Annotated in this window: 44 protein-coding genes, 7 pseudogenes and 4 other annotated features (2 of these 55 only partly in view); of the genes and pseudogenes, 46 read left to right on the plus strand and 5 right to left on the minus strand. The window is 58.3% G+C overall.

Annotated elements, in window-relative coordinates; translation table 11 throughout:
- Window positions 1–467 carry the 5' portion of a PEP-CTERM sorting domain-containing protein gene (locus tag A2G06_06900; GenBank protein ID ANA40083.1) on the minus strand. Its footprint begins 145 nt before the window's first position, so 467 of the gene's 612 nt are visible here — the first part of the coding sequence; it begins with the start codon at window positions 465–467; its stop codon lies beyond the left edge, outside the window.
- Window positions 468–865: 398 nt separating this feature from the next.
- Here A2G06_06900 and A2G06_06905 point away from each other — a divergent pair, with 398 nt between their 5' ends.
- A complete protein-coding gene (locus A2G06_06905) occupies window positions 866–1,582 on the plus strand; it encodes a Crp/Fnr family transcriptional regulator (GenBank protein ID ANA41619.1) in 717 nt (238 codons plus the stop codon).
- Between the two features lie 2 nt (window positions 1,583–1,584).
- On the opposite strand, the gene A2G06_06910 is transcribed toward A2G06_06905, so the two are convergent.
- Window positions 1,585–2,313: a CAAX protease gene (locus A2G06_06910; protein ID ANA40084.1), complete on the minus strand. Its 729-nt coding sequence runs from the start codon at window positions 2,311–2,313 to the stop codon at window positions 1,585–1,587.
- A gap of 170 nt (window positions 2,314–2,483) precedes the next feature.
- On the opposite strand from A2G06_06910, the gene A2G06_06915 reads away from it, so the two are divergent.
- The 32 genes and pseudogenes from A2G06_06915 (at window position 2,484) to A2G06_07070 (ending at window position 37,565) form a co-directional block, all read left to right on the plus strand.
- Entirely contained in the window at window positions 2,484–3,491 is a 1,008-nt protein-coding gene (locus tag A2G06_06915; GenBank protein ID ANA40085.1) for a histidine kinase, read from the plus strand.
- Window positions 3,492–3,520: 29 nt separating this feature from the next.
- On the plus strand, window positions 3,521–4,858 hold the full coding sequence (locus A2G06_06920) for a sigma-54-dependent Fis family transcriptional regulator (protein ANA40086.1): 1,338 nt from the start codon (window positions 3,521–3,523) through the stop codon (window positions 4,856–4,858).
- Between the two features lie 365 nt (window positions 4,859–5,223).
- A complete protein-coding gene (locus tag A2G06_06925) occupies window positions 5,224–5,592 on the plus strand; it encodes a hypothetical protein (protein ID ANA40087.1) in 369 nt (122 codons plus the stop codon).
- A pseudogene (locus tag A2G06_06930) lies at window positions 5,585–8,274 on the plus strand (hypothetical protein). The gene A2G06_06925 and the pseudogene A2G06_06930 overlap by 8 nt, the downstream one beginning before the upstream one ends.
- A gap of 1 nt (window position 8,275) precedes the next feature.
- The gene (locus tag A2G06_06935) at window positions 8,276–9,634 is read left to right on the plus strand and encodes a glycosyl transferase (GenBank protein ID ANA40088.1); all 1,359 of its coding nucleotides are present in this window, start codon (window positions 8,276–8,278) and stop codon (window positions 9,632–9,634) included.
- Between the two features lie 31 nt (window positions 9,635–9,665).
- On the plus strand, window positions 9,666–10,514 hold the full coding sequence (locus A2G06_06940; GenBank protein ID ANA40089.1) for a sugar ABC transporter substrate-binding protein: 849 nt from the start codon (window positions 9,666–9,668) through the stop codon (window positions 10,512–10,514).
- Complete coding sequence (locus A2G06_06945; GenBank protein ID ANA40090.1) at window positions 10,514–11,986, plus strand: chain-length determining protein; 1,473 nt, start codon at window positions 10,514–10,516, stop codon at window positions 11,984–11,986. The genes A2G06_06940 and A2G06_06945 overlap by 1 nt, the downstream gene beginning before the upstream one ends.
- Before the next feature lie 51 nt (window positions 11,987–12,037).
- On the plus strand, window positions 12,038–12,970 hold the full coding sequence (locus A2G06_06950; protein ANA40091.1) for a polysaccharide biosynthesis protein: 933 nt from the start codon (window positions 12,038–12,040) through the stop codon (window positions 12,968–12,970).
- A 50-nt stretch (window positions 12,971–13,020) separates the two neighbouring features.
- Window positions 13,021–14,187, plus strand: a complete 1,167-nt coding sequence (locus tag A2G06_06955) for an ATPase (GenBank protein ID ANA40092.1) — start codon at window positions 13,021–13,023, stop codon at window positions 14,185–14,187.
- A 46-nt stretch (window positions 14,188–14,233) separates the two neighbouring features.
- Complete coding sequence (locus A2G06_06960; protein ID ANA40093.1) at window positions 14,234–15,463, plus strand: hypothetical protein; 1,230 nt, start codon at window positions 14,234–14,236, stop codon at window positions 15,461–15,463.
- Entirely contained in the window at window positions 15,463–16,368 is a 906-nt protein-coding gene (locus A2G06_06965; GenBank protein ID ANA40094.1) for a polysaccharide deacetylase, read from the plus strand. Before A2G06_06960 ends, A2G06_06965 begins: the two co-directional genes overlap by 1 nt.
- Window positions 16,365–17,237 carry an exosortase A gene (locus tag A2G06_06970; protein ANA40095.1) on the plus strand — a complete coding sequence of 291 codons (873 nt, stop codon included), beginning with the start codon at window positions 16,365–16,367 and terminating at the stop codon, window positions 17,235–17,237. Before A2G06_06965 ends, A2G06_06970 begins: the two co-directional genes overlap by 4 nt.
- On the plus strand, window positions 17,225–17,899 hold the full coding sequence (locus tag A2G06_06975) for a sugar ABC transporter substrate-binding protein (GenBank protein ANA40096.1): 675 nt from the start codon (window positions 17,225–17,227) through the stop codon (window positions 17,897–17,899). The genes A2G06_06970 and A2G06_06975 overlap by 13 nt, the downstream gene beginning before the upstream one ends.
- A complete protein-coding gene (locus A2G06_06980; GenBank protein ANA40097.1) occupies window positions 17,899–19,041 on the plus strand; it encodes a glycosyl transferase in 1,143 nt (380 codons plus the stop codon). The genes A2G06_06975 and A2G06_06980 overlap by 1 nt, the downstream gene beginning before the upstream one ends.
- Window position 19,042: 1 nt before the next feature.
- Window positions 19,043–20,170 (plus strand): annotated as a pseudogene (locus A2G06_06985) (glycosyl transferase).
- Window positions 20,171–20,211: 41 nt separating this feature from the next.
- Window positions 20,212–21,189, plus strand: coding sequence for an epimerase (locus tag A2G06_06990; GenBank protein ANA41620.1), 978 nt, complete (start codon window positions 20,212–20,214; stop codon window positions 21,187–21,189).
- A gap of 9 nt (window positions 21,190–21,198) precedes the next feature.
- Window positions 21,199–22,353 carry an aminotransferase DegT gene (locus tag A2G06_06995; protein ID ANA40098.1) on the plus strand — a complete coding sequence of 385 codons (1,155 nt, stop codon included), beginning with the start codon at window positions 21,199–21,201 and terminating at the stop codon, window positions 22,351–22,353.
- The gene (locus A2G06_07000; GenBank protein ANA40099.1) at window positions 22,346–22,975 is read left to right on the plus strand and encodes a hexapeptide transferase; all 630 of its coding nucleotides are present in this window, start codon (window positions 22,346–22,348) and stop codon (window positions 22,973–22,975) included. The genes A2G06_06995 and A2G06_07000 overlap by 8 nt, the downstream gene beginning before the upstream one ends.
- 21 nt (window positions 22,976–22,996) lie before the next feature.
- Complete coding sequence (locus A2G06_07005) at window positions 22,997–23,704, plus strand: acylneuraminate cytidylyltransferase (protein ANA40100.1); 708 nt, start codon at window positions 22,997–22,999, stop codon at window positions 23,702–23,704.
- A 24-nt stretch (window positions 23,705–23,728) separates the two neighbouring features.
- Entirely contained in the window at window positions 23,729–24,664 is a 936-nt protein-coding gene (locus A2G06_07010) for a hypothetical protein (GenBank protein ANA40101.1), read from the plus strand.
- A pseudogene (locus tag A2G06_07015) lies at window positions 24,661–25,712 on the plus strand (polysaccharide biosynthesis protein). The gene A2G06_07010 and the pseudogene A2G06_07015 overlap by 4 nt, the downstream one beginning before the upstream one ends.
- 66 nt (window positions 25,713–25,778) lie before the next feature.
- Entirely contained in the window at window positions 25,779–27,167 is a 1,389-nt protein-coding gene (locus tag A2G06_07020; GenBank protein ID ANA40102.1) for a hypothetical protein, read from the plus strand.
- 3 nt (window positions 27,168–27,170) lie between these two features.
- Window positions 27,171–28,601: a nucleotidyltransferase gene (locus A2G06_07025; GenBank protein ID ANA40103.1), complete on the plus strand. Its 1,431-nt coding sequence runs from the start codon at window positions 27,171–27,173 to the stop codon at window positions 28,599–28,601.
- A gap of 52 nt (window positions 28,602–28,653) precedes the next feature.
- Complete coding sequence (locus tag A2G06_07030) at window positions 28,654–29,736, plus strand: hypothetical protein (GenBank protein ID ANA40104.1); 1,083 nt, start codon at window positions 28,654–28,656, stop codon at window positions 29,734–29,736.
- Between the two features lie 39 nt (window positions 29,737–29,775).
- Window positions 29,776–31,119: an aminopeptidase gene (locus A2G06_07035; GenBank protein ANA40105.1), complete on the plus strand. Its 1,344-nt coding sequence runs from the start codon at window positions 29,776–29,778 to the stop codon at window positions 31,117–31,119.
- A 74-nt stretch (window positions 31,120–31,193) separates the two neighbouring features.
- Window positions 31,194–32,401: pseudogene (locus A2G06_07040) on the plus strand (polysaccharide pyruvyl transferase).
- A 35-nt stretch (window positions 32,402–32,436) separates the two neighbouring features.
- On the plus strand, window positions 32,437–32,943 hold the full coding sequence (locus A2G06_07045; GenBank protein ANA40106.1) for a hypothetical protein: 507 nt from the start codon (window positions 32,437–32,439) through the stop codon (window positions 32,941–32,943).
- Window positions 32,944–32,948: 5 nt separating this feature from the next.
- A complete protein-coding gene (locus A2G06_07050; protein ANA40107.1) occupies window positions 32,949–33,518 on the plus strand; it encodes a hypothetical protein in 570 nt (189 codons plus the stop codon).
- 41 nt (window positions 33,519–33,559) lie between these two features.
- A complete protein-coding gene (locus A2G06_07055; protein ID ANA40108.1) occupies window positions 33,560–35,116 on the plus strand; it encodes a hypothetical protein in 1,557 nt (518 codons plus the stop codon).
- Complete coding sequence (locus A2G06_07060) at window positions 35,109–36,047, plus strand: glycosyl transferase (GenBank protein ANA40109.1); 939 nt, start codon at window positions 35,109–35,111, stop codon at window positions 36,045–36,047. The genes A2G06_07055 and A2G06_07060 overlap by 8 nt, the downstream gene beginning before the upstream one ends.
- A gap of 33 nt (window positions 36,048–36,080) precedes the next feature.
- Entirely contained in the window at window positions 36,081–36,968 is an 888-nt protein-coding gene (locus A2G06_07065) for a glycosyl transferase (protein ANA40110.1), read from the plus strand.
- A 15-nt stretch (window positions 36,969–36,983) separates the two neighbouring features.
- Window positions 36,984–37,565: a serine acetyltransferase gene (locus A2G06_07070; GenBank protein ID ANA40111.1), complete on the plus strand. Its 582-nt coding sequence runs from the start codon at window positions 36,984–36,986 to the stop codon at window positions 37,563–37,565.
- Window positions 37,566–37,583: 18 nt separating this feature from the next.
- Here A2G06_07070 and A2G06_07075 read toward each other — a convergent pair whose 3' ends face one another.
- Together A2G06_07075 and A2G06_07080 are read right to left on the minus strand one after the other, a co-directional pair.
- Window positions 37,584–38,267, minus strand: coding sequence for a hypothetical protein (locus A2G06_07075; protein ANA40112.1), 684 nt, complete (start codon window positions 38,265–38,267; stop codon window positions 37,584–37,586).
- A 63-nt stretch (window positions 38,268–38,330) separates the two neighbouring features.
- Entirely contained in the window at window positions 38,331–38,768 is a 438-nt protein-coding gene (locus A2G06_07080; protein ANA40113.1) for a hypothetical protein, read from the minus strand.
- Between A2G06_07080 and A2G06_07085 the strand changes: the two genes are divergently transcribed.
- The 6 genes and pseudogenes from A2G06_07085 (at window position 38,767) to A2G06_07110 (ending at window position 46,805) form a co-directional block, all read left to right on the plus strand.
- Window positions 38,767–40,128 (plus strand): adenylyltransferase, encoded by a 1,362-nt coding sequence (locus tag A2G06_07085; protein ANA40114.1) that lies wholly within the window; start codon window positions 38,767–38,769, stop codon window positions 40,126–40,128. The two genes, A2G06_07080 and A2G06_07085, sit on opposite strands and share 2 nt — an antisense overlap.
- Window positions 40,110–41,459: a polymerase gene (locus A2G06_07090; protein ID ANA40115.1), complete on the plus strand. Its 1,350-nt coding sequence runs from the start codon at window positions 40,110–40,112 to the stop codon at window positions 41,457–41,459. The genes A2G06_07085 and A2G06_07090 overlap by 19 nt, the downstream gene beginning before the upstream one ends.
- 51 nt (window positions 41,460–41,510) lie before the next feature.
- Window positions 41,511–43,346, plus strand: a complete 1,836-nt coding sequence (locus A2G06_07095) for an asparagine synthetase B (protein ID ANA40116.1) — start codon at window positions 41,511–41,513, stop codon at window positions 43,344–43,346.
- A gap of 27 nt (window positions 43,347–43,373) precedes the next feature.
- Window positions 43,374–44,333, plus strand: a complete 960-nt coding sequence (locus A2G06_07100; protein ID ANA40117.1) for a glycosyltransferase — start codon at window positions 43,374–43,376, stop codon at window positions 44,331–44,333.
- Window positions 44,334–44,347: 14 nt separating this feature from the next.
- A pseudogene (locus A2G06_07105) lies at window positions 44,348–45,417 on the plus strand (capsule biosynthesis protein).
- Between the two features lie 47 nt (window positions 45,418–45,464).
- Window positions 45,465–46,805, plus strand: a complete 1,341-nt coding sequence (locus A2G06_07110) for an adenylyltransferase (GenBank protein ANA40118.1) — start codon at window positions 45,465–45,467, stop codon at window positions 46,803–46,805.
- A gap of 65 nt (window positions 46,806–46,870) precedes the next feature.
- On the opposite strand, the gene A2G06_07115 is transcribed toward A2G06_07110, so the two are convergent.
- Window positions 46,871–47,545 (minus strand): PEP-CTERM sorting domain-containing protein, encoded by a 675-nt coding sequence (locus tag A2G06_07115; GenBank protein ID ANA40119.1) that lies wholly within the window; start codon window positions 47,543–47,545, stop codon window positions 46,871–46,873.
- A 306-nt stretch (window positions 47,546–47,851) separates the two neighbouring features.
- Window positions 47,852–47,928: a binding site (cyclic di-GMP riboswitch class I), on the plus strand.
- A gap of 132 nt (window positions 47,929–48,060) precedes the next feature.
- Window positions 48,061–48,152: a binding site (cyclic di-GMP riboswitch class I), on the plus strand.
- Between the two features lie 120 nt (window positions 48,153–48,272).
- Here A2G06_07115 and A2G06_07120 point away from each other — a divergent pair.
- From A2G06_07120 to A2G06_07150, 7 genes and pseudogenes are all read left to right on the plus strand, one after another.
- A complete protein-coding gene (locus A2G06_07120; protein ID ANA40120.1) occupies window positions 48,273–49,352 on the plus strand; it encodes a hypothetical protein in 1,080 nt (359 codons plus the stop codon).
- Window positions 49,353–49,397: 45 nt separating this feature from the next.
- Window positions 49,398–50,366 (plus strand): hypothetical protein, encoded by a 969-nt coding sequence (locus A2G06_07125; protein ANA40121.1) that lies wholly within the window; start codon window positions 49,398–49,400, stop codon window positions 50,364–50,366.
- A gap of 166 nt (window positions 50,367–50,532) precedes the next feature.
- Window positions 50,533–50,609 (plus strand) — a binding site (cyclic di-GMP riboswitch class I).
- Between the two features lie 190 nt (window positions 50,610–50,799).
- Window positions 50,800–50,890: a binding site (cyclic di-GMP riboswitch class I), on the plus strand.
- Window positions 50,891–51,018: 128 nt separating this feature from the next.
- Window positions 51,019–53,874, plus strand: a complete 2,856-nt coding sequence (locus A2G06_07130; protein ANA40122.1) for a hypothetical protein — start codon at window positions 51,019–51,021, stop codon at window positions 53,872–53,874.
- Window positions 53,875–54,261: 387 nt separating this feature from the next.
- A pseudogene (locus tag A2G06_07135) lies at window positions 54,262–54,980 on the plus strand (PEP motif-containing protein exosortase substrate).
- Window positions 54,981–55,167: 187 nt separating this feature from the next.
- The gene (locus A2G06_07140; protein ID ANA40123.1) at window positions 55,168–55,737 is read left to right on the plus strand and encodes a PEP motif-containing protein exosortase substrate; all 570 of its coding nucleotides are present in this window, start codon (window positions 55,168–55,170) and stop codon (window positions 55,735–55,737) included.
- Window positions 55,738–55,977: 240 nt separating this feature from the next.
- Window positions 55,978–57,264 (plus strand): GDP-mannose dehydrogenase, encoded by a 1,287-nt coding sequence (locus tag A2G06_07145; GenBank protein ANA40124.1) that lies wholly within the window; start codon window positions 55,978–55,980, stop codon window positions 57,262–57,264.
- 7 nt (window positions 57,265–57,271) lie between these two features.
- Window positions 57,272–57,671, plus strand: a pseudogene (locus tag A2G06_07150) (histidine kinase); it runs 1,635 nt beyond the window's last position.

Genomic DNA, 57,671 nt, shown 5'->3' on the forward strand with positions numbered 1-57,671 from the left:
AAGCCGATTCCCGTCACTTTGCTGAGATCCACGTTGAGTCCCGTGAAATCGAATGCGAGGGTGCCTGTGCCGCCGTTGTTGATTGTCGACCATGCGCTTTGCACATAGTAGTCGACGCCGTTCGTCTGACCGGTGAGGTAGAGGTTGTATGCCCAGGGGTTTTCGTTGAAGTTGCCGATCTGGAGCATGAAGGAGTCATAGGAGGAAAGATCGAACGCGCCGGTTGTCCCCAGCCGAATCTCTGCCCAGGTGCCGGTGGTCGTCGGGTAAATGTTGCCGATGAACTTTGCCCCGTTGTCGAGCGCCTGTACGTCGAACAGCTTCGTCCCGGCGGTTACAGGGTTTTCAGATATGTAGCCGAAGCTCTGAATCAGGGAAGAGGTGGGGGCGTAGGGTGTCGCGTTGCCGAGCGCCGGCAGTGCCACCAGCATGGCAAGCAACACGAGTGCTGATAGGGTCTTTTTCATGACAACTCCTTTTGTGATATATTTTACTACGTAAGTTGGCTAAACTCGAATTGCTCATTTGCCCTGCATTAGCCGTGCCGAAGATAAAGTATAATAAAAACAGCTTGTTGCACAGGGTGACATGTGGGTGGGATGTATGGTTGTAAACAAAATCGACGCATATTTCGAACAAACTTACATCGTGCCGATGCGAGAGAATCCGGAACGGTCGGATTGACGCGGCACCCTGCGCCGGCCAGGCCGCGAATGAGTCTGTTTTGCATTTTCACTAGGGCGCGGCACCACAGTTCTGGCACGGTAAACGCTGCCGGGACGGATGCATGCAGGTCAGGCACGGTTGGATAGTGATCATTGGCCAGGACATGGCGGAAGAACTGCCGGGAAAGGGTGAGTGGTTCATGGCGCACGCACAGGAAGGAATCAAACATGCGGAAGTAGAGCGTATTCTCGGTCGCCTTCCTTTCTTTTCGTCGCTATCCGGGGAGGAACTGGTTTCCTTGAAGGCCACGCTCCGAAAAAAGAGCTTTCCCCGGAACGCCATGATTCTTTGCGAAGAAGATTCAAACCGTTATATGTATATTGTAATGTCTGGCAAGGTGAAGGTCGTCCGGACCGGAAGCGACGGCCGGGAAAGGATTTATGCGATTCACAAGCGGGGGGACTTTTTCGGCGAGATGGCCATGCTGGATGGTAAAACGTCCCCGGCGGCGGTTGTGGCGCTCGAGGACACAACCGTGGGGTTGATCGCCAAGGAGGACTTTGACCGGTACCTGATGTCCAACTCCAAGGTTGTTGAGAGAATAATCGAGATGCTCTGCGGACGACTGCGCGAATCATGGCTCATGCTCAAGGTGCTGAGCAGCTCCGATGCCGAGCAGCGGGTACGGACCGTGCTCGGCCACCTTGCCGACATGCACGGCGTGAACGATGCCCGCGGGACCATCATTGCCATGAAGCTTACCCATAAGGAGATTGCGGGGTACGCGAACCTTGCGCGCGAAACGGTGAGCAGGCTCCTTACGTCACTGCGGAAGGGGGAAGAGATAGAAATCCTCGACTCGCACCAGATCGTGCTCAAGCCGGACTTCAGGAGAGATGACCCCGCAGCCGTGTAGGCTTACCAGAAGTGCCACGCCTGCCGGCTGATCACGTGGAGGCCGAGCGCCAGGTTCGTTACCGCATGGGCGAGTATGCAGAGCACGATGCTTCCGGTAAATCTGAGCAGCAGGGTGTAGGCAATACCGGCCATGATGCCGGCAACGATGTAGTGGTGCTCCAATCCGAACAGGATCGTCGAGAAGAAAAATGCCGGCCAGGTAAGCTTGCCGATCGGTACGGTTTCGAATTCTTTGTCGATCAGGTAGCGCAGGAGAAAGGACCGCCAGAAAAGCTCTTCAAGTACGGGGATTATGAGAGCGGCCCCCAGTAGCCTGACGATGATCATCGACATCCTGAGCGCATCGTTGCCGATGCCGGTCGGATCAAAGCCGGGGGGAGGGGACTGGAACGGCAGGAGCCAGTCCATGCCTACCCAGAGAACGTAGACCGCAAAGCCGGTTGCCACGCTCGCGGCCGCGTGCAGCGGCCGGCGCAGATCCGACAGGTGCAGTTCGTCACAGCGCTTCAGGCAGAAGGCAAGTACCGCCCCCGCAATGATTATCCTCACGGGGTAGAGGAAAAGGAACCATCCGGGGGGAAAGGGCACGATGCCCCGTGTCGTCAGGGCCCGGAGCACCTCTTCCACGCCGATCAGAACCATGAGTGACGCGAAGGGGAGAACCCGGGGGGCAGCGCTGGAGCAGAGAAACGAGGCGGCCGCTGAGCCGGAAGGCTGGTTCGAGGGCATTGATAGAACTCCAGGGCCGGAGACGGACGATGCTGATCCCTCGCCGGCGGCGGTGAATTCGGTAAGACTGTAGCCTATCACGGCAGATCGTAAAGGACCGTTGTAAAACAGGGAGGTTGAACGGCATAGGCGGGAGTCCGTTTCGGACATATCGTTCATTGCCGGAATGGATGGATATGAGACGATATTCTTTTATGGTCGACGATCGACTGCGGCTCGTGGCACGGGATGATCTGCATCGCTCGGAGGGGAGCGATCCCCTGTTGGGCATCCCCTATTACGAATGTTATCCCCGGCTCTGGAACGGCAATGTGGACGCCGTTCGGACCGTCGTGGATCAGGGGACGCCTCTGGTGCTCAACGGTTATCGCCACTACTGCTTTTATGGCGAGTTCAGCGCGGCAGACATTGAAATTCGCCCCGTTTTCGACGGTGACGCCCGATGCACCGGCGCAATGGTGCAGGTTTCCGTGCTTCCGGGTTGCACGGTCTATGGTGAAATGGACAGTGCCCGGGCACTGATAGACATCGGCAAGATGTCGGTGACGCTTGCCCACGGGGTACGCAATCCGCTCAATGCCATCAAGGGCGCCGTGGTCTACCTCAAGGACAAGTACTGCGCTGATGCAACCTTTGCCGAATTCGCCGATATTATCGACGAAGAGATCTGTAAGCTCGACGGATTCATTACCGAGTTCCTCGGAACCTCGCACCTGGAACCGGTCAGAGAGGAAATCCAGCTCAACGATCTCCTTGAACGCGTCGTTAAATTCGTTTCCCTGCAGGCAGAGGCGAATCATGTGCGGTTTGACGTGGAGTACGGAGAGTTGCCGCCGGTCATGCTCGATTCGTTCAATTTCGGCCACGCCATACTGAATATCGTCAACAACGCTCTCGGGGCCATGGAGGCGGGCGGCTCCCTTACCATGCGGACCAGCACCCTGCTGGAAGGTGGAGTGGAGATGATCGTGGTCGAGGTGGCCGATACGGGGTCGGGCCTCCGGTCGGGGGGCAAGGGGAAACTCGGGAGTTTCCCCGGAGCCGGCAGCAGGAAGCACGGGAAAGGGTACGGCCTGTTCATTACCCGCGAGATCGTACGTCACCATCAGGGGAAGATTGAAATAACCGGGAATCATGGAGGCGGAACCACCGTCAGGATCATGTTGCCGGCGGTATAACCGGAGTGGAGCGGTCCAGGAGGAGCGACGTGCAGGGTCTTGTTCTTATCGTCGACGACGAGCCAAATGCGGCCAGGGTGCTTTCGGCAATCCTGGCCGGCGAAGGGCATACGGTACTTACCGCTTCTGACGCCTCCAAGGCGGAGCATATCCTCAAATCGCGCGACGTTGACGCCATCATTACCGACCTGCGCATGCCGGGCAGGGACGGCATGCAGTTATTCGAGCATGTGGCCGAACATCTGCCGGATGTCCCGGTCATCTTTCTGACCGCCTACGGAACGGTCGATTCCGCTGTCAACGCCATCACCCGGGGCGCTTTCTACTACTTCATCAAGCCTCCCGATTACGTAAAGCTCAAGAGCATGGTTTCACGGGCCGTGGAGCAGCGTTCGCTCAAACGCGAAGTGGCCGAGTTGCGCAAGCGGGTGGCTGCGGGCAGCGGAGCTGACAGGATTATCGGCGTCAGCCCGGAAATGCTCAAAATATTCAACACGGTAGAGGCGGTCAAGGACTCCATGAGCAGTGTGCTGGTCTGTGGCGAAACCGGAACCGGCAAGGAGCTCATCGCCCGATCGCTCCACTACGGCAGTGTGCGGCGCGATCGTCCTTTCGTGGCCGTAAACTGTGCCGCCATCCCCCGCGAGCTCATGGAATCCGAGCTGTTCGGTTATGAGAAGGGGGCCTTCAGCGGCGCTGCCGCCCGGAGAATCGGGCGCTTCGAAGCTGCTGCCGACGGCACCATATTTCTCGATGAAATCGGCGAGTTGGAGCTCTCCCTCCAGGCAAAGCTGCTGAGAGTCCTCCAGGAGAAGGAAGTTGAACGGCTCGGCAGCAATCGCAAAATCAAGGTTAACTTCCGGGTGATCTCATCCACAAACCGTGATCTCATGCGTGAAATAGCCGCCGGCACGTTCCGGGAGGATCTCTACTACCGGCTCAATGTCGTCCAGTTGAATGTTCCGGCCCTGCGCGAGCGCAGAGAGGACATTCCGCTCCTGGCCTCCGAGTTCGTCAAAGAGTTCGGTCTCAGGGAGGGCAAGACGCTCTCCCTTTCCGACGACGTGCTGCGCGTCCTTGGCGGCTACGAGTGGCCCGGCAACATCAGGCAGTTGCGCAACACCATCGAGCGTGCCGTCGTCCTGGCCCGCGGAGGCGCTATCACCCTGAAGCATTTGCCTGAAGAGGTCGCCGCAGGTGCCTCCGGCTGCCGCGACGCATCCGAGCCGCGGACGCTCCGGGAACTTGAGGATGAGGCAATCCAGAGCGCCCTGCGGGAGTGCCGGGGTAACAAGTCACTGGTTGCGAAGAAACTCGGCATCTCCCGCAAGACCCTTTATAAGCGCCTGGAACAGTTGGGGCTCTGAGAAGCGGGCAGGCACAAGAAGTGGCAGTGTTACCATTGGAACCATTGCCGAGCTAAGAACATGGGGAGCTTCAGCGGCTCCATTAAAAAGGTGTATCCATTGGATACACCTTTTTTCGTTGTCATGGCAGATCGGTGCCAATGTGTTTCCCGTGGAAACACTTACGGCGTTTCGGTGCCGTGACGTGCCGATTACGGCCTGTTTGCCGGGGCAGATGCAAAAATACGGCAAAAAGGAACCCGAAGGAAATATGGCTGTAACTATGCCACGTTATATGCAACGAGATGTCGTTGTCCCGGCGAGTGCTTACAGAAACTGCATGAACGTGCGAAAAGGGTATCATTATTGCTCTCTCAATAAGCGTCATGGAAAAGGAAAAGATCCTCATCATCGATGAAGACGGTTTTTCTCGGGTATGCGCCGCCATTCTCGCGTCGGAAGGGTATGCGGCGGAGCGGCTCCTCCATGACGCCGCGCATGTGGTCGGGGAGCGCGTCGGTCTCGTCATCGCCAGCTATCCGTTCGGTGAGCGCTTTTTCACCGATCTGAGCCAGATCAGCCAGCCCGTCATCGTGCTCACAGACCACATCAGTCGTGATCTCCTCTCGTTTCTCGAGGGGCTCGACCGTTCCTACTGCCTCATGAAACCATTGAATTTCGAACAATTCGTTCTGCTCGTGAGAAATATCATGAGCGGAGTTCAAATCTGTCCGGGAGGGTACAGCATTGTCTAGATCATTTATCATAGCAGGCTTCGTCGTACTCATGTTCACCCTGGCAGGTTGCGGGGGCAAGAGCAGGGACGAGCTGTACACCGAGGGGGTGAAACTGCTTCAGGAGGGGAATCCGGGCGGTGCGGTCGTTCTTTTTAGAAACGCCTTGGAAAAAGACCAGAATTTTCAGGATGCACGCTATCAACTGGCCAAGGCATACCAGTCCCTGGGCAAGTACGAACAGGCTGAGAAAGAATTCCTCAAGGTTCTGAAGCAGAACCCCTCCAAGACCGACATCGTTCTTGAGCTGGCCAAGCTCTATAACTCGCAGAGGAAACCGGATCAGGCCATTGAGCGGGCCGGTACGTACCTCAGGTCGAATCCCGGTTCTGCGGAGGCCCTTGAGGTGCTGGGTCTCGGTTATGCGCTGAAAGGGATGCCTGCCGAGGCTGAGCGGAATTTTCTGCTGGCCCTTGACGCAGAGCCGCAACGGACTTCCGCGAAGCTCCAACTGGCGGTTCTCCTGATGGAACAGAAGTCGAGCCGTGAAAAGGAAGCCCGCGCACTCATTGACGAGATCCTTGCGGCCGACCCCGGCAACGTGAAGGCCCACAATCTCCTGGCCGGCTATGAGCTGTCCCTCGGCAATCGCGAGCGGGCACTGGAGATCTATCGGAAAATTGCGTCGCTGACGCCTGGGGATCCGGCCCCACTCTACCGCGAGGGAGTCATCCTGCTGGAAAAAGGCGAAATGGCCAAAGCCGAGAAGACTGCCGAGACCCTGCTGCAAAAGTTCCCCCAGAAATCGGAAGGACCACGGTTGAAGGGCTCATAGCATACCAGCGCAAGAATTATGCTGACGCCATTACCGCTCTCCAGGACTCGGTGAAGATAGCGCCTTCCCTGGAAGGGCTCTACTACCTCGGATTGAGCATGTACAGCCGTGGCGAACTCGAGAATGCCCTCAGCCAATTCCGCCGCATCCTCGACCATGCGCCTGAGTTCGTCCAGGCCCGGCTCCTGACCGCGTTGATTCTGCTCAATCAAAAGAGGGTCGACGATGCCATAGCCGAGGCACGCCGGGCCATCGAAACCGACAGCCGCAGCGCCCTTGCCCGCAACATCCTCGGAAGCGCCTATCTTGCCAAAGGGATGTACGACGAGGGTATCCGCGAACTCAACCGTGCCACCGAGCTTGATCCGAACATTGTCGATGCCCATCTCAAGAAGGGGGCCTTCAATCTCAGCAAAGGGCGCGTGCGCGAGGCCGAGAGTGATTTCGCCACAGCCGTCAGGGTTGCCCCGGAGGTTCTCAACTCGCGGCTGGTGCTTGCGTTCCACTACATGCGGCAGCACCGCAGCGACCGCGCCCTGGCCACTCTCAAGGAGGGACTCACGGGCGCCAAAGGGGATGCCCCCCTGTACAACACCATGGCGGCCATCATGTTCAACGAGCGGAAGCCGGCCGAAGCCGTCAAGTACCTCACCATGGCGAGAAAGAGCGATCCGGCGTTCCTGCCGGCCCGATTCAACCTGGCAACCTATCATGCCTCCACCGGCGATCTGGATGGAGCCATGGCCGAATACTCCCGCATGATTCAGGAGGATCCCCGCAATCTCAGGGCAATGCTCGGACTTGCCGCACTTTCAGAGTTGAAGGGCAGGGACGGTGATGCTCTCGCCTGGTACACCAAGGCGCGGGAGACCGAAGTGTATGCCGGGTATCTGGCACTTGCCGCGTACCACGAGAAAAAGAGGAACTACGACAAGGCGTTGACGGTCCTCGACGACGCCATAAAAGCCAAGCCGCGGGCGGCGGATGCCTTTGTGATGAAAGGCAGGATCCTTCTTGCCCAGAAAAAGGGCAAGGAGGCAATCAGGGTCTTCTCGGATCTGGAGTCGATTGCACCCGAGCAGGGTCTGACCCTTAAGGTCGCCGCATTCGTCCAGATGAAAGAGGCCGCCAAGGCCATCGACGAGGCGCGGCGTGCCGTGACGCTCAAGCCGGACGCAGCATTTGGCCACACCATCCTCGCTTCGGTACATGCGGAGCAGGGAGATCTTCCCCGGGCCATTCAGGAGGTGAAAAACGGCCTCAGGGCCGAGCCCGGCAATGTGGGGGCCGCCATGCAACTGGGAGAGTATCTGGGCCGCAGCGGCAACACCGCCGCTGCAATGGAACAGTACGATAGCATTCTCAGAAACAACCCCAATCATGCCCCGGCCCTTTTCGCCCAGGGAATGCTCCTGGAAATGGGCGGCAAGAAGCGGGAGGCCGTAGGAAAGTATCGTCAGACCCTGGAAAAGGCCGAATCCTACGTGCCGGCCCTCAATAACCTGGCATTTCTCTACGCCGACGGCTACGGGCCCCGTGAGGAGGCCCTGCGCATGGCTCTTACCGCTCTCAAGCAGGAGCCCAACAACGCAGCCATTGCCGACACGTACGGCTACGCACTTCTGAAGAACGGCCGGGCAGGAGACTCGGTAAAGATCCTTGAGAAAGTCGTCAAGTTCATGCCATCGAACCCGTCGGTCCGCTACCACCTGGCGCTCGCCTACCGGGACACGGGCGATCGTGTCCGCGCCGCAGCGGCTCTCCAGGAGGCTCTCAAGCTGGGGGACTTCCCCGAGTCCGGCCAGGCGCGCACCACGCTCGCCGAGCTTTCCGGTACTGCGGGGCAGGTGAAAAAGGGGAAAAACTGATATGAAACGCTCAATTGCACTCATGGTAGGGGATGGCCTTTGTGCGGTCACGGCCATACTGGCGGCTCACCTCTTCCGCTTGGGCGAAATACCGGGAGTGGAGAGCTTTACCGGCCAGGGAGGAGTGAGGCTGGCGCTGTTCGTAATCGTCATGCTCTTCTGCGCCTTTTTCGTCGAGGTGTACCATCAGGAGCGAGAGCTGACCCCGCTTGATCTCATCGGACGCATCAGCATCGAGCTCGTTCTGGCGTTTTTCGTCCTTACGGCGCTTTACTTCTTCCTGCCGATCGTCATGGATGGCCGGGGCGTGCTCATGATCGCCACGGTGGTGTTCGGATTCTTCCAGTTCCTCTGGCATGCGGGCAGCAGGGGAGGCTTCATATTCCCCTCGTTCGCCAAGCGTGTGCTCATCCTCGGCACCGGCCCCCTGGCAAACCAGATGGGCAGCCTCGTCACTGCGTCCGGTGACCGCTACGTGCTCTCGGGCTACGTTGCCTGCTCCCGCGAGCCGGTCTACGTCCCGGCCCAATCCATCGTCGGGAGCGAGGACGGCCTCTACGAAACGGTTCGCCGCGCCCGGGCCCACAAGATCGTCGTCTCTCTGGGCGAGCGCCGCGGCGTCTTCCCGCTCAAGGATGTCCTCAACTGCAAGCTGAGCGGCGTGGAGGTTGTGGACGCCCCTTCCTTTTACGAGCGGGTCACCGGCAAGCTGCTCATCGAGAGCATCAACCCCAGTTGGTTCATCTTTTCGTCCGGCTTCCGCGTAACCGCCCTCAACCGCCTCCTGAAGCGGGCTCTCGACATTTCCTGCGCACTCTTCGGCGGGGTGCTCTTCCTGCCGTTCCTGCCGATCGTTGCCCTGGCCATCCGGCTCGACTCGTCCGGCCCGATTCTTTTCCGGCAGGAGCGGGTCGGCGAGCGGGAAAAGCCGTTCAATCTCTTCAAATTCAGGACCATGCGCGAGGACGCCGAGAAGGGGACGGGCGCGGTCTGGGCGCAGAAGGACGATCCGCGCGTTACCCGGCTCGGCCGGTTTCTCCGCAAGAGCCGCATCGACGAGATTCCCCAACTGTACAACGTCCTGATCGGCGACATGAGCCTGGTGGGCCCCCGGCCGGAGCGTCCCGAGTTCGTGGAGCAGCTCAAGAAGGTCATCCCGTACTATTCCGAGCGCCACTTCGTCAAGCCGGGCGTGACGGGCTGGGCCCAGGTCCGCTACCCCTACGGGGCGTCGGTGGAAGACGCCGTGGAAAAGCTGCGCTACGATCTCTACTACATCAAGAATCTGTCCGTTGCCTTTGATATAATGATTATCTTTGAAACCGTGAAAGTCGTGCTGTTCCAGCGGGGTGGCAGGTAAGTGCCCCGGGGATATGTCTAAAGGAGATGCGATGCGATTGAACCTTCTGATCTGTGCCCTGTTCCTGCTGTTACCGGCGCTCGCGTGGAGCGCGGACTACGTTATCGGCGAAGGGGACGGCCTCGACATCTCCGTCTGGGGAGTGAAAGAGCTCAATGTCGGAGTCAAGGTCCGGCCCGACGGAAAGATCACCATTCCCGGCCTGGGTGACGTGGTGGCAAGCGGCTTTACCCCGGTTCACCTGCAGGCCGATCTGGCGCAACGGCTCAAGGAACTGGTGAAGAACCCCATAGTAACGGTCACGGTGCGGGAGATAACCAACAGCAAGGTCTACATTTTCGGCGGTGGCGTGCAGTCCGGCGTGGTGGACCTGAACCGCCGCACCACACTGCTCCAGTTGCTCTGCTCCATCGGCAACGTCGGCGCCGGCGACGGCAAGGGGGGCGGCTCCGCAGCGGGTCCCTCCACCAAGGTGGCCGACTACCGCAAGGCCTATGTCCTGCGCAACGGCAAGAAGGTGAAGGAGGATTTCTACCGGCTCTTTATCACCGGCGATACCAGCGAAGATATCGTCATCGAGTCCGGCGACGCCATCTTCATTCCGCAGGCACTGGAAAAGAACGTGTACGTCCTCGGCGCCGTCACCAACCCCCGCTTCATCGAATACCGCGAGGGGATGACCGTCATGGAGGCCATCCTCGAATCGGGCGGTTTCACCAAGTTCGCCCGCCAGAACGACACGGTGATCCGCAGGCGGGACGGCGACAAGGAGGCGCTGATCGAGGTGAAGGCCAAGGATCTGGTCAAGGACGGCGACCTGAGCCAGAACGTAAAGCTCAGCCCGGGAGATTACGTCATCGTGAAGGAAGGGATGTTCTGATGCAGCAGTCCGAATTCGACTACCGGCACTATCTTGCGCTTATCGTCGCCCGCAAACGCCTTTTTGTCGTGGTGGCCCTCGCGATCATGGCTGGAGCGGTGGTCTACAGCTACGTCCTTCCCAAGAAGTATGAGGCCCGGAGCACGGTATTCATCGAGAAAAACGTCATCAGCGAACTGGTCAAGGGGATTGCCGTCACCCCGTCCATGGAGCAGGCCATCAAGGGCCTCAGCGAGGCCATTACCAGTCGCACGCTCGTCACAAAGGTGCTCAATGACCTCGATCTCGACGTGACCGCCAAAAGCGATGCCGAGATCGAGTCCAGGGTGCGCGCGATCCAGCAGAACATCACCATCAAGCTCAAGGGAGACAACATCTTCACCATCTCCTACGTGGACAAGGACCCCCGCGTGGCCCGCGATTTCGTCAATACCCTGGTCCGGCGCTACGTGGAGGAAAACATATCCTCCAAGCGGGAGGAATCCTACGGTGCCATCAAGTTCCTTTCCGAGCAGATCGACACCTTCCGCGGCAAGCTCGAAGAAGCCGAGGGCGAACTCAACCGGTACAAGACCGACAAGGGCGGCGTCATCGCCATCGACGAGGCGAAGCTGTTCGAGGAGATCAACGTCGCTCAGCAGAAACTCTATGATATCCAACTGCGCAGGCGTCATCTGGAGGGGCTCCGGCCGGTCACGCGCAAGGCGGGCGATCCGCTCCAGGTAAAGCTCGTCGCTCTCCAGAAGCAGCTTGAAGAGCTCCGCGTCTCGTACACCGACAGCTATCCCGAGGTGCTTCGCGTCAGGGGAGAAATCGAGACCCTCAAGGAGCAGATGAAGAACCGCTCTCCCCAGCAGGAAACGGTCGTTGATCCCCAGGAGTACGAAAAGGCCGAAGCGGAGCTCCAGGCCCTCAAGGTCAGCGAGGACGGCCTCAAGCGCTACATCGCCACCAACCAGGCGCTGCTCAGGAACATTCCCTCGGCCAAGGCCGGGCTCGAAAAGCTCGAACTGGAAAAGAAGAACCGCAAGGACCTCTACGACCAGCTCATGGCGCGCCATGGCCAATCCGAAGTGTCGAAGCAGATGGAAGTCCAGGACAAGACAACCACCTTCCGCATCGTCGATCCGGCGATCATGCCGTCAAGCCCCGTCAGCCCCAACCGGGTCAAGATCATGCTGATGGGGATCGTCGCGGGACTTGGCGGTGCCCTGGGGCTCATCGTCCTCCTGGACCGGCTCAACAATTCAGTGCATTCGGTTGATGCACTGAAGGAAACCGGGATTCCCGTGCTGGCCGTTATCCCCAGGATTCGCACCAGCGAGGCGGTTGCCCGGGAGCGGCGCGAAAACATCAGGGTGTTCACTGCGGCAGGGGCGTGTTTCATGGTCATTCTGGCGTTTCTCGTCATGGAACTGCTGAATATTTCACCCGTGGACCGGATCATCAGCAGGTTGCAGGGCATGCTGTAACTCATTTCTATCGCAGCATTGATGTGATGTCTGAATGGAGAAAGGAAATGCATGAGCAGAATTGAACAGGCCCTTGAGAAAGCGGCAATGCTGCGGGGGACCACGACCGAGAGCGGTCCCGTTGCCGTCCCGCGTCAGACGGACGACGTGCCGCCGCGCGAGCGTGCCGGGCTGCCGCCGTTCCCTGCGGAGCCGCTCGACGGTATCCGCCATGACAATCCGCTCCTTGCCACCCTCAATGATCCCCATTCGTATGTGAGTGAAGAGTACCGGAAGCTGAAGTCGGCCATTGTTGCGGGGACCTCGGTGGGGGAGTTCCGCAATACCGTCATGATCACCAGCACCCTCGGCGGGGAGGGCAAGAGCATAACCGCCCTCAACCTGGCCATTACCCTTGCCCAGGAGTATGACAATACGGTGTTGCTGATCGATGCCGATCTCAGGAAGCCGATGACGGCCGAGTATCTCGGCATTCCGGGGGAGCGGGGGCTTTCCGAGTATCTCAGCGTGGGCGCCCATCTGCCGGAACTGTTGGTCAGGACCGGCATCGGCCGGCTTTCGATCCTGCCCGCCGGCAAGCCTGCCGCCAATCCGGTCGAGCTCCTTTCATCCCAGCGGATGAAGGATTTGCTGGACGAGATCAGGCATCGCTATCCCGACCGCTATGTCATCATCGATGCTCCTCCGGCCCTGCCGTTTGCCGAGGTGCGCTCACTGTCCAGCCTCGTCGACTCCATCGTCTTCGTGGTCAGGGAAGGGCAGAGCTCCCTGGCGAACATCGACGAGGCGATCGGCGCCCTCAACCGCAAGAAGATCATCGGCATCGTTTTCAACGAAGCCAGTGCCGTGGGACTAAGCTCCAAATACGGGTACGGCTACAGGTATGGCGGGTACGGTCAGAGCTCCGAACCGGCGGAGGCCCGATCCAAGGCGGAAAAAACGGGCAAGCTCGCCAGGATTATGGGAAAGGGCGGGAGCAAGTGACAGGGGGACGTGGGACGGCGCAGCGCCGGCCGTGAGTGAAAGCGAGAATCATGTACGAGGCCTATTTCAACCTGACAACTAAACCGTTCGAACTGCTCCCGAACCCGGATTTCATCTTTCCGAGCAAGTCCCACAAGCGGGCCCTCATGTACCTCGATTACGGCATTCGCGAGCGGGCGGGCTTCATCCTGCTCACGGGCGACATCGGGACCGGCAAGACCACCCTCATTCGCAACATGATGCAGCTCAAGGATGAACGGACGATCATCTCCCGCATCTTCAACACGCGGGTGGAGCCCGAGCAGCTTCTGGCCATGATCTGCCATGATTTCGGCATTCCGGCCGAAGGCAGGGGCAAGGTCGCCCTCCTCAACGAACTGAACGACTACCTGATCGAGCAGTTCGCCCGCGGCAACCGGCCGGTGCTCATCATCGACGAGGCCCAGAATCTTTCCGTTGATCTCCTGGAAGACATCCGGCTCCTTTCCAACCTCGAGACCAGCGACACCAAGCTGCTGCAGATCGTTCTCGTGGGGCAGCCGGAGCTCAGGGACGTCCTCGCCCTGCCGCAGCTTCTCCAACTCCGCCAGAGGATCAGCATCAACTGCCACATAAGCCCCCTGTCCCGAGAGGAAACCGAGGGCTATATCTTCCATCGCCTCGAGCGGGCCGGAAATCGAAATGCCGTCGCCTTTTCGAGCGATGCGCTCGATATCGTGTACCGCTACAGCAGGGGCATTCCGCGGCTCGTCAACATCATCTGCGACTTCATCCTTCTGTCCGCCTTTGCCGAGCAGACAACAGAGATTCCGGGCGAGATGGTTCGCGACATCATCGGCGACCTGGATTTCGAGAACTATTACTGGGGCGGAGCCGACGCGTCCACCTCCGAGCGTTCGCCTGAGACTGCGCCGCCGGCACCGGCCCGTTCCGGCGAGGCCGCCGAGCTTGTGGCCACCCTGCGTGCCGTAATCGACCGGCTTGAATCCCTGGAAGGGGATTTTGCCCGCATGAGCCGCGGCGTGCTCGACGAGATGAGCGAAAAAGTCGTTTCCCTTGAGAACGCCTTCCGGTTCCACGTGGACGAAACCGACAGCCATATCTCCGAGATCAGGAGACGGATCGAAAAGAACCAGAACCTGGAGGTCGGGACCACCGGCGACTGCCAGCCGCAGGACTCTCCCAAGGGTCTGTTGAAGAGGATGTTCGGCGCCTGACGGTGCCCTGTGCAATGTAATGACTAGTAACTCAAGGGAGAGAACCATGAAACAGGCAGCCCCGCTTCTCATCTGCTGTGCATGCGCCGCGCTCGTTCCGTTTCCAGCCCATGCCGCTGATTTCCGGGTTACCCCCAACATAACCGTGAGTGAGGAGTTCACCGACAACGTGTTCGAAACGGCCGAGGGGAAGCGCTATGATTTCATTACCCGCCTGCTTCCGGGGCTTTCACTCGATTACAAGGCCTCCGTCCTGGACCTCTCCGTGGCCTACAACTACGACTACCGCTACTATGCCCGCAACAGCCGCAGCGACGACACCACCCACAACCTGGATGCCCGGGGCTTGGCGCGGATCGTCGACGAGTTTCTCTTACTGGAGGCCAGCGATACCTACAAGCGTGTCTCCCTCGACGTTTCCCGCGACACCAGCAACGAAAGCCTGTTCCGCAACCAGTCGGACCAGAACATCGTCACCGCTTCGCCCTATTTCGTCATCAGCACCATCCCCCACTACACCATCAAGGGGGGATACCGCTATACCAATACCTGGTACAAGGACCCGTCCGGCATCGACAAGACCGAGCACCGCGCCTTTGCCGACCTCAGCTATGAGATGACCAAGCAGCTTTCCCTGACCGGCACGTACTCCTACGTGATCGAGGACACCGCGGTCGCGGACCTGAACCGCCACGAGGCCATGGTGGGCGGGCGCTACGAGTACGCCGACAAGAGCTTCGTCTTCGCCAACGGCGGTGCTTCCCGCATCTCCTACCGGCATGGGGATACCTTTACCAACCCCATCTGGAATGCCGGGCTCACTCACGTCTTTGATTCCTTCACCGTTACGCTGTCCACCGGCGTCCAGTACAGCGAAGACCCCCTGCGCGCCTCCACGGAGGAAACCTTTTACTCGGCCGTATTCGATATGCCCCTGAAGCGCGGGGCGCTGACCCTGAACGCTTCCTACTCGGACTTCGTCAATACCGCAACCGATGAGCGGGAAACCAGACGGTACGGCGGCGGCTTCACCCTGCACCATGAGCTCACCCAGCGCCTTACCGGCACCCTTGGCTTCGCTGCCGAACGTTACGAGCAGAACCAGCTTGACGCCTATACCCGCAAATTCTTCGTGGACGCAGGCCTTCGCTACGAACTGGGCGAAGGGTTCTCCCTGGGGGGCACCTACCGCTACATCGATTACCACTCCCCCCGGATCGTAGCAGACAACTACACCGTCAACCGGGCGATGGTGGAGATCAGGAAGGTCTTCTAGTGCGTAACGCGCTCTCCATAGATGTGGAGGATTACTTCCAGGTAAGCGCCTTTGAGGAATGTTCTCCTCCGGAGCAGTGGGACCGCTTTCCCCTTCGGGTGGTGAGGAATACGTCCCGTATCCTCGACATGCTTGATGCCGGGGGCGTCAAGGCCACGTTCTTCGTCCTCGGCTGGGTGGCGGAACGCGCGCCGGAGCTGGTGAAAGAGATAGCCCGGCGGGGCCACGAGGTTGCCAGCCACGGCTACGGCCATCGCCGGGTCTCTACCCAGACCAGGCAGGAATTCCGGGCCGACATCCGCAGAAGCAAGGCGCTGATCGAGAATCTCACCGGCAGCCCCGTCCACGGTTACCGCGCGCCCAGCTATTCGATCTCACGAAAAGTCCTCTGGGCCTTCGACGAACTGCTCGACGCCGGTTACCGTTACGACTCCAGCGTCTTTCCCGTCCGCCATGACCTCTACGGCATCCCCGACTGGCCGAGCCACCCCTTTCGGGTCGTGAAGGACAAGGACGGGTGGGAACCGGCCGCAACCGCCCCTGGCGGAGAAGACGGCATCACCGGCCAGATGCCGTCCATCCTTGAAATGCCGATAACCACCCTTACCCTCGGCGGCAGGAACATTCCCATTGCCGGGGGCGGCTATTTCCGCTTTTTCCCCTATGCCTTCACCCGGTGGGGGCTGCGGCGCATCAATCGGCGGGAGAAACGGTCGTTCATCTTCTATCTCCATCCCTGGGAGATGGACCCCGACCAGCCCAGAATGGCCGGTGCTCCGGCCAAGAGCCGGTTTCGGCATTACCTGAACCTGCACCGGACCGAAGAGCGGTTCCGCCGACTGCTGGGAGAATTCCGCTTCACCCCCGTGATGGAGCTTCTGGCCGCTGGGACGGTTGAACCATGACCACGAACGAAATAACCACGAACAGGAACATATCCATGGGTGGTAAGAGCGCCGGGGCCAGGCTCGGACTGCTTGCCCTGTTCTGCTGCGCCTTTGTGGCGGCGTTTCTGCCGGTGATAACCGGACTGGTGCAGGCATGGTCCGGCTCCGAGGACTATTCCCACGGATTTCTGATCGCTCCGCTGTCGGCCTTTATCCTCTGGCAGAAACGGGAGGTCTTCTCCCGCCCCGGTTCCGCCGGTTCCCTGGGTGGACTGGCGCTGGTGGTCCTGTCTCTCGCGGCCTATCTGTTCGCCCATGTTGCTGGCATCGCGACCCTGGCCGCCCTGTCCATGGTCGCTTTTCTGTGGGGCACGGTAATGTACCTGTTCGGTTTCCGCGTCTATTGCCAGGCCCTGTTCCCCCTGGCACTGCTCCTGTTCATGATTCCGATCCCTGCGCAGATCTATGCGGCCCTCACTATCCCGCTTCAGCTCATCGTGAGCAAACTGGCGGTGGGGCTGGCAGCGGCAACGGGCATCCCGGTGTATCGTGAAGGCAACGTCATTCACCTCGCCCGGGGAACATTCGAGGTCGTGCAGGCCTGCAGCGGTCTCCGCTCCATCATGGCCCTGCTGACCCTCGGCGCGGTCCTGGGCTACTTCTCTCTCAGGTCGAATTTCCTGCGGGCCACGCTGTTCGTATCCGGCATTCCCATTGCCGTTGCCGTGAACATCCTGCGGGTATTCGTGCTTGTGGTCGTGTTTCATTATCTGAACATCGATCTTGCCGAGGGTACCGCCCATACCGTCCTCGGCCTGGCCCTGTTCGTGGTGTCGTTCGGCCTGTTTCTGCTGATCCGGAAGGGGTTGTCGCTATGCGATCGGTGAGTTGCACGAGACTGGTTGCCGTCTGCGTTCTGCTCGCGGTTACGGCGTTTATGATCCATGGCCGTTCCCAGGCCGTGACGGCGAATGGTTCGGGCGTGCCGTTGCGCTCCGGATTCGTGCGTGTGGCAGGCTGGAACGCGCTGGGCGATCAGCCTCTGGAACCCCGCGTCGTCGAAGAGCTCAAGCTCGATGACTATCTCTACCGGAGCTTCGTCCGTGACGGGGCCGTGGTGACCCTGTACATCGGCTATTACCACACTGCCGGGAAAGTGGGGGCCGCCCACGATCCCCTCGTCTGCTTCAACGGACAGGGGTGGCGCATCGCGGAGCGCAATGAGGGGCAACTGCGCCTGGCCGGTTCACCCGAGCTCCGGGTGAATTACTCATCCATGATCGTCGAGCGTGACGGCCAGCGGGAGCAGGTCGTCTACTGGTTCCAGACGAACGACAAAACCGCTTCCACCACCCTGGCCCAGAAAGTTCACATGGTTCGCGACCGCCTGTTCGGCTCGGGGGAGAATAACGCCTTCGTGCGGATCAGCACGCCGGTCGCCGGTGATTCGACCGACCGTTCCCTGGTGCGTATCGCGGATTTCGTCGAGGCGTTTTATCCCTCCTTCCACCGCTACGCGGCAGGAGCCGGCCCGTTGGAGACGAGATAATGACCGAACTGGTGCTGCTCATATCGCTCTTCATGGTGTTCTACGTGTATGGGGGGTACCCGGTGCTGGCCGCCGCGCTCGGCCTGGTGGCGGGACGTCCGGTTCGCAAGGGCTCCATCGAGCCCATGGTCACCATCGTCATTGCCGCGTACAACGAGCAAGACGTCATCGGCGCCACCATCGAGAACAAGCTGGCACTGGACTATCCCCGGGACCGCCTTGAAATCATCGTGGTCTCCGATGGCTCCACCGACCAGACCGACGAGATTGTCGGCATGTATGCCGTGCGAAACGTCAGGCTGATCCGCCAGGAGCCCCGCGCCGGCAAAACGAGCGGCCTCAACCTGGCGATTCCCCAGGCGCGGGGCGAGATCATCGTCTTCTCCGACGCCAACTCCCTCTATGCCCCGTCGGGCCTGCGCCACCTGGTGGCGAACTTTGCCGACGAGGAGGTGGGCTACGTGACCGGCCGGATGATGTATGCCAACCCTGACGGCACCACCATCGGCGAGGGGTGCAGCACCTACATGCGCTACGAGAACTTCCTGCGCGTCATCGAGAGCCGCATCGGATCGGTGGTCGGGGTGGACGGCGGGGTCGATGCCATGCGCAAGCGGCTCTACCGCCCAATGAATGCCGATCAGCTCCCGGATTTCGTCCAGCCGCTCAAGGTTGTCGAGCAGGGGTACCGCGTCGTGTACGAACCCGAAGCGCTCCTGTGGGAGCCGTCGCTCAAGGAGGCCGGCGACGAGTACCGGATGCGGGTCCGCGTCTCGTTGCGGGCGTTTTGGGCCCTGTTCGACATGAGAAAGCTCCTGGCCCCGTGGCACGATCCCCTGTTCGCCTGGCAGCTCTGGTCGCACAAGGCCCTGCGCTACCTCTGCTTCCTGTTTCTGGTGGCCGCCTATGTCTCCAACCTGGCCCTGCTGGGCCAGGGGACCTGGTATGTGGCCCTGTTTCTCCTCCAGAGTGCCGGCTATTTTGCGGCGGTTACCATGCCCTACCTGGAGCGGACCGGCAAGGGCTGCCGGCTCTGCACCCTGGCCCGCTACTTTTTCCTGCTGAACCTTGCCGCCGCCCACGCCTTCGGCAAATTCCTCAGGGGGGAGAAACAGATCGTCTGGACGCCGCGGAAGGGGTAGCATGAAGGTTTTGCACGTCATCGACAGCGATGGCCTGTACGGGGCCGAGATCATGCTCCTCAATCTCGCTGCCGAGCAGGCCGCCATGGGGTTCGAACCGGTCATCGCCAGTATCGGTGAACCCCGGATCGGTGAAAAGCCGCTGGAAACGGAGGCAACGCGGCGGGGGCTGCGGGTGGAGAGGTTTCGCATGAGGCCGGGGCCGAACATTGCAGGCGCTTTCCGCGTGCTTCGTTTCGCCTGGCACGAGGGCTGCGACGTGCTCCATTCCCACGGCTACAAGGGGAATATCCTGTTCGGCTTCATGCCGCGGGCAGTGCGCCGCGTGCCCATGGTCGCCACCCTCCACGGCTGGACCTGGACCGGCGGGATGGACCGGATGGGCCTCTACGAATGGCTCGACCGGCTGAGCCTGCGTTTCGTCGATGCAGTGGTGATGGTGAACGGCGCCATGCGCCAGAAGATCGATCTTCCCAGCGTCCACGTGGTGCCTAACGGCATCCCGCTCATCGGAGAGGCCGACCGGCGGGCGGCGCCCCTTGACCCCCGGATCGTGGAGTTCTGCCGGGGAGGCATCACCCTGGGCGCCATCGGCCGTTTGTCCCCGGAAAAGGGGTTCGATATCCTGCTGGACGCGGTCAGGGAGGTGGCGGAGCACCATCGATATCCGTCTGGTAATCCTGGGGGAGGGGGAGGCGCGGGGCGGACTTGAGGCGAAGATCCGGGAACTGGGGCTGACAGAACGGGTGCTGTTGCCGGGGTATGTGCCGGATGCCGGCTGCTATCTTCCTCTGTTTCGGGTTTTTGTCCTATCGTCCTGACAGAAGGGCTTCCAATGGTCATTCTTGAAGCCATGCTGGCCGGGGTTCCGATTGTGGCCACACGGGTAGGGGGGGTGCCCGAAGTGCTGCAGGAGGGCGAAGCGGGGGTTCTGGTGCCCGCTCCTTCTGCCGGGGATCTGGCGACTGGCATCAAGCACATCATCGCCGACGAGGCGGGGGCGCGGGACATGGCCGCGGTGGCGAGGCAACGGCTTGAGGCAAACTATTCGGCCATTGCAATGGCTCAGAAATATCAAGGTATCTACGACCGGCTGGCGACATGGTCAGCCGGCGGGCACTCGGCGTGAAGTTTTCGCCGGCACTTCAACTGATGATGGAGACATCAAGCATGCATGAACGTGTGTTGGTAACAGGGGCTGCAGGGTATATCGGTTCGGTTCTGGTGCGGATCCTTCTTGGTAAGGGGTATCGGGTGAAGGGCTTCGACAACCTTTCATTCGGCGGTGAGGCACTGATCGGGGTCTACAATCATCCCGGTTTCGAGTTCGTCAAAGGCGACATCCGCAATGATGAGGACCTCAGGAATGCGCTGGAAGGAGTGGGGGCCGTTGTCCACCTTGCGGCGATTGTCGGGGACCCGGCCTGCGCCAAACAGCCGGAACTGGCTACGGACATCAACTGGCACGGTGCCCGGAAGCTATATGACCTGTGCTGCGAAACCCGGGGCATCAAGCGATTCATCTTTGCGTCCACCTGCAGCAATTACGGAAAAATGCCGGGCGAGGGATACCTCAATGAGGAATCTCCCCTGAAGCCCGTGTCGCTCTATGCGGAACTCAAGGTCAAATTCGAGCAGTATCTGCTGCAAAGCAAGACCCGGCCGGATTTCATTCCTACTGCGCTTCGCTTTGCAACCGTTTACGGGCTTTCTCCCCGGCTTCGTTTCGACCTCACGGTCAATGAATTCACCAGAGAGGTGGCTCTCGGCAAAGAGCTCGAAATTTTCGGCGAGCAGTTCTGGCGGCCCTACTGCCACGTAGAGGACCTGGCCAGGGGATGCGTCCACGTTCTCGAAAGCGATCCCGCGGCTGTCGATCATAACGTGTTCGGCGTGGGCGATACGCGTGAGAACTACCAGAAGGCGATGATTGCCGAGGAGCTGCTGAAGGTCATTCCCGACGCGAAAATCCGCTACGTCAGCAGGTCGGAAGACCCGCGCGACTACCGGGTGGATTTTTCAAAGATCAGGAACGAGCTGGGATTTGAAATCACCAGAACCGTGCCCGACGGGATTCGCGAGATTTACCGGATTCTCAAGGACGGGATTATTTCCGAACCCTATTCGAAGGCTTATCAAAACATCTGAGGAATTGCCATGATACCGCTCTCAGTACCGTGCCTGAAGGGCAACGAATGGAAGTACGTGAAGGAATGTCTGGATACGGAATGGGTTTCGACTGCGGGCAAGTATGTTGAAACGTTCGAGAAGAATTTCGCCGCGTTCGTCGGCTCCCGCCACGCAGTGGCCTGCGTGAACGGAACGGCGGCTCTCCAGGTGGCTCTCAGGATCGTGGGAGTCTGCGCCGGTGACGAGGTCATCGTGCCGACCCTGACCTTCATCGCCACGGTCAATGCCGTTACATACCTGGGCGCCGAACCCGTGTTCATGGACTGCGACGAGTACTACAACATCGACGTCCGCAAGACGGCCGAGTTTCTCGAACAGGAGACCGAGTTCAGGGACGGCAGTACCTGGAGCCGGGCCACGGGACGGCGGATTGCCGCGATCGTGCCGGTCCATGTCTTCGGCAATGCCGCCAGAATGAGCGAGCTCGTGGCCCTCTGCCGGGAGCGCAACATCAAGGTGGTGGAGGATTCGACCGAAAGCCTCGGCACCGTCTACTGCTCCGGCGAGCTGGATGGCAGGCACACGGGTACCGTGGGTGACATGGGGTGTTTCTCATTCAACGGCAACAAAATCATCACCACCGGCGGCGGCGGGATGATCGTCACCGATGTCCCCGAATACGCCGAGCGGGCCAGGTACCTCACCACCCAGGCAAAGGATGACGAGGTCAGGTACGTCCATAATGAAGTGGGCTACAACTTTCGCCTGACCAACGTTCAGGCGGCCATCGGCGTGGCCCAGCTGGAACTGCTCCCCGAGTTCCTTGAGGCGAAGCGCGCCAATTACCTTGCCTACAAGGAGAGGATCGACCGCATCGACGGGCTCATCCTGGCGGAAAGCCCCGCCTATGCCCGCAACAACCACTGGATGTACGCGCTGCAGATAGATCCGGCCGTCTATGGCAAGGACCGGGAGCAGTTGATGGAATATCTGAAAGGGGAGGGAGTCCAGACCCGTCCGGTCTGGTACCTGAACCATCTGCAGGTCCCCTTCCTCGACTGCCGGAACTATCGCATAGAAAAGGCGTTCCAGATGCTGGAGACGACCCTGAGCATTCCGTGCAGCGCCAACCTGAGCGAACGCGACATCGACTTCGTCGCCGACAGGCTGCGCCATGGCTAGCATTGTCGTGGTAGGGGGCGGCGGGCACGCCAAGGTCGTCATCAGCGTGCTGAAAAAGGCCGGCTACCAGGTGGCAGGCTATACCGACCGCCAGGACCGGGGGCCGCTCCTCGGCATCCCCTGGCTGGGCGGCGACGGTGTTCTGCCGGGCGTTCTCGGGACGCATCCCGGCTGTGGGGCCGTTATCGGCGTTGGGAAAATCGATACAGCCCGGCTGAGACTTGCCCTGCAGGACGACATCGCCGGACTCGGCTTTGACTTCCCGGTCATCGTGTCACCGCACGCGATGATCAACGAAGAGGTAACGCTCGGGGCGGGCACGGTCGTCTTTGACGGCGTCGTGGTCAACAGCGGCACGGAGACCGGCCGTGCCTGCATCCTCAACACGAACAGCACGGTCGAGCACGACTGCCGGCTCGGCGACAATGTCCATATCGCACCTGGGGTAACCCTCAGCGGAGGGGTCGTTGTTGGGCGCAACACCATGATCGGTACCGGGGCTACGGTTATCCAGTCCGTCTCCATCTGCGAAGACTGCATGATCGGCGCCGGCTCCACGGTGGTGAGGGACATAACGGTTCCGGGTACCTATGTGGGGAGCCCGGCCAGGAGGATCAAATGAGAACGGGGAGGGGGCACACTGATGCCTGACGCATGTATCGCGGTGATTCCGGCACGGGGAGGCTCCAAGCGGGTTCCCGGGAAAAACATCAAACCGCTCATGGGCAAGCCCCTCATTGCGTACACCGTTGAGGCTGCAGCCGACAGCGGATTGTTCGAGCGGATCGTGATCAGCACCGACTGCCCGGAAATCGCTGAGGTGGCCCAACGGCACGGGGCGGAAGTCCCGTTCCTGCGGGAGGCATCCCTGGCGGACGATATTACCCCTGTCTCGGCAGCGACGGTGGACATGCTGGTAAAACTCGACCCCAACGGCTCCAGCTATGGCTTCGTGTGCCAGATGATGCCCAACTGTCCCCTCAAGACCGCAGCCGACGTGCGCGACAGTCATCGTCAGTTCCTGGAGTCCCGCGCTGATTCACAGTTGTCCGTGGTGCGCTACGGCTGGCAGAACCCCTGGTGGGCCATGCGCCGGGACGACTCGTTCCGGCTCGATCCGCTGTTCCGGGAGGCCATGACCCAGCGCAGCCAGGACCTGCCCGAACTCTTCTGCCCGACCGGTGCCATCTGGTGGGCGAAAGCCGACGTCCTGCGCCGGGAGGGCACCTACCACATCCCGGAGAAGACGGGGTGGGAAATACCCTGGCAACGGGGACTGGATATCGACACCTATGACGACTGGGATATGGCGGAAATCCTGTTTCGTCTCGACAGCGCGAGCCGGCGCTGAACCTGCCCGCTGCCGCGGGGCCCGATGAGCGAGGGAAGACCCATTAAGACTCTGGCGCTGTACACAACCATTTATCCCGGCGTGGAACCCTTTCTACCCGACTGGTATCGCTCCGTGCGGGAGCAGAGCGACCGTGACGTTGCGCTCTGGATCGGGCTCGACTCCCTGACCGTGGAGGCCGCCATCGACGCCATGGGCGGAGATCCTGGTGCCACGTGGGTGCCGGCTGCCCCCGGCGACACCCCTGCGCAGGTCAGACAGCGGGTCTTTGAACGCTTGGTGGACGTGGTTGACGGTGTAGTGCTGGTGGACAGCGACGACATCCTTCATCCCAGCCGGGTCGCCTCGGCTCGCCTTGCCCTCCGGTCAAGCGACCTTGTCGGTTGCGCCCTGCGCCTGGTGAATCAGGAAGGGGGCGACCTTGGGCTCGTGTTCGGGCTGCCGCCCGGGGCCGGTCCCGCCGACGTGCTGCCCAGGAACAACGTTTTCGGACTGTCCAACACGGCCTTCCGGTCTGATCTGCTGCGCCGCTGCCTGCCCATACCGTCCGACGTGGCGCTCGTGGACTGGTACCTGGCAACGCGGGCATGGCTGCTGGGAGCCCGGCTGGACTTCGACAACGTGATCCGGATGGATTATCGGCAGCACGGCGCCAACATGGCGCGGGTAAGGCCTCCCTTCGGCCTGCCGCAGGTGATCAGCGACTGCGGGCGGGTGAGGCATCATTTCCAGCTCCTTCTGGACGCGCTGCCGGAAGGCGTCCTGGCCGACCGTCGTGCCGCCGTGGAGCAGGTGGCCCGCGACGTCGAACAATTCTATCACCGCGTCGTTCTCCAGCCGCCGAGGCTCGAGCAGTATGTCAAGGCCCTGAACGAGCTTGAGCCGGCGCCGCTCTGGTGGTCAACTGTTGCTTATCCCGCGTTGCAGGACCTGTGGACGCATGAAAAGGAGATACAATGAACAGCGTGAAATTCGGAGATGTGCCGGTTGGGACGGATACTCACCCCTATGTAATTGCCGAGATCGGTTCCAACCATAACGGAGACATGAACCTCTGCCGTCAGCTGATCGATGCCGCGGCCGAGGCCGGCGCCCATGCCGTGAAGTTCCAGTCGTGGACGGAAAAGTCGCTCATCGCCCGGGAGGAATATGAGCGTAACACCGAGTACTCCGACAAAAAGCGTCATTTCGGCTCCCTGTGGGACATGGTGAAAGCCTATCAGTTCACGGCAGAGCAGCATAAGGAAGCCCATGCCTACTGCCTGGAGCGTGGGATAGCCTTTTGTTCCACCCCCTTTTCGCCGGAAGAGACCGATCTGCTGGAATCGCTGGACGTGCCGTTCTACAAGATTGCATCCATGGATATCGTTCACCTGCCGTTTCTGAAGTACGTGGCACGCAAGCAGCGGCCGATGCTGCTCTCGACCGGTATGGCAACCCTGGCGGAAATCGAGGCGGCCGTTGAAACCGTGCGTGCCGAAGGTAACGATCAGATCGTGCTGCTGCACTGTGTATCAATCTATCCGCCCGACTACGAGATGATCCATCTGCGCAACATGGCCACGCTCCAGCAGGCGTTTGATGTCCCGGTCGGGTTCAGCGATCACACCATGGGTACAGCCATCCCCCTCGCGGCCATTGCCCTGGGAGCCTGTGTAATCGAGAAGCACTTCACCCTCGACCAGGATATGGAAGGATGGGATCACGCCATCTCCGCCACGCCGGCCGAGTTGCGGACCATCGTGGAGGAGGGGAGAAACATCCGGATAGCGCTCGGCGGCGGCAAGCGAATCGTTACCGAAGCGAGATGGAGAAACGCAAGAAATTCAGGCGGAGCCTGGTAACCCGCCGCGCCCTTCCCCAAGGCCATGTCCTCGTCGAAGCCGACCTGGACGCCAAGCGTCCCGGCACCGGCATTTCCCCCGCCGAGATGAACTATGCCCTCGGCCGCAAGCTGGCCCGGGACATGCAGGAAGATGACGTTATCCGCTGGGAGGATCTGGTGTGATGGGTCCGCTGCGGCCAGAGCACGGGATGGGCGGCATGTGCCGCATGAATGTCAGAGGTGAGCTTGATGTCTGAAACCGTGTATGTCGTTCATTGCATCGATACCGAAGGACCTCTGCACGAATCGACCGAGGCAACCTTCGATCGTCTGAAATCGATCTTCAAGCTCGATCTGGAGCCGAGCTCCGCACTGCTGCGCCGCCTGCAGGCCGGCGAGGTGGACCTGGGCGGGATCGAGTCGGCGGTGATGAAGGTGGTGGACCCTCATCTCCTTGCCTACAACGATACCTGGGACAAGGTGGATGCCATGCTGGCCGAATGTCTCTCTGACGAGTTCCGCATGAAGATGCGCGACTCCTTCGGCGGTGGATGGGTCTACAACTGGTTCTGCGTCGATCATGTGGATTACGATTATAATCCCCGCCGGCGGGACATGGGATACCACAATGTCTTCGACCACTACCGGCAGCTCATGCGGGAAACGGGGTCAACCCGGGACGGGCTCCATTTCCACTACCATCCCCATCCCTTCAGCCGGGAGGCCCATCGCTGCGCCACCCACTGGTGGGCCAATTCGGACAGCCTGCCCCAGATCCTGTCGCGGCGGGTCATTGACCGGAACTGGTTCCCGTCTGCCCATCGGCCCGGGTTCCACGTGATCCGTCCGGACAGTCACTGGTTCCTGGAGCAGTTCATTCCCTTCGACTTCTCCAGCCAGGCCATGGTACCGACCGGGGACGACACCGCCCAGTTCGGTCTCAAGGGAGGGCGGTTCGGCGACTGGCGCCGGGCGCCGGTGAACTGGCAGCCGTTCCACCCCGCGCCCGATGATTACCAGGTGCCCGGCTCCTGCCGCCGCTGGGTGGCGCGCTGCCTCAATGTGGGCACGCGGTACAGGCTCATGACAGAAATCGATGTGCGCCAGGCCTTCCGTGAGGCCCGGGACGGCAAACCCGTGGTGCTTTCCTTCACCAATCATGATTTTCGCGACATGCGGCCCGACATCGAAGGCGTGCTGCACCTGCTCGGCCGCGTTGCCGCCGAGTTCCCGGATGTCCCGTTCCGGTTCGCCGAGGCGCTGGAGGCCATGCGCGGCGCGTTCGGCCTGCCCCTGCCGCCGCCCTGCGAGCTGGACCTTACCCTGACCGCCGTGGGCGATTCGGCCCACGTGCTGGAGGTCCGTTCCGAAACGCCGACCTTTGGCCCGCAGCCCTGGCTTGCCCTCAAAACGGCGGCCGGAACGTACCACTATGACAACTTCGACATCGAGATACCTTTCCACCGCTGGCAGTATGTGTTCGACGAGGAAACGTTCCCCCTGAACGCCCTGAGTGCCGTGGGGGTTGCCGCCAACAACGCTGCGGGCACTGCGACCGTGGCCGTGATGGACACGGCGACCGGTACGGTTACCAGACGCCACTGGAATGGAACATCATCCGCCAGCCACCAGGAGTGAGCCATGACCTCCGATACCAAAACCATTCTCGAACAGGTCGTCGTTTCTCCCGACGTCCCCATTGCCGAGGCCATCGCCCAGCTTGACAGGGCAGGGACCGGCTCCCTCGTGGTCTGCTCGGCGGACAGAAAGCTCTACGGCCTCCTGACCGACGGTGACGTGCGCCGTGCCCTGCTCAAGGCGGTCGACATGAGCGCGCCGTGCGGCGACATCGCCAACCGGAAGCCGGTAATCACGTTCGTGCCGCTGCTGCCGATCGAAGCCCTCCGGCTCATGAACCATCACGACATCAACCACCTGCCGGTGCTGGACGCCGAGGGGAGGGTGGTTGATTTCCTGTTGCGCCGCGACCTGGTTGCCGAGGACGAATTGGCCGCCCGGGCCAGACGCCGGCTCGACAGCGTCGTCATTCCCTGTTCCGCCTCCATTGCCGAGGCCATCGCCCAACTGGACAGGGCAGGGACCGGCGCGCTGGTGCTCTGCGCGGAAGAGGACCGGCTCCACGGTCTCCTGACCGACGGCGACATCCGCCGGGCCGTGCTCCGCGGCGTCTCCCTCGATGCCCCCTGCCAGGATATCGCCAGCCGCAGGCCCGTGACGGTGGATCCTTCGTTTTCGGCAGCCCGGGCCCTCCAGCTGATGAACCAGCACGATATCAACCACCTGCCGGTGGTGGACGACACGGGCCGGGTCGTCGATTTCCTGCTCCGCAGGGATCTCATTGCCGATGACCAGCTCAACCTGTCGGCGGTGGTCATGGCGGGAGGTTACGGTAAGCGGCTGCTCCCCCTCACCGAGCAGGTTCCCAAGCCGATGCTCCCGGTGGGTGACCGGCCCCTGTTGGAGCGGACCATCGACCAACTCCGCCGGTCGGGCATCAGGGAGGTCAACCTGACCACCCACTACCTGCCCGACAGCATCGTGGAGCACTTCGGCGACGGCGATTCGTTCGGCGTGAAGCTGAATTACCTGAAGGAAGACCATCCCCTGGGCACCGCCGGCGGGCTCAAGCTGATGAAAAAGGCGAGCGGCCCCTTCCTGGTGATGAACGGCGACATCCTCACCGGTGTTCCGTTTCAGGAAATGTTCGCCTACCACCGCAAGAACGGCGCCGAGATCACCGTGGGGGTCAGGAAATACGAGGTTCAGGTCCCCTTCGGCGTGGTGGAGTGTGAAGATGTCAGGATCACGGGGCTGAAGGAAAAACCGTCCCTCACGTTCTTCATCAACGCGGGAATCTATCTGCTGGAACCGTCGGTCTGCGACCTGATTCCCGAGGGGGAGCGCTTCGACATGACCGACCTGATCCAGAAGCTGCTGGACGAGGGCCGCTCCGTGGTCAGCTTCCCCATCATGGAGTACTGGCTCGATGTGGGGCGGCACGAGGACTACCAGAAGGCCCAGGAAGATGTGCGGAGCGGAAAGATACAGTGACGTGCGCCGACAACCATCCGTTGCCGGGCGGCATGGCGGGAGCCTGCTGACCATGGAGCGAGACCGGAGAATTGATACCATTCGTGGCCTGCTTGTGGCGATCATGATCATCGACCACGTGGGGGGCTACCTGAAGCTGGCCACGGCACAGACCTTGGGGTATGTCTCGGCTGCGGAAGGATTCGTCTTCCTGTCGGGATTTATATGCGCCAAGGTCTATGGCCGATACCTGGACAACACCAGGCAGTTGCTGACAAAGACCTTCAGGAGAAGCTTCCTCATCTACCGGTACCACATTGCCGTGGCGCTGCTGCTGCCCCTGCTGGCGCTGCTGATTCCACCGTACCAACGGTCGTGGATGGAACTTCTGCACCCCTACGACGTGGCCCCGCTGAAAACGGTCCTGCTCGATCTGGTGCTCCTCCACCAGGGTGATTATCTCGATATCCTGCCGCTCTATGCCTGGTTGCTGCTGTTGTGCCCCGCGCTGCTTCTTCTGGTGCGCCGGGTGGGAGCGGTTTCGGTCCTGGCCGTCAGTTTCGGTTTCTGGGTTGCCGGCCAGTTTGTCGATCCGATGCAGCTCATTGCCAGTTCCTTTGGCGCCCAGTATGGTACCGGCTTCTTCAACCTGATCTCATGGCAGTTTCTGTTCACCCTCGGTCTCTGCCTCGGCACATCCGGCCAATGGCTGGACAGGCTGTGCGCCAATAAGATGGTGCTGGCTACCGTTGCAGTATGCTGCCTTGTATTTTTCGCCTTCAGGCATTCCGACCTGGCGGTCAATCACTCGCTATTGGTCGACAGGAGCAAGCTGCCGATACATCGCCTGCTGAACTTCTGTTTTCTCATGGTGCTGCTCCGCCAGATGCTCCAGAACGTGCCCCGCGATTTCTTCGTGCCGTATGTCGAATATATCGGCCGACATTCGCTGCAGATATTTTCCCTGCACGTGCTGGTCATCTATCTGTTCAGACCCGTGGCCTGGCGGGTGGATGCCATGTTCGACGAGGCAGGGCTCACTGCCCTGTCCCTCGTGATCTTCGCCCTGAGTACCCTTCCGGTCTATGTGTATAACCGGTACCGGCAATCATCCTTCCTCCTGTTCCGGCAGGGGCTGGACAGCGGTCTGCGCTGAGGCGGCGCAGCTCAAAACTTCGATGACGGATTGAACTGTATGACGATTGATGCCACTTCCTTTGATTTCACTACCTGCGGCGAGGAGATGTACCGGCTCTTGGCAGAGCTGTTTCCCCTCTGTCGCAGCATTACCGGCGACGGTGTCCGGGAAACCCTCCGGACCATCCAGGGGCAGATCCCTCTCCGGCTCGTGGAGGTCCCTACAGGCACGCAGGTGTTCGATTGGACCGTTCCCCGCGAATGGGCGATCCGCGACGCCCACATCAGCGACAGCAATGGCAAACGGATCGTCGATTTCCGGAGTAACAACCTCCACGTGGTGGGCTACTCCGTGCCGGTGGACAGGACGATAAGCCTTGCCGAACTGCAGAACCACCTCTATTCGCTGGAAACCATGCCCGACGCCATCCCGTACGTCACATCCTACTACCAGGAGCGCTGGGGGTTCTGTCTTACGCACCGCCAGCGCTCCGGCCTTCCCGACGGCGAATACCGGGTCTTCATCGACAGCGAACTGAAAGACGGCCATCTGACCTATGGTGAGTTGATCATTCCGGGGGAGACCGACCGGGAGATCTTCCTTTCAACGTATGTCTGCCACCCGTCCATGGCCAACAATGAGCTGTCGGGGCCGGTGGTGGCAACCATGCTGGCCAGGTGGATCATGAGCCGGCCGCGCCGGTTCACCTACCGCATCGTCTTCATTCCCGAGACGATCGGCTCTCTGACCTATCTGAGCAGGAATCTGGACAGAATGAAGGAGAACATCGTGGCCGGGTTCAACCTGACCTGCATCGGCGACGACCGGGCCTATTCCTTCCTTCCCTCGCGAAGCGGTTCGACCCTGGCCGACAGGGCCGCCCTGAACATCCTGGGGCACAAGCATCCGGACTTCATCAGGTACTCCTTCCTGGACCGCGGCAGTGACGAGCGCCAGTACTGCAGCCCGGGGGTCGACCTCCCGGTGGTGTCGGTCATGCGTTCCAAATACCGCGAGTACCCGGAGTATCATACCTCCTTGGACAATTTGGACCTGGTGACGCCGGCTGGCCTGCAGGGGGGATTTTCGGCGGTGCGGGACTGTCTCGAACTTCTGGAAAACAACCGCGTCTACCGGGCAACGTGCCTCGGCGAACCCCAACTCGGCAGGAGAGGGCTGTTCCCCACCGTGGGCACCAGGGATTCCCACAGCCAAGTGGCCGATATGCTTAACGTTCTCGCCTACGCGGACGGAACCAAAGACCTGATCGACATCAGCAACACCATTCAGGCGCCGGTTGACCGGCTCTACCCGATAATTGACAAACTGGCCGCCGCCGGCCTGTTGGTCGAGCAGGCGGCGGACCTTTCCTCCCGTGACGTCGTGGGGGCCGGCGTATGAAAGTCTTCTTCATCAATGACTCCACGAGTAACCACAACTGGGGAGACCGGGCCGCCGCCATCGCCCTCAGGAAGATGATCTGCGCCAGCGGTGCCCGGATCATCGGTGCGGTAACCGAGGATGATCTCAAGTTTTCCCTGCTGTACAAGCAACGCGATCCGACGGAGAGCCTGACGCAGAAAATCGTCAAGCAGTTCATCCCACCGCTGGTTACCAAGGCCAGGATGCTGATTGACAGGCTTTTGCCCGCTGCCGGCAGCGACGATATGATACCTGCTTCGTGGGACCAGTTCGAGAGCGCCGCCGATATGGTCCTGAGGGACCCCCATGTCCGCTCGTCCCTGGTGAGGATGATCGAAGATGCTGACTTGGCGGTGATCCACGGCGACGGCTGCATGGTGGGCAATACCCGAATTGCGCGGGCCGAACTGTTTCTGAGCTACCTGATCAAAAAGCGGTTCGGCAAGCCGGTGATCATGGTGAATCACACCGCGGATTTCGATCACCCCACACTGCGCGCCATGGCCGAGAATGTCTACCCGCTGTTCGATGACGTGGTGTTCCGCGATCCCATTTCAGCCCAGCGCTGTACCTCTCTGTGCCGCGGCAGATTCAGCGCCGACACGGCATTCCTGTTCAAGCCCGTGCCCCTGGCTGACTGGCTGCCCGTTGCCCAACGCCCTACCTATTTCGACGTGTGGCCCGATACGGCCTGCTTCAACCCGGCGGAGCCCTACCTCTGTATCGGCGGCTCGTCCATTTTCTCGTACAACGGCACGCCTCAGGAGCTGATCGAGCGCGTTGCGGCGCTGGTAACCCATATCGGCTCCATCTACCGGGGGCAGATTGTCCTCACCGTCTCGGACATTGTAGATCAGGCGGTCTTCCGTCCCATTGCCCAGCAGTTGAATTTGCCCCTGGTGGGCCTGACGACGCCGGTGCAGCAGGCCGTCGACATCATCGGCAATGCCCAGGCCTACGTGGAGGGAGATGGCATCCGAGTATTTTCGCCTTGCGCGGCGGGACTCCGGTTGTTCCCATATCGTCCAAGACCTTCAAAATGCAGGCTCTGATCGAAATGTCGGGGCTGGCATCGTGCACCTTTGACGCCTTGAGCATCGATCAGGAGAAGGAACGAATGGGACAGCAGCTCATGAGCTACATCGCGCAAGGAGATGGGCTGAGGAACCAGCTGAAGCTATGGGCTGAGGAAAAATCGAAGAACTGTTGGGATAATGTGACATATCTGAAGCAATTCCCGGGCTCGGCAACAACTGCCTGATTGAAGAAGGATCCCCACATGCACCGGAGCACGTTATGACAGTATTTGTAATAGAATCGCCATTTCAGGTAATGAATGCCATAGAGGCGGTCCATCATTTCAAGTTTGAAGACAATGTCATCATTGTATTGTTGTCGGGGCTTTTCAGCAAGGAAAGCTATGAAAGAATTATTGACAAGAACCAGTGGAAGGAAGTCAGGTACATCCCTTTTCGCTATAAATTGACCAACAGTGATTTCGGACTTCATCCGCCGAAGAATGTCTATGAAAGGATGCAGGAGCTTTACCTGACGCTGGATCGATCAGTCAAGAAAAAGGTCATCAATAACATGTGCCAGTCGTTGGGCAGGGTTGACAATCTTGTGTTGGGCAGTTATCGACGGTATTACGACATTCATATGAGGCACATCGCCAACAATGTCGATCACAACAGGCTGTTCCTGATCGATGTGGGAACGGATACCCTCGAAATCGGCAGGCAGAGGATTGAAGAACACAACGCCGGCCCCGGTGCCTCGGGGATGAACCGGCTAAGTCGTTGAAAAGTATGCTTCGCGACAAGTTGGTGGAGTGGGACGGGACCGGTGTCGACTCGCTTACCTTTTTCACCAGCTATGATTTCGAAGTTTCCGGCCCGGATCGAGTCATCAAGAACGATTATCGTTATTTCAAGTCGCTCGCCGACAGGGCGGCAGTCTCCGACGGTGTCTGGTTCATAGCCCAGCCGCTGGTGGAGCAGGAATACCTGACCCATGAAGTCTACGTCCGATACCTGGCCAAGGTGAAGCAGTACTTCTCCGGTCGCCCGGTCTTCTATATTCCCCACCCGCGTGAGTCGGGCAGGTATATCGAGCTGGCACGGAATGAGTTCGGCTTCGAAACGAAGCGATTTGATGTTCCGATCGAGTATGCCGTTACCGTAGGCGGCAGTCGGCCCCAGTGCATCGCATCGTTCTTCTCCTCAGCACTGGAGAATTTTGCCGTAATTTTCGGTAACCGCATCGATATCAAGGCGTTTTACCTTCACGGGGCAGATCTTCTCAAGAACCATGAAAGCGTTGACGAGGTGTATTCGCATTACGTGTCAAAGGGGATGGACATAGAGGTCGTTTCCTGATGCCGGGCGTATTGCCTGCCGGCCGGGACGGAGATTGAGGCATGGGCCTGGGTCGCCAGATATTCAAACATACCGCCATCTACAGTGCGGCGACCATAGTCGGAAAGCTTGCCAGCTTCCTGATGCTGCCCTTCTATGCGCACATCTTCCAGACAAAGGGATACGGCGTCATCGGCATGATCGATGCCAGCCTCGGCATCCTGACGGTCCTGTTCACCGGCGGCTTCCAGATGGCCATCCTGCGCATCTACCACGAGCAGGAGGACCATCGCAAGGAACTGGCCCTCGGCACCGGAGTTCGCCTGGTGTGGGGCTTGAGCGCCCTGACCGTAGTGCTGCCCATCCTCTTCAGCTCACCCATTAGCCGGTTCGCCCTGGGCAGTGCCGAGTACTACCCCCTTGTCTGTCTCGCGCTGGTAACGTTCGTCATCGACGTGGCCGGTCAGAGCGCCAGTACCTTTCTGATTATCCGGCAGAAATCGCTGCTCTTTTCCACGGTCGGTCTCGTGCGTCTCTTTCTCGGCCTCTCCCTCAATATCTGGCTGGTGGTCATCCTTCAGGTCGGCCTGATCGGGGTATTCATCTCGTCCCTGGTGTCCGCCGCCGTGAGCACCCTGATATTCCATGTGGTGGCCTTGAGGGACCACGGTTTCGGCTTTGACCGGCAGATTGCCGGGAGCCTGCTCAGGTTCCAGTTGCCCCTGCTTCCCGGTGAACTGGTCGGTTTTCTCGGGCGTCAGGCCGAGCGGGTTCTGGTGCGGTTTCTGATCGGGCTCGAAGGGATGGGCGTCCTGGAGATGGCTTACAAGTTCGCGCCGCTGCTGAATCTGCTGATCAACATTCCCTTCGGCAGAAGCTGGCGCACCAAGAGCATCGAAATCGCCGAACAGGAAGACGCGCCCCGTGTCATGGGCGAGATGTTTACCCGCTACCTGTTCTTCATGATTTTTGTCGGGCTCATCCTGGCCGTGGTCATGCAGGACATTCTGGAACTGATGACACCTCAGTCGTTCTGGTCAGCCAAGCGGATCGCCCAGGTGGAAATCGTCACCACCATCCTCACGGGATGCACCACGTTCCTGTCGTTCGGCATTCTCTACCGCAAGGAAACCAAGATTTTCACCTATGTGAAGTCAGTGCTCACCCCGATCAAGATAGCTCTCGCCTTTACGCTGATCTCCCTGTGGGGGCTGTCGGGCGCGGCCTATTCGGCGCTGATCATCGAAGCGGTCACCCTGGTCTGGATATTCCATAGATCCCAGGGACTTTACCGGATTCCCCTTGAATACCGCCGTATCGGGGTCATGGTGGGCGGAGCCGTCATTATCTTTGCTCTGCTGGACGGTAACCGCTATGAGCATTTCGGTCCCGCGGTCTATGCCCGGGAATATCTGCTGCCCGGAGTGACCGGCTTCCTGCAGGGCACCCCTCTGGGAGAATGGAAATCCGGCAAACTGATTCACTTGTTCAGGATGAAGGAGGGACTGGTGGTTTCGCTCTTTTTCAACATGCTCGCATCCATGATGTTTCTGGCCGTTATTCCCCTCCTGAGGGGGAAAAAGCTCCTGCCTGGCCAGCACGAGGTCAATAATGCCTAAACTGAGCATCATCATACCGGCCTACAACAACGCCCACCTTCTGCCGGAGACGCTGGACAGCATCTTCAGCCAGGACTGCGAACCGTTCGAGTTGATTGTCGTGGACGACGGTTCCACCGACAACACGCGGGACGTTGTTGAAGGCTATGGCCGGGGTATCGTCTACCTGTGGCAGGAAAACAGCGGCGGCTGCTCAAAGCCGCGCAATGTCGGCATTCGCCATGCAACCGGCGAATACATTGTCATGTTCGACTCCGACGACATCATGATGCCCGGCAAGATCAGGTGGCAGATGGACTTTCTCGACCGCAACCCCGGCGTGGACTTTGTGTTCACCGATTTTTGCGATTTCCACGGCACTGAGATCCTGGCCAGCCACATCACCACCTGTCCGATCTTCAACAGCCTGCCCATACAGAAGGTCGGCGAAGATGCCCACGTGATCAGCAGCACCGACGCTTATGAGACTCTTCTGGTGGAAAATTTCATCGGCGGCTCCGCCATGATGTTCAGAAAGAGCCTGTTTAACGAGGCCGGCCCCTTCGACGAAACCCTGGAAGTCAGCGAAGACATCGATTTTACCCTGCGGGTGGCGCGCACGCATGCCGTTGGCTTCATCAACAGGATCGGGCACCACCGTCGCCTGCACGACGGCAACATGACCTCCAAGGCTGAGAAGATCCTCACCAGAAGCCTCAGGGTCTTTGGCGGGCATCTCAGCGCACCGAAATCGCCCACAGCCCAGCAGCGGCTGATTGACAAGGTGGCTGGCCTGCACGGAGCCCTCGCGTATCATTACCGGGAAAACGCCCGCTATGGCGAGGCGCTGGCCGAATACCGGGCTTCATTGAGCCTGAGGCCCGCCTGTTTAGGGACCTACAAGGCGATGGCAAAGCTTGCGGTCATGGCCATCGCCAGGGGCGGGAAATAGCAGCCCAGTTTGAATCGGAAAGGCAGGAGCGGCATGAAACAGCCAAAAGTAAGCGTCATAGTCACCTGTTACAATTACGCAAACTATCTGGAGGGGTGCCTGGCGTCCATTCTCAACCAGACCTACCGGGACTTTGAGCTGGTGATCGTCAACGACGGCTCCACCGATAACACCGACGAGGTTATCTCCAGGTTCCTCGCTAATGACAAGGTCAGATACATCAACCAGAAGAACACCGGCCAGGCCATTGCCACTAACAACGGCATTGCGGCCGCCGCCGGCGAGTTGATCGCCTTTCTGGACGCGGACGATCTGTGGGAGCCCACCAAGCTTGAGAAGCAGGTCCGCCTGTTCAACCGCGATTCCATCGGCGTGGTCTACAGCCGCATCAGGTTCATGGACGCGGAGGGGCGTCCCCTTGACATGCAACTGGAGGGCAAGTACTACACCCCCCGTTCCGGCCGAGTGACCGACGCCCTCCTGTTCGAGAACTTCATTCCCTACTCATCCACCCTGGTGCGCAAGGAATGTTTCGACAAATTCGGCATGTTCAACCCCGAATACAAGAACGGCCTCGATTGGGACCTGTGGCTGCGGATATCCCGGGAGTACGAATTCGACTTTGTGGACGAGTACCTGCTCATCTACCGGATTGGTCACCCGGGGCAGTTGACCTCCAATGTGGAGCGGAGCGTCCAGTGCGCGGATCTGATTTTCGACCGTTTCCTCGAAGAAAACCCCGGCATCGTTCCCGACAGCGTGGTCAGGAAGGCCATGGCCTATTCCTACTGCCGGCGGGGCAATCAGTTCCGAAAGATCGACCGCAAGCGCTCCAACGGTTTTTTTCTGAGTGCGTTGGCCAAGAACCCGGCCGAAATCGGAGCCTACGTGGGGCTGGTGAAGAACTTTCTCAACGTATAGGAAAAGGCAACCGCCATGAAATGGTCTGACTACACATATCTGGTATCAGCCGATCTCTACCGCTACGGCGGCCGGCGCGACAGGGCCGCGTTTCTGAAGAGCTTCGCCTGCATTCCCGGCTTCAGGTACACGTTTCTCATGCGCACGGCAAAATACCTGAAGAGCCGGGGCACGCTCCTGCTGCCCCTCTACGCGATCTCCCGCTTTCTGCTGAACCACTACCAGTACAAGTACGGCATCAGCATTCCGTACAACACCGACATCGGCCCCGGGCTCTACATCGGGCACTTTGGCGGCATCATCGTCAATGCCGAGGCAAAGATCGGCCGCAACTGCAATATCAATCAGGAAGTGACCGTCGGCGCCACCTATGGCGGAAAATATCCCGGCACCCCCGTTATCATGAACAACGTCTACCTGGGCCCCGGCAGCAAGATCATCGGCGGCATCACCCTCGGCAGCCACGCGGCCGTTGGCGCGAACTGCGTGGTGACGAAGCCGGTTCCCGACCACGGCGTGGTGGTGGGAATCCCGGGCGATGTGGTTTCCACCAAGGGTTCCGGTGAGTATGTGGTGAATACGGTGGGCGCAGAATAGAACGGTTGCGTAATCTATTCATGGTTTCAAACACGGGTATTTTTCTCTATGACACGTACCGTCCGCATCGCATATCTCATTGACACCATCAGTTCCGACAAGGCCGGAACCGAGAAGCAGTTGCTCAACATCCTGAAACGCCTCCCCATGGACGCGCTCGTGATCTGCCTGCACGATTCTCCCTGGTTGGCCGCTAATCGTCTGCCCTGTGATGTGGTAACCCTTGGATATCGAGGGTTTCTGACTCCCGGTTTCCCGTTTGTGCTGGCTAGCTATCTGCGGCTTCTCAAGGAAAGGAATATCGATATCGTCCAGACTTTTTTCGAAGACTCGATGTTTGCCGGTTTTCTTGGAAAAGTCTTGAGCAGGAAGCAGCATGCTCTGGTTGTCAGCAGGCGCGATCTGGGCCTGGGAAGTGATGAACCCGCGTATCACGGACTGTTCAGGAAGATACGTCCCCATGTTTTTCGGTTGTGCGACGGCATTGCCGTAAATGCACACGCGATAAAGGACCATGTGGCGGCGCATGAACAGGTGCCGCCCGGCAAGATTACCGTGATCGGCAACGGTCTTGATCTGCCGGTGCCGCCACCTGTGCTGCCATCTCTCTTCCGTGAAAGCAAGGCGGATGTGTGGATCGCCATTGCCGCAAACCTGAAGCCGATCAAACGTATCGATCTGCTGGTGCGTGCATTGGCGCACCTGAAAGACACCGGAGTCAAGGACGTTGTCAGGGCTGTGGTGCTGGGGGAGGGCCGGCTGGAGTCAGAATTGACCCACCTGGCGACTGATCTCGGTATCGGCGACAGGGTTCACTTTGTCGGCGCCGTTGAGAATGTAAGTGATTACCTGTACGGTGCCGACATAGGAGTACTCTGCTCCGACAAGGAGGGGTTGTCGAACGCCATTCTCGAATATATGGCCTGCGGTCTGCCCGTCGTTGCCACTGACGCGGGTGGAAATGGCGAGTTGGTCAATGAAATGAACGGAGCCTGCGTGCCGACAGGTGATCATGTGGCCCTGGCGCACGCATTGGCACGGCTCATTGAGTCGCCTTGTCTCCGCAAGGAATTGGGGGCACATTCCCTGGAAAAGGTAAGGCAGAACTTTACCTGGGACAAGGTGCTGCCCCAGTGGGAGAACTATTACGACTCGCTTGCCAAGGGTTTGGCACGCGGCAACAATCCAGTGGAGAATACCCATGCTGAAGCATAGATTGTTCTCCCCACTGCGCAGGCACTTGATGGAGCCGCTCGATGCCTTGCGGAGCGGCACTCCTTTCCTCAACTACTGGAAAGAGCTCGAACGCACCCAGTATCTGCCGGAAGCGGCCCTGCGCCGGGTTCAGTGGGAAAGGCTCACGGACCTGCTGGCGTATGTGTGGGACAACAATGAGTTTTACCGTGAGCGCATGGAGCAGGCCGGCCTGACGCCCGAAACGGTCACCTCTCCTGAGGAATTCAGGAAGATCCCCGTGCTTTCAAAGGAATGCATCCGTCAGAACACCCTGGCGATGATAAGCAGAGGGTATGACGTCGGGTCGCTCATGAAATTCAAGACCGGTGGGTCAACGGGAAAATCTCTCGAAATTTACCTGACCGAGGAGTGCAGCGAGCGTCGCAATGCATGCGCCCGCCGGCATGACAGGTGGGCAGGGTGGAACCCGGGCGAGCCCATTGGCGCCGTGTGGGGGAATCCCGAGCTTCCCCTCGACATGAAAAGCCGCCTCAAAGACTGGTTTCTGTCCCCTGTTATCTATCTTGATACCATGAGTGTGACAGAAGCTTCTGTCAGGGCATTTGCCGCGGAATGGAAACAGGTGCAGCCGACCCTCCTGTACGGGCATGCGCACTCCATCTTCGTACTGGCCGAGTTTGTCCGGGAGTTGGGCCTGAGCAGCATAACGCCGAAAGGAATTCTATCGACCTCCATGATGCTCATGCCTCACGAGCGAAGGACCATAGAATCGGTCTTCGGCATCAAGGTAACGGACCGTTACGGCTGCGAAGAGGTCAGCCTGATCGCCTCCGAGTGCGAGAAGCACGAGGGGATGCACCTGAACATCGAGCACCTGTACATCGAGTTCCTCCGTGAAGACGGCAGCCCGGCGTCCCCCGGCGAGCCGGGTACCATCGTCGTCACCGACCTGATGAACCGCGCCATGCCGTTCATCCGCTACCGGGTCGAGGATGTGGGGGTGCCGAGCGACAGAAAATGCAGGTGTGGCCGGGGGCTTCCCCTCATGGAAAGCGTTACCGGACGGGTGGCCGATTTTCTGATCAAGAAAGATGGATCGCGGGTTGCGGGGATTTCACTGATCGAAAACACACTGACAAAAATGCCCGGAATCGTGCAGATGCAGATAGTGCAGGAGTCGATGGATTCACTTGTCGTCAGGGTGGTGCCCGGGGCTGAGTTTAAGGATAGTACCCAGTGTGGATTACGTGACTATCTGGCGGAGCTTTTTGGCAGCGGCACAGCGGTTGAAGTCAGCATCGTCGATGCTATCGCGCCGGAAGCGTCTGGAAAGTATCGGTTCTCTATATGCAGGATTTCTCAATAAACAATCGGCGCGTCAATGTGCTGGACGGAGAGGCAACCGAAGAGTATTCGGTTAAGTATCCCTCTATCAACAAAACACTTTTGCTGTTGTTTTGCGGCTATGTTGTCGCGTGGTATCTGCAGATCGGGTACAGGATTCCGGTGCTGGGGGACATCAGGTTCGAGTTTATCTATGCCCTGGTTCTGACCGTGCTGGCGTTTCTGGCAACGCCGAAGATCGACACGAAATGCCCTCTGCTCCCGTATGTTTTGCTGTACTTTCTGGTGATTGTCATCCAGGTGCCATTTTCCCACGATTTCGCCAGATCGTGGGACGTTTTCGTCGACCGGATCGTCAAGTTTGCCTTTATGGCGTTTTTTATCGTTTCATTTGTGCGTAGTCCGAGTCATATGAAATATTTCCTGGGAGCATTCCTGTTGGCTTGCCTGAAAATGGGGCAGGAGGGGCTCGTGGGACGGTTGTCTGGGGGGCTCATCTGGGAAAATCAAGGGATTATGCGGCTCCATGGTCCGACACCTATCTATGGTCATCCAAATTCCTTTGCCGGCATGGCAATGGGAACGCTTCCATTTGTCTATTTCCTCTGGCCTCTGAGCAATAAATATATCAAGGCGGTTTTGCTGGTCATTGGTATCCTGTCCTTGCACATTGTGTTGTACACTGGTTCCAGGACAGCGTATGTCGGCATTTTTGCCTTTGTTGCTTTTGCCTTCTATACCACAAGTAACAAAAAAAGATTCATTGGTTGCATGGTGCTTGCTCTGGCACTGTCCCTGCCAATGGTTCCCTCTGATTATCAGGAAAGATTCAGATCGATTTTTACTCTTGAGGAAAAAGAGGGCAGGTCAAGCGAAGCGAGAATACAAATTATTGAAGACGCCTGGAAAATATTTACGGACAATCCTTTTGGCGTAGGGGTTTCCGCTTTCCCGAAGGTGCGGGCGGAACGTTTCGGCAGATCGCAGGATACTCATAATATGTATCTTGAAATAGCTACCAACCTGGGAATACAAGGTATTATTGTCGTCGGTATGATGATATATAAAATGCTTGGCATTCTGCATTACATACGAACTAAAAGTAAGCTGCTCCTGGTCAAATTAGATTCAAATGATTCTTTGACCGAAGTTGTAAACGACTTGAAACTAGTGGAAGCAATAGCATCATCAATTATAGGTTTTATAATATTAAGACTTACCCTTGGTTTGTTTGGAATGGATTTGTATGAAATATACTGGTGGTTTGCCATAGGGATAACGTTTTCTCTCTATTCCATGTTGATTAAAATAGAAAATAGTTTGATAGCTAAAAACGACAGTGCTATTGGTTAAGTTAATGAACTGTAGATTTTGTTATCACCTAAATGACGTCAAGGAACACTAATGTGCGGAATTGTCGGTAAATATTATTTTAATCAAAATGCCGGTGACAGCAGTGACATAGATGCAATGATGCAGGCAATTTACCATCGGGGTCCCGATTCCTCGGGTAAATACCTAAGCGGGAGGGCTGCGCTCGGGTTTCAGCGATTGAGTATCATTGATACGGTTTCAGGCCATCAGCCACTGTATAATGAAGCAAAAACCATCGTTCTGCTTGCCAATGGTGAGATATACAATTACAAGGAATTCGTTCCACTTTTGGAAAGCAAGGGCCACGTGTTTTCCACGCGGAGCGATTGCGAAGTAATTATTCACCTGTATGAAGAATACGGGATCGAGTTCATAAGCAAGCTTAACGGGATGTTTGCGTTCTGTCTCTATGACACACGCAATGACGTCATGTTCATTGCGAGAGACAGGGTTGGGATCAAGCCCCTCTACTATCACCTCAACAAGGAAGCCATTATTTTCGGTTCGGAGATCAAGGGCATTCTGGCATCAGGCGAGGTCGTAACCGACGAGGCAAAGGACTCCCTGGCGGAATACCTGTGTTTCAGGTATCTGGCGAATTTCAGGACGTTCTTCTCTTCCGTTAACGCCCTTGAGCCGGGCACGTATGTCAGGATTTCGCCAAGCGGATGCACGTTCGAAACGTTCTGGGATCTATCCCGGTACGTGTTGAACTATGCCCAAGACGGAGATCTCGTCGAAACGGTCGATGCCGCGTTGACAGCATCGGTGCAGCGCCAGATGATGACGGACGTTCCCCTTGGCACCCAATTGAGCGGGGGCGTCGATTCGAGCCTTGTCAGCAAGCTGGCTGCCAGGTACTCACCCGGACTGAAGACCTTTACGGTCAGTTTTTTCGAAAGTGCCTATGACGAGTCAGCCTATGCGCGGCTGCTGGCGGATTCGGCGGGGCTTGAGTATCATCAGATCAGGGTCAACGGCAAGACCTTTGCCGACACTCTGCCCAAGGTTATCTGGTATCACGACGAGCCCCTCTGTCATGCCAATTCCGTACATATGTACCTGCTGTGCACGTACGCACGGCAGTTTGTGACGGTCCTGCTGACCGGCGAGGGAGCCGATGAACTTTTTGCCGGTTATCCCCGTTATCAGATTTGCAGGTTCGGCGATGCCTACAACAAGCTGAATCCGAGTGTTGCTTCGCTGGTGAAGTCGGTCCTGCAGGGCGTTCCGGCACGAAAGATCGCCAAAATAGTCGATAATCTCGGTCTTGGTGCCCGTGAACTGGCCCTGTGGAATTCATCCTTTGCCACGAAAGAGAAGGTTTCCTGGCTGCTGAATTCCGGCGATGTCGCCCTCGATGCCCGATCCGCCCTGGTGGACAGCGTCTGGAACGATGAGTTGAGCCTTTTCGACAATCTCCTCCTCTATGAACAGAAGTCCTATCTTCAGCCGATCCTGATGCGCCAGGACAAGATGAGCATGGCCGCCTCCGTTGAGTCCAGGGTTCCGGTCCTTGACAACGAGATGCTGGACGTGGCCAATGCAATTCCCTATCAGTACAAAGTCCGGCACTTCACTCCCAAGCACGTGTTCAAGAAGGTTGCGGAAAGGCACATATCCCGCAAGATCGTTTACAAGAAAAAAGTCGGCTTCGGCGTGCCCGTGGACGAATGGCTGCGCGACAATAGCGGTTTGGGCAGATACCTGGATCTTCTTCTCGATACCGCCCGTGGCATCAGCGGCGTCAGCAGGCCGCGGATCGAGCAGTTGGTTTCGGAGCACGTGAGCCGGAAGCACAACCATGGCGATGTGTTGTGGCCCCTGGTCAATTATGCGATCTGGCGGGAACAATTTTTCAAGTAAGGAATGTGTGAACTGCGGGGCCATTGAATGAAAAAAGCCATTTGGATCACCTGGGAACATCAGATACGCAACAGATCGATGGCTGCCATGCTTGGTGCGGATCTCCACGTCATCGCGCACAGCGGTGCGAGATTGCGGCGCTATCTTTTCTGTACATACAACACCATAGCCACGGTCCGCAGGGAAAAGCCCGCTGTGGTGTTCGCCCAGAACCCTTCCATCGTCCTGAACTATCTGCTGCTGCTGGCTCGGGTGTTGTTCGGGTATAGGTTTGTCACCGATGCTCACTTCGGGGGCGTCATCGCGTACAACGGCAATTATCTGTTTCAGAAAGCTCTCGATCTCTGCAACAGATTGGCGGATCTGGTCATCGTTACCAATCGGGACCATGCCGCCCATGTGGAATCCATCGGTGGGCAGGCGCTGGTATGCGAGGACCCGCTGCCCGACCTGGCCCGCTATGATTCAGGTGCCGCCCCTGAGGATAGATCGGTTTTTTTTATCTGTTCCTTTGACATTGACGAACCGTACGAGTCGGCTTTCGAGGCTGCCCATGAGCTTTCTGCCGAAAGCTTCAGATTTTATGTCTCCGGCAATTACGCCAAGGTCGGCATTGATCCGTCCGATTACCCCCATGTGAGTTTCCTGGGATTTGTGCCGGAACAGCACTTTTATGAGAGGCTTTACCAGTCGGATATCGTTCTCGACCTGACGGAGCACGAGAACTGCCTCGTATGCGGAGCCTACGAAGCCATGGCTGCTGAACGGCCGCTGGTCACGTCCGACAGGGCCTGTTTGCGGGCATATTTCGATCAGGGAACGGTGTTTACCGCACACGATAGCGCCAGTATCGCTGAGGCGATAAGGGAAGCGTATCGGGACCGTTTTCGCCTGAGGGATAATATCCGGGAGTGGAAAGGGCGGGCTGTTCGAACGCAGAATGAACGACGGGATGTGCTCAGAACGACACTGGGGATGGACCGATAATCCGGGGAGTTGCCATGAAGCCCATTAAGTGCATCTTTGTCGGCGATATCGCTCTTGGGGATCACCCGAAATCAGTCGGGTTCGGTTTCTATTCCAGGTACCGCGACGGCATCCCACCGGATAAGGCACACGCGCTGTTCCGGAGAGGCTGCGAACACGACATCCTGTTCGGCAATCTGGAGTTCACGCTCGGGGCTGCCGAGTTGACGGCCGCGTCGCACGAAGAGCTCAACTGCAGGGGGATAGCAGCATATGCCGACTTTCTGGAGCAGGCGGGTTTCAATGCCGTCAATATTGCCAATAACCACATTTACCAGCATGGGATTGATCCATTCGACAAGACTCTGAGGGTGCTTGCCGACAAAGGGATCGGCATCGTGGGGCTGGCGCGCAATGGTGGCAGTTCAAATATAGTCGGAACCGGCGACCGCTCCGTATGCTTTCTCGGCTGGTCAGCACGGCCCCGTCAGGCTTCTCCGATCAACCACCGTACCGCGAATTCGACGAAGCGAGCTGCTATGGTGAGATAGCCGAGGCGGCGAAAGCACATCCGATCGTCTGCGTTTCCCTGCACTGGGGGGACGAGTTCATCGAGATCCCCAGTGAAGACGAAAAGCGGATTGCACGACGGATGATCGATGCGGGGGCGAAGGTGGTCGTGGGGCATCACCCCCATGTCATGCGGGAGGTTGAGGAATATGGCAGCGGCCTGATCGCCTATAGTCTGGGTAACTTCATCTGCGATATGATTTGGAACGAAAGCACCCGGAAAACGGGCTATCTTTACGTGGAGTTCACTGACGGCGCAATCTCGAAATGGGAGATTGTGCACGGAAGGATCGGTGACGATTACTTCCCCCACTTCGACGGTACGGTTCCCGATCCGTCCGATACATACAAGCAACTGTACTCAAAACTGAGTGGCAGCTCCTATGACCGTCTGGCGCGGAATGCACTGCGTCGCCACCAGGTGCTGACCCTTTTGCACATGCTTCGTAACTGCGGGAGGTACAGGGCGGGGGTATGGCGGTCCATGCTTGAGGGTGCCATCAAAAGCCGCCTCACCGCAAACCATCAGTCATGATGTCGCTTGAAAAGAATTTTTATCCCAGCCACTAAGGGAGTCCCTTGATGTCGCTATATACAGCCATGTGCGAGAATGTGTTGTTGCCCCTTGCCGATTATGCGACCCGGAATTGCACCATGCGTTATTACCGTCTGTACAGGGACATGCAGTGGCTGGGCAGGGAAGAGCTTCAGCGCCGCCAGGACGAACTGGTGCGCGAGACTGTCCGGACAGCCTATGCAGACATACCCTTTTATCGCGAACTCTATGACAGGCACGGGGTGAACATCGCCGGCGTCCTCAAGGCCGAAGATCTGTCTTTGCTGCCGATGGTGACGAAGGACATGCTCAGGGAAGCCTATCCCCATTCGTGCACCAGGGACACCGGGTGGCCCTGGCGCGAGTATTGTACCAGCGGCTCATCGGGAAGCCCCTTTGCCGTTCGGGTGGATAACGAAACGATGAGCATGGCCCGGGCACTGATGTTTCTCAGGGCCAACTACTCGGGCTGGAACATCGGTGACCCGTTCCTCCAGACCGGCATGACCCTGGAGAGGGGAGCGGTCAAGAAGCTGAAGGACATCCTTCTGAGAGTAGAATACGCCTCTGCCTTCGATTTGTCGGATCGGGTACTGGATAGGTACCTGGACCTCATCGACAGCAAAAAGTTGGACTACGTCATGGGGTATGCCGGCAGCCTTTATTGCGTGGCCACGAGAGCGTTGGAGGTGGGATTCAACAGGCCCCTGACCGGAATCGTTTCGTGGGGTGACAATCTCTATGCCCATTATCGCGAGAAGGTCGAAAGCGCGTTCAAGTGCCGCGTTACCGACACGTACGGTTGCGGAGAAGGCATCCAGATCGCCGCCCAGTGTGGAAGAAGCGACGGCGCATACCATATCTTCATGCCCCATGTTGCGCTGGAGGTAGTTGACGACGACGGCGACCCAGTACCTCCCGGTCAGGTGGGGAACATTGTGCTGACTCGCCTGCACCCCGGCGCCATGCCACTGATACGATACCGCGTGGGAGACCTTGGCGTCAAAAGTGCCGATGAAACCTGCCCGTGCGGTCGGGGGTTCGAACTGCTCGCCAAGGTTGAGGGACGTGACACCGATGTGGTTGTGACGCCGCGGGGCAACCGGCTGATCGTGCATTTCTTTACGGGGATATTCGAGTACTACAAGACCATCGATACGTTCAAGGTCATTCAGGAGGAACGGGACCGGATCACCGTTCTGATCGTGCCGCGACCGGATTTCAAGCCCGAGCACTGGACAAGCCTCAAGTCCGAAATCCTTGAAAAAGGAGATCCGGAACTGGTCATAGACATGAAGCTGGTGGACGAAATACCGCTTGAACGATCGAACAAACGTCGATTCGTCGTGTCGAAAGTCGGCAGGTGAAGGGATAAAATGTCCCACCCCATGACCTGTTTCTGACCATGATTCAGGTTGTGCCGAACTAGTAGTTAAAAGTACTTCTTTCTTCTGAGAAGGATAATTCCGGCAAGTCCGGCCCCAAGAAATGCGAAGGTTGATGGTTCGGGCACAGGAACGGTCTCTGCGTTCGTTATTTGAGCCGAGAAGTAGAATTTTGAGCTGTTGCCGAACTCATCGAAAATGGTGTTGCGCATGGTTCCGGCCCCGAAAGCGCGCGCGGAACTCGCCGACCACTCTCCGAGGGCATCCGGTTGCAGCAGCATGTCGTAGAACGAAAGATAGTTGTTTCCACTACTCACACTGAGCCAGCGTTCCGAAAAGGTGTTGGTCAACCACTTGTTGCCGCCATAGTTGTTCTCGGATATTCCATTATATGAACTCAGATAATTGTCAGAAGTGATGGTCGAGCCTCCGGCATAGTGGGCGTAGAATGTTCCTCTACCATACGGGTCTGTCCGCTCGGTTACGGTGCCGTTGCTCATCATCACGGTCCCCCTCGCGTCCAGATCTATGACAATGGTATAAGAGACACGGCTTCCCACGGTTATCCCCATATCGGAGAGAAAGCCTGCCGAATCATCAATGCCTGGACCCTGAATTACGTATCCCTCCAGGGTATATTGCATGGGGTAGCTCCACGCGGAGGGTACCGCCGATAATAGCGTCATGAGCACGGCAAGGAACAATTTGTCAGGGTATCTCATGGTGAAATCTCCTTGTGCGTATCTAGATGAAGTTGAAATTTAGCAAGTAATGTGCCGCAAAAAAATAGCACTCATGCTGCCAGTATATCCTGAAATTTCGCGTGTTGCAGGTAGTTGGTTGAAATTATTTCGGCTTTTTTAACATTTTTGTGTAAGTTTTTTCGACAGCCGGTGGCGCGTCTGATGTCGGACACATGTTTATATATGTATGCCATGGCTCGATAGTGCATTAAAATTATTACAATGAAATTGTTATGTGTTGACTTGTCCCCTCAACTCATGTACTAAAAGCACAAAGCAGAGGGTAGACGATAATACTAAACCATTCGTGAGAATGGGACGGAAAGCCTACAGGGTCTCCAGGAGACAGCCGGGTTGCCGAAATACCAGTTCATGGGTAGCGGCTCCCGGCATTTTTTTTGTCTGATAGGTCAAATGGGGCTTTGGTGACACGAATCACATTTAATTCTTCGCAGGTGGACGAAAGTATAAACAAATAAAAAACATTCGCTCTGTTTCCGAAGAGGTAAAACCAGGGTAACCTGGTGACACAAAGCCACGGGTCCTGAAGTCGTCCTAGGTATTTCAGGATGGCCGGGTTGGCGAAGAAACAGCCCATCTGTCGACAAGTCGCACTATTGTCACGGGGGGCTGTTTTTTGTTGGGAAAAGCCCGGTGTACGCCGGGAAAACGAGTAAACTATTGAGTAGCAGGGAGGTAGTTAAACATGAAAACCAAGAGGACTCTTCAGGCGCTAGTTCCGTCACTCCTCATACCGCTTCTGGTTCCGCTCGGCGCTCTCGCCGCACCGTCTATTACCTCGATGAGCAACGCAACGCTTGCCAATGGCCAAGTCGTTACCATCTCCGGTAGCGGGTTCGGCACCAAAACCACTGTGGCTCCCCAGTTCTGGGATACCGTGGAGAACCAGGCGGCCTATTCGGGGCTTGCCAATGGCGCAACCGTCCCGACTGGGTCGGGCAAGCCCTGGGAAACACAATGCACTTGGGATGGTGGCGCGTGTGTAAAGTATTCCACTACAGCCAGCGAACAGCGTGGGTTGAGCACGGCGGCGTATAAAGCTACAAGTACGACGCAGGGGTTGCTGGAAGGTCGTCGCATTACTGGAACCAATAAAATCTATGTCTCCTGGTGGTGGAAGCCAGCATCAAATCCCGTATCCGGTGATCATTCGAGTAAATTTTTGCGGTTGTCCAATAACGCTGATGTGACTAATAAGACCTTTTCATGGACCCAAATGCAGGACTATATCTATCGAACAGACCAAGGTTATTGTCAAAATGGGGCGGCGCATTGGGCTAACTGGAATGGCAACGTAAACCAGTGGAATTTTCATGAAGTATGGATAGATGGTGCAGCAAGGACATACACTATTAAGATTAATGGAAAGGCTACAGCCAATAACGTTTCCTGGTCGACTTGTACGGCGTTCAATTTTGATTACGTGTGGATGATCGGCTGGGATGGCGGTGGCAATGCTCCACCTGCAATCACTTCCTGGCTGGACGACATATATGTAGATAACACGTTATCTCGTGTCATGATATGTGACAATGCCAACTTCTCCAGTGCAACCAAATGCGAGATGCAGATTCCTACCAATACCTGGACTGATGGGCAGGTTCAGGTTACGGTCAATCAGGGGAGTTTCCCCACCAACTCTACGGCATATCTCTATGTGTTTGATGCTAATGGCAATCCCAGCGCAAGCAAGCAGATTACATTCGGAACCGGTTCAGGGACCGCAACAATCGCTCCTCCCAGCGGCCTCAAGATTGTCAACTGATTTGATCGGTCTTGATCGGTCTTAAGTGAAACCGGAGTGAAGCCCATGGAACTTTCATTCAAGAAAACAGGTTGCCTTGCCTCAGCTTTTCTGCTGTTTGCAGCCGGCATGGCATCGGCGGCGGGCATTTCACGGAACGAATGCTCGAATCCCCCGGCAGGAACGGTTTTTTGCGAGGATTTCGAAGGTGCCAATCCCAAGGCTAACTTCAGCGACTACGACGGCAACCCTGATACGGAAAACCAGGTTGTAACGAACGCAGGGCCGGCAAGCGACCCCGCGAACCGGGCAATCCGTCTGCGGGTGCCGGCCGGGCAGGGTGGGGGATCCGATCTGTTCAAAGTCCTGTCTTCCGGGTACGATAAACTCTATGCCCGCTGGTACTTCATGTATGAACCGGGGTTCAACTTCAGTGCCCGCAATCACGGCGGTGGTCTGGCGGCTGGAGATCGGAATCTGATCGGTTCATCCGGAAATCGGCCGACAGGAAGCGATTGGGCCGGTTTTTTCGTGCAGTATCTGGAAGGCCCCGCAACGCCCTATGCCTACAGCTACTACCGGGGCATGTACCAGGATTGCAGCAATCCATCCGGCAACTGCTGGGGCGACTCATTGCCCTGCGTCTACGACAGCGGGGCATATTACTGCAAACAGCCGCAGCACCGCCCGACCGAATCCCTCCCCAAACTGGTGGCGGGGCAGTGGTACTGCGTCGAGCAAATGCTCGATATGGGCACGCCAACCACCACGGGGGTTGGTGCCGACGGCCGTCTGGCGATCTGGCTGGATTCAAAACTGCTGGGCGACTATCAGGACCTGTGGATCAGAACCGCATCGTCCCTCAAGATCCGGAATCTCTGGTTGAGCCTTTATCATCATGACGGTACCCATTCAACCGTCGGAGAGCTTATCGATAACGTGGTCGTATCGACTCAGCCCATCGGCTGCGGCTCGGTGCCGCCGGAAGTTTTGTCGGCGCCGAAAAATCTCAGGATTTTCAAGGTCGTGCCCTAACAGACTGATGCCCTCGACATGAGATGAGTGAACGCCCTCCGATGTACGCCCCAGGAGGTCGTTCGGTGCATATTCTGTTGAATTCTTTAGCTCCCCACTAGGTTAAAAAGGTTGACAGGGGGGACAAAGGGGTGTATCAACAGCAGCTGAAAATTAAATAGGCGGTACACGATAATACTCAACCATCCGCGAGGATGGGGCGGAAAGCCTACAGGGTCTCACAGAGACAGCCGGGTTGCCGAAATGCCTGAAATGGTATACGGCCCCGGCTTTTTTTTGTTCTTTTTCCGGGAAGCCAGTCGCAGCGAAAATTGACGGTAAATCATGTGCTTGAATCTTTTTTGCGACATGGCCGGTTTTGGTGACACGAGTCACAACGGTTCTGCAAAGCAGGGCCGATAATACCAACAAAAGGAATAATCAAGCAGTACTGTTTCCGAAGGGGTAAACCCAGGGTAACCTGGGGACACAAAGCTACGGGTCCTGAAATGTCCTAGGGTTTTCAGGATAGCCGGGTTGGCGAGAAACAGGTTCCTCATTAGTCCATCAAAAGACTAAGGTGGGCTGTTTCTTTTTTTTGTGCTCGCGACGCGAAAGGCGCGGGCAGGAAAAGGAGAAGCGGACGCCGAAAGAAGTACAAAGGAGCCCGTTTATGAAAACCCGCACGCTAACAACTCTTATTCTTGCCTGGCTGCTCAGTTTTACCATGGTAGCAGCCAGCCAGGCCCGGGACGTGACCCTGCAGTGGGATGCAAACACTGAAACGACCGTTGCCGGCTACAAGGTTTACTACAACGCCGACTCGGCAGGCCCTCCCTTCAGCGGGACCGGAACAGTCGGCAAGGTGACCTCCACCACCCTCACCGGTCTTGATCCGAGCAAGACCTATTATTTCGCCGTCACCGCCTACGATGCCACCGGCACTGAAAGCACCTACTCCAATATCGTAAGCGCGGCCGAAGCAACCGCCCCCACCGTTTCGATTACCTCCCCCGCCTCGGGCGCGACCATCTCCGGTACCACCAGCGTTGCCATCAGCGCCACTGACAATGTGGGCGTCACCTCGGTCGAACTCTATGTGGACGGCGTCCTCAAAGGAACCGACACCTCATCTCCGTACAGTGTGAGCCTGAACACCACCCAGCTTTCCGCCGGCACTCACACTCTCCAGGCCAAAGCTTACGACGCTGCCGGGAACGTGGGACAGTCCACGGCGTTTTCCGTGACAGTGGTAAATGATACGACGGCTCCAACGGCTTCCATTACCTCTCCGGCCGGCAGTTCCACCGTGTCGGGCACCGTTACGGTAAACGTTTCCGCCACCGATGCCATGGGCGTGTCAAAGGTGGAACTCTATGTCAACGGTTCCCTTTACGCGACCTACGGTTCGGCTCCCTACTCGATAACCTGGAATACCTCGTCGTATGCCAACGGAACGTACACCCTCCAGGCCAAGGCCTATGACGCAGCGGGCAACGTTGGTCAGTCTTCCTCGGTGACGGTCACTGTAAGCAATACGGTCGCCGATACCACGGTCCCGACCGTTGCCGTGAGCTCCCCTGCCAATGGCGCGACCGTTGCCGGTACGGTGAGCATGGCCGCCACCGCATCCGACAACGTCGGTGTGAGCAAGGTCGAATTCTATGTGAACAACGTGCTCAAGGGGTCGGATACGACGTCTCCCTATGCCTACAGCTGGGATACCACCTCTGCAGCCAACGGCAGCTACACCCTGACCGCCAAGGCCTATGACGCAGCGGGTAATGTGGGGCAGTCGAGCAGCGTGACCGTGAGCGTGAACAATGTGACGACTCCCCCGGCGGGAAGCAACACGGCCATCTTCGGTAATGCCTTTGGCGCGAATTTCCCGAATACCGTGGAAGACACCTTCCTGAATATCAATAATGACGTGAACGCCACCGGCGTAAGCCTCAGCACCTACACCTGGCCCGCCGCCACGCCGGCCAACGCAGTCGTGATGAAGTGGGACGTGTCCGCTCTGCCCGCCAACGCCCAGATACAGAGCGCCACGCTCTATCTGTACCTGACCGAGGGCGGTGGTGATGACGCTTACGAAATTCCGGTCTCCGCCATCATCAACAAGAACCCGGTCGTCGCCTCCAGCACCGGCAATACCTACGACGGGACCAATGCCTGGACCGCAAGCAGCGTGGCCTACGGCGGGGTGCCCCTGGCCCAGTCCGACATCGACACACCGGTGGATGCACCTCTGGTTGACAAGACCGTTGGTTACAAAGCCTGGAATATCACGAATCTGGTCAAGACCTGGCTGGCGACGCCGGCCGCCAACAGGGGCGTGCTGCTCAACTCCTCCAACAAGGCCACCGCCGACAGCTACAGGCTCTTCGCTTCCAGCGATGCGGCCGATACCAACCTGCGGCCGAAGCTGGTGGTAACCTACAACCTGCCGTCCGATACGACTGCTCCGACGGTGGCGGTGAGTGCCCCGGCTAATGGCGCGACCGTGAGCGGAACGGTGACCGTCAGCGCAACGGCCTCTGACAACGTGGGCGTGACCAAGGTGGAATTCCTGGTGAACGGCACGGTCGCTTCCACGGTGACCACCGCCCCTTACAACTACAGCTGGAATACCACGACCTCGGCCAACGGCACCTACACCCTGACTGCCAAGGCCTATGACGCTGCCGGCAACATTGGCCAATCTACCTCCGTATCGGTAACGGTGAACAACCAGACCGGCGACACCACTGCGCCGACCGTGTCGATCACTGCTCCGGCCAATAACGCGACCGTCAAAGGAAGCATTACCATCAGCGCCAGCGCATCGGACAACGTGAAAGTGACCAAGGTCGAGTTCTACCTGGACAACGTGCTCAAGCGCACCGACACGAGTTCGCCCTTTACCTACAGTCTCAACACGACCTCCGTGAGTGACGGCATTCACACCCTGACCGCCAAGGCCTATGATGCGGCAGGCAATATCGGTGAGTCGACCGTAACGGTCAAGGTTGCCAACGACACCACCGCGCCGACCGTGTCCCTGTCGGCCCCGGCCAGCGGCGCAACGGTAAGCGGTGTCGTCTCTGTCAATGCCACCGCAACGGACAACCTGGCAGTTGCCAAAGTCGAATTCTACGTCAACAATGTCCTCGCGAGCACGGATACGACCTCTCCCTACAGTTACATCTGGGATACCACCACCGTTGCGAACGGCGTCTATAGCCTGACCGCCAAGGCCTATGATGCGGCCGGCAACTCGAAGGTTTCGACCGCCGTAACCGTAACCGTCAACAACATCGCAATCATCAAGGGCGATGTGGATGGCGACGGAGCGATTACGGCCAATGACGCGCTCATCGTTCTCAAGGCGGTCGCAGACCCGACCCTGTTGACCTCGACAGTGCAGAGCATGGGTGATGTGGCGCCGGTCGATCCGGTTACCTCCAAGCCGGTCGGCAACGGCAAGATTGACATCAACGACGTGCTGATTCTTCTGCGCCGCGCGGTTGGTCTGACGACCTGGTAACCGATCCCTGACCGAGGGCCCCGCTGTGCGGTGGTCCTGAAACAAAGCCGCCTTTCCCGCACTGCCGGGGGAGGCGGCTTTTTTTGTGCGAATGGCGGCTGCCATAACTCAGTTGTCCAAAGACTGCTGTCGGAATTCCTGTCACAATGTGCGGTAGTTATGAGGGATACTGGCAAGAGTCGTTGTTTATCAGGTGGTTGGGTAGCGGCACGTATTATGCTGATTCTGTTTCAGGTGGGCATGCTGAGGATTACTATCCATGAATGATGTCATTTTTCGCCAGTAGTCCCTGATCGGCCTTCATTTAGTGCAGTTGGTGCAGTTGCGCTCGTATGCTCACGCAAACGGCGGAGCTTGGTTTCCGCACTCACCAAAGGAGGTATGATCATGAAGGCACTCGCTGTTCTCCTCGTTGCACTACTGTCTCTGGCAGCAGTTACGTCTGACGCTGCTCCTCTTAGCTATCTGTTCGGCGGCAAAATTACCAGTAGCACCATGGGGGCCTTTGGATTTTCCGAGGTCCAGGTGCAAGTCGCAGTCCCTTTATCGGTTCGTTCACGTATGACCTTGTCGGCAGCAATCCACAGCCTGTGAACTTCGAAGTCGCTGTTCTGTATGAGCAAATCCCGGGGCTTGGGCAGGGTTGGACCGTACTTATTGACAAGACCCAGGCTCAATTAGGCGTATCCGCCCCCGATGTTCTTGGTTTCGATAGTCTAGCCATTGTTTCGAATGCTCCGGTTTTTGGTGTCTTTGCCGGAAAGCTGGAAAACAATCAGTTGCTTCTTTACGAGTCCACGTATTGGCCGAGCATTCTGTCGGAAACCACCAACACCGCCGCGAACCTTTTCCTGCAGGGGCCAGGCGGAGCAATGGAGTATTGGCCATATCTCGATGAATTCACTCTTCAAAAGTTTTTTGGGGTTCATGGGCTCTTCGAGGGAGAACCCTGGAACTTCGTCGGACAGATTGAGTATCTGCAGCAAACAAGCTCGCCGGTCATCGTTGGGGTGGTGCCGGAACCGGGAACAGGCCTGCTTTTCGCCTTCGGTCTTGCAGGTCTGTGGGCGGTAACCGCATGCTCGCGCAAGCAGAATAAAGGCTGAGTCCAACTATCGTTTCGGCTGTACGAGCGATCGACGATCTTGTCGGATTAGTTTACATTTTAGACAAAAATATATTCTGGTGATTGAATGTAATCTCTTGAATTTATTGTAATGAATGAATTGGTTTAAAAATTGAATCTAATGGCTGAACATCATCACGCAGGTGACGAACGACAGGGAGGCATACATGAAAAAATTGATAGGTGTGGTGGCAGGTTTGCTTCTCATGGGAGGCGTAGCCCAGGCCGCACCGATTACCTTTACGGACACCACGCTTTTTACGCCAACGGGGACCCTTGCCGCCCAGGACCTGGTCGGCCACGGATGGGGCGCGGTAAACTTCCTCGACGGCACGGGGGATTACGTCGCATGGAAGCATCAGTTCACCTTTACGCCGCCGGCTCAGCAGATAGTGAGTGGCAGACTGACTCTTACCCTCCTTGACGACGATGCCGACAAGCTGCTCAACCCTCTTACCTGGGAACTCGCTTTCGGCTATGCCGAGGATGGTTCCTGGGCCCTTGGCGGAGTGAACACCGGCGCCTATGGGTATAACGTGAATGTGGAATTCCTCAAAGATGGCGAGTTCAACGTGAAGCTCGCGTCGCTCCTTGGCGACTTCTACCTTACCCGCTCGGATCTGACCATCACCTACGAACCTGAGTCGGCTCCCGTTCCCGAACCGGGCACGATCGTTCTGTTGGGGGCCGGTCTGTTGGGTCTCGGCGCGTACAGCCGCAAGCGCATGAAGCGGTAATCGTAATCCCGACAGGCAGTTTCCCCCACTGATCCCAAGAAGGCGGTGTCAACGCACCGCCTTTTCTTTTGTCTCTGGTGCCCCCCAAAAACAACCATTCGCAACCGTGGGTTTTTTATGATGTTACGTGCATACGCTCCTTGTGCCCGCACGGGATTTGGTGTAAATTTTATCGACAGTGAATGGAAGATAACCTTGGGACTGCACGTGATTCATGGGATCGAGCAAAAGGAGCGCTCAATGACCGCTGACCGCACCATTTCCGTTATCGGACTCGGCTACGTGGGACTCCCCGTGGCGGTTGCCTTCGGCCGGGTTCGCCGGACTGTCGGGTTTGACATCAATGCCGGCCGTATCGCCGAGCTCAAGCAGGGGGTCGATCGAACCGGCGAGGTGACTGCTGAGGACCTGGCCGCAGCGGACATCCTTTTCACCGACCGCATCGAGGAGCTCCGTCTGGCGGATTTTCACATCGTGGCGGTGCCGACTCCCATTGATGAAGCGAATCAGCCCGACCTTGCCCTGATGCTGAAGGCGTCGGAAACGGTGGGGAAGGCCTTGAAGCGGGGCGACATCGTGGTGTACGAGTCCACAGTCTATCCCGGTGTTACTGAGGACGAGTGCGTGCCGATCCTGGAACGGGTGTCGGGACTGCACTGCGGCACCGATTTCACCGTGGGTTACAGCCCTGAGCGGATCAATCCGGGCGACAGAGAGCATACTTTCACGAAGATCACCAAAGTAGTGTCGGGGCAGGATGCGGCGACACTCGACGTGGTGGCCCGGGTGTATGAATCAGTGGTGACGGCGGGGGTCCACCGGGCATCGAGCATCAAGGTGGCCGAAGCGGCCAAGGTGATCGAGAATACCCAACGGGACCTGAACATCGCCCTCATGAACGAGTTGGCTCTGATTTTCGACCGGCTGGGCATCGACACCAGCGAGGTGCTGGAGGCGGCCGGGACCAAGTGGAACTTCCTCAGGTTCAAGCCGGGGCTCGTGGGTGGGCATTGCATCGGTGTGGATCCGTACTATCTGACCCACAAGGCTGAGAAGATCGGTTACATCCCCCAGGTGATCCTGGCGGGCCGCCGGATCAACGACGGTATGGGCAAATTCGTAGCCCAGAAGACGGTGAAAGAGATGATCCTGGCCGGGCACCCGGTTCTGGGAGCCAGGGTAACGGTGCTCGGCCTCACCTTCAAGGAGGATTGCCCGGATCTGCGCAATTCCCGTGTGATCGACATTATCCGCGAGCTTGAGGAGTATGGTGTGAAGGTACAGGTCCACGACCCCTTGGCCGACCCTGACGAGGCCCTGCATGAATACGGAGTGAGGCTTGTGCCGGCAGACGGCCTGGAGCCTGCCGCTGCGGTGGTTGCCGCTGTGGCACACCGTCAGTTCCGGTCCCTGGCCGGGGATGACTTGCTTCGATTGATGGCCCCCCCCGCGGTTCTCGTGGATGTAAAGGGGATGTACTGCCAGAACATGCTGCGACAGGCGGGAATCCGCTTCTGGAGGCTCTGAGCCGGTCATGATGCAGGTGGTCCTTTCAGCGGGGGCAGTGTTGCTCTCCCTGGCCGTAATCGGAGTCACCATCCGCCGCCAGGGGCTTACCCTTTCAGCCTGCGCGACAGTTGCCGCCCTGACGGCGGCTTCGGCTCTCGAAGTCCTGGACTTCATGGTAATGCTCGATCCGGATCGACTGTTTGAGTGGAAACGGTGGGTTCTGGCGGTCGAATCCCTTTTGCCTGCGGCATGGCTTAGCTATAGCCTCACTCACTCCCGGCGGACCGCGACATCTGCTGTGCCCCGGCTGCAGTGGTTTTTCGCGGCAGCTACGGCCGCGTTCCCACTGGCCGCTCTGCTGCTGCCGCCGGAGGTTTTCATCTATTCACCGGATTTCGCCACGGAGCGGGTCCTGTTTCTGACGG

The organism is Geobacter anodireducens (genome assembly GCA_001628815.1).
GTDB classification, from domain to species: Bacteria; Desulfobacterota; Desulfuromonadia; order Geobacterales; family Geobacteraceae; genus Geobacter; species Geobacter anodireducens.

Bases quoted from the DNA above. Each gene is read 5' to 3' on its own strand.
- A2G06_06905 (ANA41619.1), top strand. From the start codon at position 866: ATGGCGCACGCACAGGAAGGAATCAAACATGCGGAAGTAGAGCGTATT.
- A2G06_06910 (ANA40084.1), bottom strand. From the start codon at position 2,313: ATGCCCTCGAACCAGCCTTCCGGCTCAGCGGCCGCCTCGTTTCTCTGC.
- A2G06_06915 (ANA40085.1), top strand. From the start codon at position 2,484: ATGGATATGAGACGATATTCTTTTATGGTCGACGATCGACTGCGGCTC.
- A2G06_06925 (ANA40087.1), top strand. From the start codon at position 5,224: ATGGAAAAGGAAAAGATCCTCATCATCGATGAAGACGGTTTTTCTCGG.
- A2G06_06935 (ANA40088.1), top strand. From the start codon at position 8,276: ATGAAACGCTCAATTGCACTCATGGTAGGGGATGGCCTTTGTGCGGTC.
- A2G06_06940 (ANA40089.1), top strand. From the start codon at position 9,666: ATGCGATTGAACCTTCTGATCTGTGCCCTGTTCCTGCTGTTACCGGCG.
- A2G06_06945 (ANA40090.1), top strand. From the start codon at position 10,514: ATGCAGCAGTCCGAATTCGACTACCGGCACTATCTTGCGCTTATCGTC.
- A2G06_06950 (ANA40091.1), top strand. From the start codon at position 12,038: ATGAGCAGAATTGAACAGGCCCTTGAGAAAGCGGCAATGCTGCGGGGG.
- A2G06_06955 (ANA40092.1), top strand. From the start codon at position 13,021: ATGTACGAGGCCTATTTCAACCTGACAACTAAACCGTTCGAACTGCTC.
- A2G06_06960 (ANA40093.1), top strand. From the start codon at position 14,234: ATGAAACAGGCAGCCCCGCTTCTCATCTGCTGTGCATGCGCCGCGCTC.
- A2G06_06970 (ANA40095.1), top strand. From the start codon at position 16,365: ATGACCACGAACGAAATAACCACGAACAGGAACATATCCATGGGTGGT.
- A2G06_06975 (ANA40096.1), top strand. From the start codon at position 17,225: ATGCGATCGGTGAGTTGCACGAGACTGGTTGCCGTCTGCGTTCTGCTC.
- A2G06_06980 (ANA40097.1), top strand. From the start codon at position 17,899: ATGACCGAACTGGTGCTGCTCATATCGCTCTTCATGGTGTTCTACGTG.
- A2G06_06990 (ANA41620.1), top strand. From the start codon at position 20,212: ATGCATGAACGTGTGTTGGTAACAGGGGCTGCAGGGTATATCGGTTCG.
- A2G06_06995 (ANA40098.1), top strand. From the start codon at position 21,199: ATGATACCGCTCTCAGTACCGTGCCTGAAGGGCAACGAATGGAAGTAC.
- A2G06_07000 (ANA40099.1), top strand. From the start codon at position 22,346: ATGGCTAGCATTGTCGTGGTAGGGGGCGGCGGGCACGCCAAGGTCGTC.
- A2G06_07005 (ANA40100.1), top strand. From the start codon at position 22,997: ATGCCTGACGCATGTATCGCGGTGATTCCGGCACGGGGAGGCTCCAAG.
- A2G06_07010 (ANA40101.1), top strand. From the start codon at position 23,729: ATGAGCGAGGGAAGACCCATTAAGACTCTGGCGCTGTACACAACCATT.
- A2G06_07020 (ANA40102.1), top strand. From the start codon at position 25,779: ATGTCTGAAACCGTGTATGTCGTTCATTGCATCGATACCGAAGGACCT.
- A2G06_07025 (ANA40103.1), top strand. From the start codon at position 27,171: ATGACCTCCGATACCAAAACCATTCTCGAACAGGTCGTCGTTTCTCCC.
- A2G06_07030 (ANA40104.1), top strand. From the start codon at position 28,654: ATGGAGCGAGACCGGAGAATTGATACCATTCGTGGCCTGCTTGTGGCG.
- A2G06_07035 (ANA40105.1), top strand. From the start codon at position 29,776: ATGACGATTGATGCCACTTCCTTTGATTTCACTACCTGCGGCGAGGAG.
- A2G06_07045 (ANA40106.1), top strand. From the start codon at position 32,437: ATGACAGTATTTGTAATAGAATCGCCATTTCAGGTAATGAATGCCATA.
- A2G06_07050 (ANA40107.1), top strand. From the start codon at position 32,949: ATGCTTCGCGACAAGTTGGTGGAGTGGGACGGGACCGGTGTCGACTCG.
- A2G06_07055 (ANA40108.1), top strand. From the start codon at position 33,560: ATGGGCCTGGGTCGCCAGATATTCAAACATACCGCCATCTACAGTGCG.
- A2G06_07060 (ANA40109.1), top strand. From the start codon at position 35,109: ATGCCTAAACTGAGCATCATCATACCGGCCTACAACAACGCCCACCTT.
- A2G06_07065 (ANA40110.1), top strand. From the start codon at position 36,081: ATGAAACAGCCAAAAGTAAGCGTCATAGTCACCTGTTACAATTACGCA.
- A2G06_07070 (ANA40111.1), top strand. From the start codon at position 36,984: ATGAAATGGTCTGACTACACATATCTGGTATCAGCCGATCTCTACCGC.
- A2G06_07085 (ANA40114.1), top strand. From the start codon at position 38,767: ATGCTGAAGCATAGATTGTTCTCCCCACTGCGCAGGCACTTGATGGAG.
- A2G06_07080 (ANA40113.1), bottom strand. From the start codon at position 38,768: ATGGGTATTCTCCACTGGATTGTTGCCGCGTGCCAAACCCTTGGCAAG.
- A2G06_07090 (ANA40115.1), top strand. From the start codon at position 40,110: ATGCAGGATTTCTCAATAAACAATCGGCGCGTCAATGTGCTGGACGGA.
- A2G06_07095 (ANA40116.1), top strand. From the start codon at position 41,511: ATGTGCGGAATTGTCGGTAAATATTATTTTAATCAAAATGCCGGTGAC.
- A2G06_07100 (ANA40117.1), top strand. From the start codon at position 43,374: ATGAAAAAAGCCATTTGGATCACCTGGGAACATCAGATACGCAACAGA.
- A2G06_07110 (ANA40118.1), top strand. From the start codon at position 45,465: ATGTCGCTATATACAGCCATGTGCGAGAATGTGTTGTTGCCCCTTGCC.
- A2G06_07115 (ANA40119.1), bottom strand. From the start codon at position 47,545: ATGAGATACCCTGACAAATTGTTCCTTGCCGTGCTCATGACGCTATTA.
- A2G06_07120 (ANA40120.1), top strand. From the start codon at position 48,273: ATGAAAACCAAGAGGACTCTTCAGGCGCTAGTTCCGTCACTCCTCATA.
- A2G06_07125 (ANA40121.1), top strand. From the start codon at position 49,398: ATGGAACTTTCATTCAAGAAAACAGGTTGCCTTGCCTCAGCTTTTCTG.
- A2G06_07130 (ANA40122.1), top strand. From the start codon at position 51,019: ATGAAAACCCGCACGCTAACAACTCTTATTCTTGCCTGGCTGCTCAGT.
- A2G06_07140 (ANA40123.1), top strand. From the start codon at position 55,168: ATGAAAAAATTGATAGGTGTGGTGGCAGGTTTGCTTCTCATGGGAGGC.
- A2G06_07145 (ANA40124.1), top strand. From the start codon at position 55,978: ATGACCGCTGACCGCACCATTTCCGTTATCGGACTCGGCTACGTGGGA.